This window comes from Thermobacillus sp. (assembly GCF_003390775.1).
Lineage (GTDB): Bacteria > Bacillota > Bacilli > Paenibacillales > Paenibacillaceae > Thermobacillus > Thermobacillus xylanilyticus.
Window position 1 is genome coordinate 1 of record NZ_QEWA01000052.1, and the last position, 51081, is coordinate 51081.

A 51081-nucleotide genomic window follows, 5' to 3' on the forward strand; every position below is an offset into this window, starting at 1 on the left:
CGAACATGGAGTCGTCGACGATGAAGACGGTGTCCCGATTGGACGACGTAAGCACGTTCACCTTCTGCACCGTCGCGACGCTGAGCGACGTCAGAAAACGACGCCAGGCAAAGCCTGCATGGTTGAGGAAACGATAGACGGCATCCTTGCCGGGAAATGCGTCGCCCTTGCTGCTCTCGAGCAGTCGGAACCAATTCTTCTGGTGAAACAGCAGAACGAAGACGAGTTGGAACAGCCGCGCACAGCTAAAGCCGAATCGCTTACGGAACCCGGCTTGCTGAAGATGTTTCAGCACTTTCAGTTCTTGAAAAGCAGGCTTTAATTCGTTTGGCAGTTGATTCAGGTCGGGCTGATGGTCTATCATGATGGAAGACACCTCTTCTGTCTGGTAGTGGAAGTCGTCACTCTCACTTTACCAAACGAAGCGGTGTTTTTCTATTTTGGCAAGCTGGCTATTCAACAGACCCTAAGCCCGCTCCACAATTGGTTTTACATTGATTTTCTAGGTGCGAAAGTTGAGTTGATAAGACAAGTATATTGTAACAGGCCGGGAACGGCAAACGGATGAAGGGCCTGTCCAAACCTTAAAAAATTTTAACTGCAAGGGAAGCTGCGTGCATCGCGGAGAATACGCGCACGAAAAAAGCGGCGCAGTTCCGGTTGTCCGGAATCCGCGCCGCTCGGCGTTTCTGAATGGTGCTGAAGAAGGGACTCGAACCCCCGACCCGCGCATTACGAATGCGCTGCTCTACCAGCTGAGCTACTTCAGCGTGTACCGCCTTTGCTTCAGGCGACTCTTATAGAATATCAGGGTTCGACCCGCGTGTCAACTCTCCGGCGAAAATTTTTTTGCATCCGGGCGGACGGCCGGAAAACCCGAGGCTGCGGCTGCGCAAGCAAGTGCGAGTGTTGACGATTCACCGTATATTGCCGTATATTGTCCGGCCTGCGGGGATAGGATGTCAATAAGGCAAGCGGCGAAGGAGTGGTCTGGCAGTGAAGCGGGATGACCCGGACGGAAATGTGCTGACGGGACTGGCGATCGGCGCGCTGTTGTCCGTGCCGGTCTGGATGGCGGTGTGGCTGCTGGTCAGATATTGGCTCGGTTGAACGGCAAAACCCGGCGTTGGCCGGGTTTTTTTATCGGGGCGACTGTTCTTGAACGTTGCGGAAAACCGGTGAGGCTCCGGGTTCCGGATGCGGATTGCGGGCGTATAATGCATCAAACCATGCGAATACGCCAACTGCAAGGGGGAGGCCGCACCATGCCGATCATTCCGAATTTCCCGCTCCAGCTGCTCGCGGAGCATCGGGCGTGGCATCATGCGCGGATGTCCGTCGATCCGGCGAATCCGCCGCCGGGGTTCGGAGCCGATTTCCTTGAATTTCATCGTCAGTTCATCCGGCGCGCGCTGGACTGGTACCGGCGGCAGGGGCTGGACGAGCGGCTCGTGCAGCCGTGGAGCGTTCCGCCCGAGCCGATTCGCGCATCGGCTTGTTATGACCGTGCGGCGGAGGCGCGCATCCTCCGGATGCCCTGGTCGTTCGCGACGGCCGACGAACTCGGCCTGTTCATCGAGACGCTGCACAATTGCATCCATCAACAGTCGGCGCTGCTCTACGGGGAGCCCGATCTGAACGATCTCGACGTCGCGCCGCGGAGCACGGTGTTCTACCAGATCCACGGCATGATCGACAACTGGTACTGGGCCTGGGAGGCCGCGCACGGGATCAGGAACGATCCGGTGCGGATAAACGCTGCAGGCGGCGGAACACGTCGAGATAGTAAGACGGTTCGCGGGGGACGAAAAGGTCCGGCGTCACGCGTTCGACGGCCGGGCGCAGCTCCCGGCCGCCTGCGCCGGGCACGCGGCCTTCGGCTGTCAGTTCGGGGAGCCTCCCTTCGAACAGCGCGATCAGACTGTCGGCGTCCGCTTCATAGATGCCGGCCGTCTCTTCGATCTGCAGACGAAACGAATCGAGGGGTGCGTCGGACAGCGCGCCGTAGACGCGGCTGATCTCGCGGTCGATGAACGGGACGCCGCGGGCTATGCCTTCGCGCACCGACCGGTGCTCGAACAGGAACGTCAGCTTCTCGAACGGGATGTCAAGGCCGATCTCCTCGCGAATTTCGCGCGCGGCGTCGCGATGCGTTTCTCCGGCGGCCAGATGGCCGGCGACGGTGATGTCGAAGCAATCCGGGAAGGTGTCCTTCCCGGACGCTCGCCGCTGGAAGCGGACCATCAGCCCGCCGTCCGCGGGCCTGGCCAGCCAGCAGTGAAACGAGCGGTGCCAATGGCCCCGCGCATGCACTTCGCTGCGCGCGGCGGTGCCGATCGGACGCATCGCTTCGTCGAAAATGTCAAACCATTCTTCGTCGCTCAAGGTTGCGGCCCCCGATCATGATCGTTTGTGTTTCGCTCAAGTCCACTTGGCCGCCCACAGTTTCATCTGCTTGATGATCGGATGCAAGTCTTCGCCCTTGGGCGTCAGCTTGTACTCGACCGTGACGGGCACCGTCGGATAGACATGGCGCTCAAGGACGCCCTTCGCCTCGAGATGGCGGAGGGTGCTGGTCAGCGCGCGCGGGCTGACGTGGGGGATGGCGCGCTGCAGCTCGCCGAACCGCTTCTTCCCGCCGAACAGTTCGCGCAGGACGAGGAAGGCCCATTTGCCGCCGAGCACTTCCAATGTTTTCTCGATGTTGCATTCGATGTGGACGGGATTTTTCGGTACATAGTTCCGGCTGCTCTGCATGACGTAGGCTCACCTCACCCGGGATATGAATGGACGCTATAACGCGTATAGTAGATATCGTGCGTATAATATAATGAAAAACATTTCACTTCTTACCATGATATATGAACTGTTCTAGAATGGGAAGGGGACGGCGGTGCTGGTGCCGCCGCCCGAGACGGAATACCAGGAGGAGATGCGGCATGAAATACCGGAGACTGGGACGGACGGGCCTCAAGGTAAGCGAAATCAGTCTGGGCAGCTGGCTGACCTACGGCGGATACGTCGAACGGGAAAACGCGGTCCAATCGATACGGAAGGCATATGATCTCGGCATCAACTTCTTCGACACCGCGAACGTGTATGAGCGGGGCGCGGCGGAGGAACTGATGGGCGCCGTGCTGCGCGAGTATCCGCGCGAGTCGTACGTGCTGGCGACGAAGGTGTTCTGGCCGATGGGCGACGGGCCGAACGACCGCGGGCTGTCGCGGAAGCACATCATGGAGCAGGCGCACGCGAGCCTGAAGCGGCTGGGGGCTGATTATGTCGATATTTACTATTGCCATCGCCATGATCCCGAGACGCCGCTCGACGAGACGCTGCGCGCGATGGACGACCTCGTGCGCCAGGGCAAGGTGCTCTATGTCGGCGTCAGCGAGTGGACGGCGGCGCAAATGGCGGAAGCGCTGGCCATCGCCGACAAGTATCTGCTCGACCGGATCGTCGTCAACCAGCCGGTGTACAACATGTTCAACCGTTACATCGAGCCGGAGATCATTCCGCTCGGCGAACGCTGCGGCATCGGACAAGTCGTGTTCTCGCCGCTGGCGCAGGGGCTGCTGACGGGCAAATATACGTCGGTGGACAGCATCCCGGCGGACAGCCGCGCGGCACGGCTGGACTGGGTGAAGAAAGGGATCACCGAGGAGAAGATCGCGAAGGTCCGCAAGCTGTCGGAAGTGGCGGCCGAGCTCGGCATCACGGTCGGCCAGCTCGCGCTGGCGTGGATTCTCCGCCAGCCGAACGTGGCGAGCGCCCTGGTCGGCGCAAGCCGTCCGGAGCAGGTCGAGGAGAACGCGAAGGCATCCGGCATCGAGCTTTCCGCCGACGTGCTGGAGCGGATCGAGGAGATTTTGAAGTAAGAATTGCAGGATAAAGAGAAGGCCGATGCGTACGCGGGGCAGTCCGCGGGGGCGCATCGGCCTTCGTTGTGCAAGGGAGCGGATCAGGTGCAGATTTGCGCTATATGGCGGCTTATCCATCTGATCCGGGGTGATGAGGTGCATTTTTGCACTACGCGCCATATTGGGGGATGCGAGGGCCGGACGAAGCGGTGCATCCGGTCCGAGACGCCTCCTGCCGGCCTTCCTCGATGATCCGCTTCGCCCGCTCGATCTCCCGCTGCGTCGGCTCCTGCACGCCTTCGAGCGTGTACGGGATGCCGAGCTGCTGCCATTTGTACACGCCCATCCGGTGGTAAGGCAGCAGTTCGAGCTTGTCGACGCCGCGCAGCGTGCCGATGAAGCGGCCGAGCGCCAGCAGGTCCTCACGGCGGTCGGTGACGCCGGGAATGAGCACGTGGCGGATCCACATCCGCCGGCCGGTGTCGGACAGGTGGCGGGCGAACCGGAGAATGCGTTCGTTCGGCTGCGTCGTCAGATCTTCGTGCCGCGCGGCATCCATCATTTTCAGGTCGAGCAGCACGAGGTCGGCCGCGTCCAGCAGGCCGCAGGCTTCGGCGTGCGCCGGCTCGCAGAAACCGGAGCTGTCGATGGCGGTGTGCAGGCCGTACCTGTGCTTCGCTGCGCGCAGCAGCGCGGCGACGAACGGCGCCTGCAGCGTCGGCTCGCCGCCCGATATCGTGATGCCGCCGCCCGACTGCCGGTAGTAGTCCAGGTAGGGCTCGATCTCGGCGAGCACGGCTTCGACATCCATTTCACGGCCGGCGGACGTGTCCCAGGTGTCGGGGTTGTGGCAGTACCGGCAGCGCAGCGCGCAGCCTTGAAGGAAGAGGACGAACCGGATGCCCGGTCCGTCCATCGTGCCGAAGGTCTCGATCGAATGAACGCGTCCGGTTGCCGCGGTGTCGAGTCTGTCGTGGTGCCGCATGTTTGTTCCCCTCCATTCGATCGTGCCGGCCTTCGTCCGCCGAAGCCCATACCGTCCCGCTACATCGATTCGTGGAACGTCCGGCTGATCACCTCGAGCTGCTGTTCGCGCGTCAGCTTGATGAAGTTGACGGCGTAGCCCGAGACGCGCACGGTGAGCTGCGGATATTTTTCGGGATGCTCCATCGCGTCGAGCAGCGTCGACCGGTCGAACACGTTCACGTTCAGGTGATGGCCGCCCTGCGTCATGTAGCCGTCCAGCAGCGAGGCGAGGTTGGCGATCCGGCTGTTCAGGTCGCGGCCGAGCGCCTTCCCGACGATCGAGAACGTGTTCGAAATGCCGTCCAGCGATTCGGTGTAGGGCAGCTTCGCCACGCTTGCGAGCGACGCCAGCGCGCCCTTCCGGTCGCGGCCGTGCATCGGGTTCGCGCCCGGCGCGAACGGTTCGCCCGCCCGGCGTCCGTCGGGCGTCGAGCCGGTCTTCTTGCCGTAGACGACGTTCGACGTGATCGTCAGCACCGACTGCGTCGGAATCGCGCCGCGGTAGGCTTTGTGCTTGCGCAGCTTCGCCATGAACGACGTGACGATCTCCACCGCCAGGTCGTCGACCCGCGGGTCGTTGTTGCCGTATTGCGGGTAATCGCCCTCGATGCGGAAGTCAATCGCGATCCCTTGTTCGTTGCGGATCGGGTACACCTTGGCGTGCTTGATCGCGCTCAGGCTGTCGGCGACGACCGACAATCCCGCGATGCCGCAGGCCATCGTGCGGATGATGTCGCGGTCGTGCAGCGCGAACTCGAGCCGCTCGTAGCAATATTTGTCGTGCATGTAGTGGATGACGTTCAGCGTGTTCATGTAGAGCTCGGCAAGCCATTCGAGCACGCGGTCGTAGCGCTCGCGGACTTCGTCATAGTCCAGCGTGTCCGCCGTGATCGGCGCTTCCTTCGGGCCGACCTGGATGCCGAGCTTCTCGTCGACGCCGCCGTTGATCGCGTAGAGCAGCGCCTTCGCCAGGTTCGCCCGGGCGCCGAAGAACTGCATCTGCTTGCCGATCCGCATGGCCGACACGCAGCAGGCGATGCCGTAGTCGTCGCCGTAGATCGGGCGCATCAGATCGTCGTTCTCGTACTGCACCGAGCTCGTCTCGATCGACACCTTCGCGCAGTAGTTCTTGAACGCCTGCGGCAGCCGCGTCGACCAGAGCACGGTCAGGTTCGGTTCGGGCGCGGGGCCGAGGTTGTACAGTGTGTGCAGAATCCGGAAGCTGTTCTTCGTCACGAGCGTGCGGCCGTCTTCGGCCATGCCGCCGATCGACTCGGTCACCCAGGTCGGGTCGCCGCTGAACAGCTCGTTGTACTCCGGCGTGCGCAGGAACTTCACGATCCTAAGCTTCATGACGAAATGGTCCATCAGCTCCTGCGCCTCGGTCTCGGTCAGCGTCCCCTCGGCGAAGTCGCGCTCGAAGTAGATATCGAGGAACGTCGAGACGCGGCCGAGGCTCATGGCGGCGCCGTTCTGCTCCTTGATCGCGCCGAGATAGGCGAAGTACAGCCATTGCACCGCTTCGCGGGCGTTCGCTGCGGGCCGCGAAATGTCGAAGCCGTACGACAGCGCCATCCGCTTCAGTTCTTCGAGCGCACGGATCTGTTCGGCGTGCTCCTCGCGGGCGCGGATGACCTCCTCCGTCATCGGCCCCTTCTCCATGGTTGCGAGGTCGGCTTTCTTCGCCTCGATCAGCCGGTCGACGCCGTACAGCGGCACGCGCCGGTAGTCGCCGATGATGCGGCCGCGGCCGTAGGCGTCCGGCAGGCCGGTGATGATGCCCGCTTTGCGCGCCGCGCGCATCTCCGGCGTGTAGGCGTCGAATACGCCCTGGTTGTGCGTCTTGCGGATTTCCGTGAACAGCCGGACGATCTCCTGCGGCAGTTCATAGCCGTAGGCCTTGCATGCATCCTGCACCATGCGGATGCCGCCGAACGGCATGATCGCCCGCCGGAACGGAGCGTCCGTCTGCACGCCGACGATTTTCTCGAGCTTGCGGTCGAGGTAGCCCGGTCCGTGCGAGGTGATGGCGGACGGGGTGTTCACGTCGACGTCCCAGACGCCGCCGCGTTCCCGCTCTTCCCGGGAGAGCCGGCTGACAATCTCCCACAGCCGGGTCGTCGCTTCGGTCGGCCCCGCGAGGAACCGCTCGTCTCCTTCGTAGGGGGTCACGTTGCGCAGAATGAAGTCGCGCACGTCGATTTCTTCCATCCACCGGCCGGATTGAAAACCGCGCCAGCAGTCCGGTACGCCTTCGGTTCGGGGTTGTTTCACAGCAGTGGTCATGACACCTGCTCCCTCCCTCTAACGCTTCGTGCAGGGGCCGCGGACAGCGGCACGCTGCTTTCATCTGAAATGGTACCAGCCTTTGGACGGGAAGTATGTGAATTTAATCACAAACATCGATGTTTTATATCCTTGTTTTTTACGCTTTTGTCCGGTGCGGTCTTGCCGGCGCATCGGCCTCAGATGCTGCAAATCTCCTTCGGGCAAGCCGGACATTCGGGACAGCCGGCCATCTGCCGCAGCTTGTCGAGCTGCAGCACGCGCAGCCTGCCGCCGGGCGCCATGTCGATGACGCCTTCGTTCTTCAGCGTGTTCAGCATCCGGTTGATGCTCTCGCGTGTCGTCCCGACCAGTTCGGCCAGCTCCGTGTTTGTCAGCTTCAGCCGGATGAGGATGCCGTCCGGCTGCGCGACGCCGAAGCTGTTCGTCAGGCGGATCAGCGTCGAGGCGAGGGCTCCCGGCTTGCCGAGCATGATGAGATCGCACAGCTTCGATTCGCTCCTGCGGCGCAGCATGCTCATCCACATCGCGAACCGGAACGCCAGCTCGCCGTCTTTGCCGAGCAGCAGTTCCAGGTCCGGCAGCGGAATGATGCCGGCTTCGACATCGTCCATCGCCTGGCCGCTGTTGCGGTGATTCGGATCCCAGGCATCGAAATCGACGAGGAAATCGCCCGGCTTCAGAATCGACAGCAAAAGGTCGCGGCCGTCGTCGGTCGTGCGGCGCAGCTTGACGTGGCCTTTGCGGATGTAATAGACGGCTTCGGCGGGTTCTCCTTCCCAGAACAGGTAGGCGCCCGCTTCGTAGCGCCGGATGTGCATGATCGATTCCAGTTCTTTGAATTGGCGTTCCGTAAACGGGCTGTCTCCCTGCTCCCGCCTGCAGACGGCGCTTTGTCCCAATGGAGCGGATGCGGTCATCTGTCTGTTCGTCATGTCGGTTCGCCTCCTCATGCATCCTGCTTATCCCAAGCATACAAGGTTTTCGGGGCGGGCGTAATCGGGGAATCGACGGAATTTCGGCGCAGACAAACCGGATTTGGATGATGATGAAAATCACAGACTCGGGCCGCAAAATCGCGTATGCTGGCTGTATCGGCGCAGTTCGGGGAGAGCGCCCCGAGAGTGGCATCAGGGAATTCCCCGAGTGCGGTTTGGATTTGCGGATTTCATCAGTGAACTGACAGCATAGAGACCACACCCAAGATCGGACCGGCATGCGGCAGGAAGGTGGGAGGAAAATGGAGAACGCCAAGGAAGCGATTTTGCGCGAAGTGAAGAAGCTGCGCCGCGAGACCGAAAGCGATTTCGCCGGACTCGGGCTGCTGGACCCGGCCAGCCGGCGCGTGACATGGCGGGTCGTGGTCGGCAGCGTCAGCAGCCGGACGCCGAACATGACGCAGCGGCCGAGCGTCGGGCTGCTCGGCCTGGCGATCCGCTCCGGCACGCCGGTCTGCTTCGATCCGAGCCGTCCCGGCTCGGAGCGGGCGCGGATCGAAGACCCGATCCTGCTCGCCGAAGGCCTGGCCGCCGCCGTATTTCTGCCCGTCAGGACCGGATGCGACATCTCCGGCGTCATGCTGCTCGGCAGGCGGCTGACGAAGGATTACGACGACGCGGAAATCGGCCGGGCGGTGCGCGGCATCAAGGCGCTCGGCGCGCGGGAGGAATGGTGGCGGGAGCTGTCGCTGGAGGCGGTAAGCTGGCCGAAAAGGTAGCGGTCATTGCGGTTTTTTTGTCCCTTCTGCTACAATTCGGGTAATATCCGCGGAAGACGGAGGAATCGTAAGATGGTGAAGCTGCTCCTGTGCGACGATCATGCGGTGGTCCGCTCGGGACTTCGCATGCTGCTCGACGGCAGGCACGGCATCGAAGTGGTCGGCGAGGCGTCGGAAGGGGGCGAAGCGATCCGGATGGCGCTGGAGCTGAAGCCCGATGTCGTCCTGATGGACGTCAGCATGCCGCACGGCATGGACGGCCTGGCCGCGACCGCGGAGCTCAAGCAGCGGCTGCCGGAGACGAACATTCTCATCCTGACGATGCATGACGACGACGAGTATTTGTTCCGGGCCATCCAGATCGGCGCGTCGGGCTACATTCTGAAGAACGCTCCGCACGAGGAGCTGGTGTCCGCCATCCGGTCGGTAGCGGCCGGGGACGCCTATCTGTACCCGACGGCGACGAAGCGGCTGATGAGCGAATATTTGAACCGGCTGAAGTCGGGCGCCGAGCCGCCGGACGCCTACGACACGCTGTCGGAGCGGGAGAAGGAGGTTCTCGGCTGGATTGCGCGGGGGTATTCGAACAAGGAAATCGCCGACAATCTGATCATCAGCGTCAAGACGGTCGAGACGCACAAGGCGAACCTGATGGAGAAGCTGGGGCTCAAGACGCGGCCCGAGCTGATCAAATTCGCGGTCAAGAAAGGATTGTTGAACTTTGAATAATGCCGTCGGCGCAAAGCTGGGCAAGCAGGAAGCGGAGGCTGCCGTGCGCCTGCTGCACGAGATCGAGACGCTCATCGCGGACGAGGAACTGCGCAGGCAGCTCAAGACGGCGCTCAAGCAGCTCGCGGACGTGAAATTCGCCCTCGATGAATCGTCGATCGTGGCGATTACGGACGCGAAAGGCATCATCCAGTACGTGAACGACAAGTTCGTCGAGATTTCCAAATACAGCCGCGAGGAGCTGATCGGGCAGGATCACCGGATCGTCAATTCCGGCTATCATGACAAGGCGTTCATGCGCGACCTGTGGCGGACGATCTCGCGGGGGGAAGTCTGGCGCGGCGACATCCGCAACCGGGCGAAGGACGGCACCTACTACTGGGTGAACACGACGATCGTGCCGTTCCTGGACGAAAACGGGCGCCCGTATCAGTATCTGTCCATCCGCAACGAAGTGACGAAGCTGAAGCAGGTGGAGCAGGAACTGAAGACGATGATGACCCGCGTCATCGAGGTGCAGGAGGAAGAGCGGAAGCGGATCTCGCGCGAACTGCACGACGGGGTCGGCCAAAGCCTGTTCTCGCTGCTCATCCGCATCGACCGGCTGCTGGACGACCACCCGGAGATGGCCGAGCTGCGCAGCCTGCGCCGGGACGTGGCGGACGTGATGGAAGACATCCGCAGCATGTCCCGGGAGCTTCGGCCGTCGGTGCTGGACGATCTCGGCGTCGGCCCGGCCGTCCGCACCTATGTCGAGAACTATTCGGCGCATTACGGCATCGACGTGCGGCTCGCGATCGAGCTGCGCGGCCGGCCGGCCATCGCGGCGGAAACGACGATCTACCGCGTCGTGCAAGAAGCGCTGACGAACATTGCAAAATACGCCGACGTCGACGAGTGCGAAGTGACGATCAAGGAAACGGACGATAAGGTCGAGACGATCGTGCGGGATGAAGGCGCGGGCTTCGATCCGTCCGTCAGCCGGACCGGCGTCGGCCTGTTCTCGATGGAAGAGCGGGCGCGCGCCGTCGGCGGATCGCTTGTCATCCGGTCCGCGCCGGACAAGGGGACCGAGGTGCGGCTCATCGTACCGAAGGAACCGGCCGCCCCGCGGTGACGCACGGCAAAGAAACGGCCTTCCCGGCTTCACCTGGAGTCGGGAAGGCCGTATTCATCGAGCCGCCGTCAGACCGTGCGGACGCGGGCGTCCGGAGCAGCGGCGGGAGCGCCGGTCTGGCCGGCGAAGGCGCGCAGCATCCAGGCGTGCTTGTCCAGGCTTGTCCGGATGCCGGTGAGCAGATCGGCGGTCGATGCGTCGCCTTCCTGCTCCGCCGCGCGGATCCCATCGGCCAGCTCGGCGGAGATCATCCGGAAGTCCTCCGCGATCGTCAGCACCATCGCGTTCGCATCCTCGGTGCCGGATGCTTCCCGAATGGCGGACAGCTTCAGGTATTCCGCCATGCGGGAGACCGGCCGGCCTCCCAGCGCAAGCAGCCGTTCGGCCAGTTCGTCGACGTATCCGGCCGCTTCATTGTACAGTTCTTCAAACTTTGCGTGCAGCGTGTAGAATGAAGCGCCTTTCACATACCAATGATAATGGTGAAGCTTGACGTAGAGCACGCTGAAATTGGCGATTTGACGGTTAAGGATTTCATGAATGGACGCCATGTCGAATCTCCTCCTTCGCAGTTCTGGAATCGTGCGCGTTCCGCGGCGGGCATCGTGTGCTTCGTTCCCGCGTTAGGTTGCGCCAATTCCGCGGGATTATGCCGTTTGCAGAGACGGACAACAAAGTTTGTATCAATTTTTAATTTAGAATTATTATAAATAAGAAAAAGACGCTTGTCAAACCCTGTCGGCTCCCGGTTTGAAAAAGCCAGAAATCGAAAGATATCGGGAGCATTCGCGGGCAGGGACGTGGGCGTCGCTGATTATTGACCGTGACAGCCGATTTTCGTTACAATAGTGAAACACAAACGCTTGCAGTGCCGGGTTTTGTCCGTATCGTGCGCTTTTCGCTGCGGTTTGCCGCCATCATTTTCATGAAGGAGGAGGAGAACGGGATGTATGTCATGAAGGATTCGGAATACATGTTCGTCTTCACGGGTCCGGACGGATCGGGACGGAAGACTGTCGCCGACGCGGTTGCGCAGACGCTGGGCATCCGCAAGGTGCCCGGGTACGCCACCCGCAAGCCGCGCCCGGGCGAAGTTGACGGCGTCGACTATCACTTTATCTCGCGGACGCTGTACGACCAGCTCGAAGAAGACGGCGAATTCCTCGAAAGCATCGAGCTCAGGGGCAACAAGTACGGGATTCGCGACAAGGATGTCGCCCGGGCGTTCGAGAAGAGCGGATCGGTCTACCTGATTCTGAATCGTGAAGGTGCGGACATTCTGAAAGAGAAGTACGGCGATCACTGCATCCGGCTGTTCATCTATGCTGACCGCCGCACGGTGGAGGAACGGCAGCGCGCGCTCGGATTGCCGGACGACGTCATCCAGGAGCATCTGAGCCGCTACGAATACGACATGGAATATCAATCGCAATGCGAGCATGCCTTCGAGAATTACGATCTCGCACATACGGTGTTCGATATTACCAATACGCTCGAGAAGTATTTGAACCGGGGACTGGTGGACAAAGACTGACCGTTCCCGATTCACAAGCGAAGACCGCCGTCCGCTGTGCCAGCGGTTCGGCGGTCTTGTTTCAGAATCCCTGCTGCTGAGGGAAATAGCTGCCCGCGCCCGCGGCCGTATAGGACAAGCCGGCCGCCGGGACGGCGTTCGTCACGGCATATTCCAGCTGGCGGCAGAGGCTCGAAGCCTGCTGCAGCTGTTCCAGGGCCGTCTGATGGCCTTGCAGCGCGGTCTGGATAATCTGAACCGCCTGACGCTCCCGCTGCGCAAGCTGTTCAAGCATGGCGACGTTCTGCTGCTCCTGCTGAAGCATCTGCTGGTACTTCTGCGTCGATTGCTGCGTCTGCTGAATCAGCTGCGAGAGCAGCTGCTCGCAATGCCGGATCTGCAGGGCAGCGTTCGGGACATCATTGTGATACATCGCGATACCTCCTGGTCAACGGAATCGGAGCCGGGCGCAGGATGTCCGTGCACGCTGCTCCGCGATTAGGATGGCGGACCGGGGGCAATTTATACACCATGGGCATGATGAACAGGGAGGCGCAGAAAGTGGCGGAATGGCGGTTCGTTTTTCGCATTGATTATCTGAACGTGGCCGGGGAAGAACGCAATCTGAAAGGAACGCTGTACACGGACGGCAAGCCGCCGACGCCGGAAGATATCCTGGGGTTCCTCCGGCAGAGCGGATTCGACGTGAAGGTCCGCGACCGCGAGCATCTCGTGTTCTACCGGGAAGGGGAAAACCCGCTTGAGATCCGGATCGTGAAGATCGGCAATGAAGAGCGGGAGCACGACGACGCCGCGCTGAAGGCCATTCTCGAGCAGTTCCGCAAGCGAGATCCCGCCATCGGCGGGTGACGCGCGGCCGCGGCGCCGCATGCCGGCCCGGCTTCAGCCCGCGATGATCTTGATCATGTACGTGCGGGTCCGGGGGCCGTCGAATTCGCAGAAATAGATGCCCTGCCACCGGCCGAGCAGCAGCCTCCCGCCGGAAATGATCACGGTCTGCGAAGCGCCGGCGGTGATCGTCTTCAGATGGGAGGCGGTGTTGCCCTCCATGTGCCGGTAGCCCGGATGCTGCCAGGGATACACTTCGTCCAGGCGGAGCAGCACGTCGTGCCGGACGTCGGGATCGGCGTTCTCCTGAATGGTGATGCCGGCCGTCGTATGGGGCGAGTAGATGACGGCGATGCCGTCCGTGACGCCGGAACGCTTGACCGCGGCCTGGACCTGACGGGTGATGTCGATCATTTCGTCGCGTCTCGACGTGTGGAGCGTTTCGGTCGTGAGCATCGGGCTTCGTCTCCTTCTGCAATGTCGGGTCAGCCTCATTGTGCACGGGCGGGCGGCCGGTTGTCAATGCGGGACAAGCCGCGGGAGCTTGTCATCCATATACATAAGGAAAGGGGAGGTCGCCGTTGACCAGAACCCGCATCCGCAAGGCGGTCCTTCCGGCGGGAGGACTCGGCACGCGATTCCTGCCGGCGACGAAGGCGCAGCCGAAGGAAATGCTGCCGCTGATCGACAAGCCGGCGATCCAGTATATTGTCGAAGAAGCGGTGAAGTCCGGCATCGAGAGCATCATGATCGTCACGGGCCGGAACAAGCGGGCGATCGAGGACCATTTCGACAAATCGGTCGAGCTGGAGATGGCGCTGGAGGCGAAGGGCGACGGGGAAATGCTGGACATCGTCCGCGGCATTTCGAATCTGGCGGAGATCTATTACATCCGGCAGAAGGAGCCGCTCGGGCTCGGGCACGCCGTCCTCAGTGCGCGGCATTTCGTCGAGAACGAGCCGTTCGCGGTGCTGCTCGGCGACGATATTCTCGTCTCGGATCCGCCGTGCCTCCGGTCGATGATCGACGTGTACGAGCAGACCGGCTCGTCCGTCGTCGCCGTCATGCAGGTGCCGTGGGAGGAGACGGAGAAATACGGCATCGCCGATTTCGATGCCGAATCCGGCGACCATCGCATCCGCAGTCTGGTCGAGAAGCCGCCGCGTGGCGAGGCGCCTTCCAACTGGGCGGTCGTCGGGCGGTATATTTTCACGCAGGACATCTTCCGCTATCTGGAGAAGGCCGCGCCCGGCCGCGGGGGCGAGATTCAGCTGACGGACAGCATGCAGCAGTTGAACGCGGAGTCGCCGATGATCGCCTATCCGTTCCGCGGCCGGCGGTACGACATCGGCGACAAATTCGGCTTCGTGCAGGCGACCGTCGATCTGGCGCTCGATCGGCCGGATCTGGCGCAGCGGGTCAGGGCGTATTTGCGGCAGCGGCTCGGCGCGGACGAATCTATGTAAGCGGCCGGCGGGGCGATTGCCCGGCATGCGGCCGATTGAGCCGCCGGCAACCGCCCGCCGCGAGGCGTCAGAAGAACCGGCTCAATTCCAGCGAGATGAAGCTGCCCGGCTGAACCGGTGTGTTCAGGAGACCGGGCGGGATAACACGGCCGTTCAGCCGGACGGTCGTCCGGATGTTGCTGCCGGGTCCGGTAAAGACGCCGCCGACCGACACGATCTGGCCGCCAAGGCCGAACTGCACCACTCCCGTCGAGGTGAGCGCCTGGCGCACCGTCAGCCCGAAGCGGTGCGGGATGTTGTAGGACCGCGTCAGCCACGGGAATTGCCGGCCGCCGTTGATGAATACGGTGACGAACCGAGCCGGGCCGGGGAACGGCGGGAACGGGCCTGGTCCGGGGGATGGCGGAAACGGACCCGGGCCGGGGAACGGCGGAAACGGACCCGGGCCGGGGAACGGCGGAAACGGACCGGGACCGAAGCCGGGACCGAAGCCGGGACCAAATCCGGGGCCGATTTGCTGTCCGGGCGCCTGCCCGGGCCCTTGCTGCCCCGGAGCCGGAGGAGCCGGGAAAGCGCGCAGCGAACCGCAGCCGCATCCGGCGCTTACGTGTGGGTTGGCATGCTGAACTCCCATTTGTCGATTGCTCCTTCGTGTAAGATTGGGCTTTCGGGATATCGTATGCGGCACATGCCCATCCGGTGTATGTCGACACACGCGTCCGCGGGCAGGCGCATATGCCGGCTCATGCGCGGCTCTTGCGCGTCCGGGCGGTTGGCGTACAATGGAAGAAGCGAAGTTTGACAGGCGGCAGACGGAATGCCGCCCTTGTCGTTACAGGGGGAACGAATGTGAGCGGCACATTGGAACTGCTCCTGAAGGAGCGAATCGTGGCGATCGTCCGCGGACTGGAAGGCGAGGCGGCCGATCGGGCGGCCGAAGCGCTGGTGGGCGGCGGCATCCGGCTGGTGGAAGTGACAATGAACACGCCGGGCGCGCTGAAGACGATCGCCGGATGGCGGGAGAAGTTTGACGGGCGGGCGGCGATCGGAGCGGGCACCGTGCTCGACCTGCAGATGGCGAAGGAAGCGGCGGCGGCCGGTGCCATGTATCTGATCTCGCCGAATCTGGACGAAGAGGTGATCGCCTTCGGCGCGGAGCGGGGGCTGTCCGTCTGGCCGGGGGTCATGACGCCGACCGAGATCGTGCGTGCGTGGAAGGCGGGCGCCGAGGCGGTGAAGGTGTTCCCGATGGCGTCGCTGGGCGTGGGTTACCTTGCGGAAATCCGCGCGCCGCTTGACCATATCCCGATGATCGCGACGGGCGGCGTCGACCTGACGACAATCCGGTCGTATTTCGAGGCCGGAGCGGCCGCGGTCGGGATCGGGAGCAGGCTGCTGAACCGGGAGTGGATCAAGGCGGGCGATTTCGAACGGCTCACGGACAATGCCCGCCGTTATGTCGAAATTGTCCGGTCGCTGACGTAAAACGGACGTACGCGAAGGGGGAGACGGTCATGGTCGGCTGGGTCATCGGGGCGGCAGCTGCCATCGCGGCGGCGGGAGGCGGCGCATGGATGCTCGGCGCGAAGACGCAGCAGCCGAAGCGGCGGCCGATCGGGGAGCTGCCGCGGGCGCCGTATGAGACGGTCCGGTTCGAGAGCGAAGGCGTGCCGATGGTCGGCTGGCTGATCCGGCCGGATGCGGCCGGCACGGATTCCGGCGGGCCGCTGCCGCTCGTCGTCATCGCGCACGGCTGGGGCTCGAACCGGTCGCGCGTGCTGCGCTACGCGCATCCGCTCGTCGAAGCCGGATACGCCGTCTTCGTGTACGACGCGCGCAGCCACGGCGAGAGCGGCGCGGTCAAGGCGCCGACCGGGCTCATGTTCATGGCCGACATCGAGGCGGCGGTCGCGACGGCGGCGCGGCTGCCCGGCGTCGACGCCTCGCGCATCGCGGTGCTCGGCCATTCGATGGGCGGGCTCGGCGCCCTGCTCGCCTATGCCGGCGGGCTGCCGGTGCGCGCCGTCATCACGGACAACGCGCCGCTCACGATCGAGACGATTCTCCGGTCCGAGCTCAGGCGCAGAAATCTTCCGGTGTTTCCGCTGGCCCGGATCATCCTGCGCGTCTGGCTGCTCCGGGCGGGCGTCCCGTACAGGGAAGTGCGGCGCATCGACATGCCGGCCTGGGTTGCGGCCAACGCCGAAGCGGTCCGCGGCGGAGGCGGAAAGCCGGTGCTCATGATCCATTCCACCGGCGACCCGGTCATTCCGGCGGAAGAGCTGCGCAGCGTCACCGCCAGGGCGCCGGTCGAGCACCGGTTCGTCGACGCGCAGGGACACAGTTGCTCGGAGCAGGACCCCGCGTTCTGGCAGGCCGTGCTGCCTTTCCTGCAGCGGCATCTGGCCGGAGGCGGTCCGCGGCGCTGAAACGGATCGACGGCTGACGGACAAAAAAAGGTCCCGCGGACGATCCGGTTCCATCGCCGCGGGATTCAAGGAAAGGGTATATGAAAATGGGGGGTTATGTTCACATCATACCCGCCCAACATGAACGGAATCTGAAAGAAATATTACAATTTCATTACAAGTTTGGCTTGGCAGGGATGGCGGAAGTTTCTTCGCACGGGTCTTCACGGCAAGGAACGGCGACTTCTACCATGCTTCCGTCAAGGGGGAAACGTTCGCGCCGCCGGAATACTGCCTGCCACCTGCCCTGTCAACCCGAGAACGGGCTGCACGCTGTTTGCAAGCCCTTGAATATCGATCGCCATCGGATGCGCTGATCCTGAAGGACGGCGCATCCTTTTGGTTTGCGCGGACTGCCCGGGACGAATTGGCGGATCGCATAGCGGCTGGTGTTTTGTTTTCGTGCGGATGTTGTTGTTTGTTGATGAATGCGCGCGTTTGTCGATATACTGGAAAATAAGAAGTCGCGGCGGAAGGTTCATTTTTTCAAGGCAGGTGGGAGTTCGCATGTTCGCGGCACAGCGGAGAGAATGGCTGCTGAAGCGGCTGGCGCAGAACCGGCAGATCATTGTGAAGGAAGCGGCGAAGGAGCTGAACGTCTCGGAGGGAACGATCCGCACCGATCTCAGGCTGCTGGAGGAAGAAGGGCTGCTTGAGCGCACGCACGGCGGCGCGGTGCCGGTCAGGGCGGGCCATCAGCCGCCGGCGCACGCCATGCCGTCGCGCGGCGAGCTGAACCGGCAGGAGAAGCGGGCGATCGGCCGGCGGGCGGCGGAAATGGTGCGGAGCGGCCAGTGCATCCTGCTGGACGCCAGCTCGACGGTGTTCGAGCTCGCGCGGTGCCTGTCGGAATACGACTACCTGACGGTCGTGACGAACGGGCTGGCTGCGGCCGAGGAGGTCGGGCGCAATCCGCGCAACAACGTCATTCTGATCGGCGGCATTCTGCGGCCCGGTTCGCGCACGGTGGAGGGCACGCTCGGGCGCGGGCTGCTGCAGGAAGTCCACGCCGACCTGTTCTTCACGTCGTCCGAAGGGTTCACGGTCGAGACCGGCATGACCGATTTCAGCCCGAACGAAGCGGAGCTGAAGAAGCTGATGGCGGCCAACGCGTCGCAGGTCGTCGCGCTTCTCGACCATACGAAGCTGGGCCGGCGGTCGATCGTTACGTCCATCCAGGCGAAGGACATCCGGACGCTGATCACCGACGCGGGGGCGGATCCGGCGTGGCTGAAGACGCTCGGGAAGATCCGGGTGATCGTCGCGGATGTGCCGGCCGGCGAAAAATGACAGCTCGGCGCAGCGAAATGCGGGCCAAACGCAAACAAACAACGGAAAACGACAATGCGAACGTAAACGCAGCCGCCCGCATTCAATCGTTGACTTTCGGACCGGGCGGGACGGACAATGGGGATGGAGATTCAACGTGGAATTGCGGGGCGGTGACGCATGGCGAAGGGTTGGTCGCCGGACGGGTTCATTCTCGATCTGGACGGCACGGTTTATACGGGGAGCCGCCCGATCCCGGGGGCGGCGGAGGCGGTCGCATATTTGCGGGCGAAGGGAAAACGCATCGTCTTCCTGAGCAACCGGGGCAACATTTCGCGGCGCATGTGCCGCGAACGGCTGGAAGCGATCGGCATTCCGTGCGAAGCGGAGGACATTATCCTGACCTCGTCGGTGGTCTCCCGGTATCTGGCGGAGCATGAGCCGGACGCGCGCGTCTGGGTGCTCGGCGAGCAGGGGCTGCGGGACGAGCTGGCAGCGCACGGCGTCCGGTTCGCCGCGCGGCCGCAGGAAGCGGACCGGCTCGTCGTGACGCTGCACGAGACGCTCACTTACGCGGAGCTGAACGACGCGTTCCGCGCGGTCCGGGCCGGCGCCCGCATCATCGCGACGAACGCCGACAGGACGTTCCCCGGCGAGGACGGGGAAGCGATCGATGTCGGCGGGCTGCTGGCGGCGCTCACGCACACGACCGGGACGGAAGTGGACACGGTCGTGGGCAAGCCTTCGCCGCTTATGGCCGAAGCCGCGCTGGACCGGCTCGGGCTGCCGCCGGAGCGATGCATGGTCATTGGCGACAGCCTGGCATCGGACATCGCGATGGGCCGGCGCATGGGGCTCCGGACGGCGCTCGTGCTGACCGGCTCGGGGACGAGGGAGGCGGCGATGGCGCTCGATGAGACCGAACGGCCGGACTGGATTCTCGATTCGCTGGCGGACATCCGCCGGCTGCTGGAGGAGATGGAACGATGAACGGTGCATCGGAAGTGCTTGGGGGAGGCAAGGCCGCAGGCCTGCCGGACCCGATCCGGCTCGCGCGGGGCGCAGCGGACGAGGCGGTGCCGTACCTGCTGGATGCCGGCCTGAAGCGCGCGCTCTTCGTCGCGGATGAGACGACGGCGCGGGTGATCGGCAGCCGGCTGGCCGAGCGGTACGGTGCGGCGGGCGGTGCGGCCCGCCTGGAGATCATCCGGCCGAACGCGGCCGGCGACGTCGTCGCCGACGAGGCGTCGGTGCTGCAGGCGATCATCGCGGCGCAGCACCACGGCGCGGACGCGATCGCCGCGGCGGGGAGCGGCACGATCCACGACATCGTCCGCTACGCCGCCTGCACGCTCGGCCTGCCGTTCGTGTCCGTGCCGACGGCGCCGTCGGTCGACGGGTTCACGTCGAAGGGCGCGCCGCTCATTCTGCGGGGCGAGAAGATCACGCTGCCGGCGGCCGCGCCGGTCGCCGTGTTCGCCGACCTGGACGTGCTGTGCGCGGCGCCGCAGCCGCTGATCGCGGCCGGATTCGGCGACATGCTCGGCAAGTACACGTCGCTGTTCGACTGGGTGTACGGCCGCGAGACGGCGGGCGAGCCGTATGATGAAGATATCGCGGGCCTGACGCGGGGCGCGCTCGAGCGCTGCGTGTCCCATGCCGAATCGATCGGCAAGGGAACGGAGGAAGGCGTGCGCGCCCTGATGCAGTCGCTCATCGAATCGGGCATCGCCCTGCTGCGGTTCGGGCAGTCGCATCCCGCATCCGGTGCGGAGCATCACATCTCCCATTACTGGGAGATGCACTTCCTCCGCACCGGCCGCCGGCAGGTGCTGCACGGCGCGAAGGTGGGCGTCGCCTGCGCGGAGGTCGCCGACCTGTACAAGCGGTATGCGGCGGAAGGCCGGCCGCTGCCCGACGTCTGCCGGCGCATGCTGGAGGAGCTGCCGGACGGCGCCGAGCTGCGTCGGCTGCTGCGCGTCGCCGGCGGGCCTGCCGTTCCGGCCGAGCTCGGGATCGAGCCCGAGCTGCGCGACGAAGCGCTGCGCCGGGCGCATGTGGTGCGCCTGAACCGGCACACGCTGCTGCGCGCGATCAACGGCGAATAATTCCCCGGGGCTCAGCCGGTTTTCAAATTGAACACGTAATAGAGAGCCGCAATTTCATAGATGTCCGGTTCGGAACCTGCCAAATGAAACGCCACACGGCTGGACTTGGGCGGCATCAACCCCTCCGGAACCGCCTCTGCCACAGTCCGGTCATTTTGCATAAAACGTACGGTGCGGTCGGCAAACTCCTTTTTGATCCAGATCCCGGTGTCATGCTTCCGGTATAAGAATCGAGGGTGGGTTCTGATCTTCGACTTGTTTTCGAGTTGAAATAGCCGGCCGCCGACATGGACAACCCTTTTTTCGCGCAGAAGAGTCCCCGGATTGTTGATTTCCGCGATGTTGACCACGGGCTTCTTCTCCCGGTCGCAGGCGCATACGTTGTTGACCATGTTGTCCAGCAGGAGATTGACGAACTTCTGCGTTCGCGAGGCGTGATAGCGCTGAATATAGCCGACGACCGCCCCTTCTTGCCCGGGATCGTGGAGAGCGATCCGGGCGTGCCGACGGTTTGGCTCTCCGCGGAGGCCGGCGACATTGCGGTGTCGGCGGGCCGATAAAATCCAATCATTTGCCCTTTTTCCAATGAAATTGCCCCGTAGCCCCGTTTCGTGGGGGACGGGGCTTTTCGTACAATGAGAGGAAGGAAGAACGGGGTTGTTCCACCTGAGGAGGCGTCAAGGATGATGGCAGAACCGATCGGCGTGCTGGTGGCGGACGACGAACCGCGGCAGCGGCGCGGGCTGGCCGCGCTCATTCGCTCGCTCCGGCCCGGCTACCGCGTCTACGAAGCGAAGAACGGCAAGGAAGCGCTCAAGCTGGTGCGGGAATCCGCGCCGGAGATTGTATTTACCGACATTCAGATGCCGCTCGCCAGCGGACTCGAGTTCCTTGAGGCGGTCGGCCGTCTTCAGCAGGCGCAGCCGAAGGTTGTTCTTGTAAGCGTATACAGCGAGTTCAGCTATGCCCAACAGGCACTCCGGCTCGGCGCCAAGGATTATTTGTTGAAGCCGGTGCGCCCGGAGCAGCTGTCGGACGTGTTGGAGAAGTTGGAGAAGCAGCTGCGCCGGGAGCAGGCACGAAGCGCCGGGGGGCGGCGGACGCATCCCGCGGGATGGCCGGAGCCCGCCGGAGGGGCTGCCGGCTTGAGCGGTCCGGAACCGGATGCAGGCGCGCGGGATGCAGCCGCTTCCGTGCAGCAGCGGGAGGCGGAGCCGGAGTCGCTTGCCTCGAGGCTGTACGGCGAGCATCTGCTCTATAAATGGATGACCGCCGGGGATTTGACCGGCTGCGAACGGGCGGAATGGGAGCGCCGCTTCCGGATGGCCGGGAGGGGCTGCGTGCTGGTCTTGGAAACAGCCGAGCCGGCTTGCGCGGCAAGCGACTCTGCCGGCGGCAAGCCCGCCCACCCGGCGGAATGGCGCGGCATGCTCCGGCAGACGGCGCTCCGGGCATTGGCGGCGCATGCGGACGCGGCCGCCGCGGCACCGGAACACGAGCCGCGCCGGTTGTACATAGCGGCCGCATGGAAGGACGGCTGCCGCTCCGACGATGCGATCGGCAAGCTCCGGGAGGCGGTGCAACGGCTCGCCCGATTGTACGGCCGCACGGTCGGCGCCGGCATCGGCCGCGAGACGCCGCAGCTCGAGCGGGAGGCGCACGCATCGTGCCGCAGCGCGCTTGAAGCGCTCGACCGGCTGTTCTACGCGCCGCCGGGGACGTGGCTCGCCGCCGATGCGGCGGGCGATGCGGAGCGCCGGGAGGAGCGCGCGCCGCTTGACGCCGTCCGGGATGCCGACGCGCTGGAACAGGCGGCGGCCGCCTGCGATGAGCCGCGGGCGACGGAAGTTCTCATGGCGTCGCTGGAACGGATCGCGGCGCCCGGTACGCCGCCGATGCGGTCGAAGCTGGCCGCCGTGCAGCTCTTGCTCGGCTGCCTGAAGCGGACGGAATCGGCGCTGGATGAAGCCGACAGCCGCGAACTGTCCGAGCGGATCGAACGGCAGATCATGGCCTGTCCGTCGTGGGCCGAAGTGAAGGCCGCCGCGGAGCTGCTGCTGCGCGATCTGATCGGCCGGCTCAAAGTGTCGCGCCAATCCCGCAGCGAGTTGATCATGCGGAAATGCCGCGAGTATATCGACGCGCATTTGCACGAGAGCCTCGGCCTGGAGTCGGTGGCGCAGCGGTTTTACTATAATCCTTCCTATTTCAGCATTCTGTTCAAGCAGCATGCCGGCATGCCGTTCTCCGAATATCTCGTGCAGACGCGCATGCGGAAGGCGCGGGAGCTGCTGCTGCAGACCAACTTCCGGGTGGCGGACATTGCGCGCCGGGTCGGGTACCGGGATACGAAATATTTCAATAAAGTGTTCCGCAAAATGTTTCTCTGCTCGCCTGACGAATTCCGGCGGATGTTCGCGCTGCGCAAGGAAGCGGGGGACGGTTGATGCGCGCTGTCATCCGGGCCGCCCGCCGTCTCGCCGCCGCAATCGGGAACGCCGCCGAGGGCGCCAGCTTCCGGACGAAGCTGTTCATTTCCTACTTCGCGCTCGTCAGCTTCATCATTCTGCTGCTCGGGTTCGCCTATTACCAGGTCAGTGCGCGCAATATGCTCGCGAACGTCAGCGAGAGCCTCGGCGGCGTCGTCCTGAACCACAACCTGCAGCTGGACGAGACGCTGCGCGACATCCGCGACAAGAGCGAAGTGCTGCCCATCGACGAGGAACTGTACCAGACGTTTGCCGCCCTCGATCCGGAGGACAACGAATCGCTGCTGAAGGCGGATCGGCGCATTACCCAGATTCTGTTCCGCTATTTCGGCGGCGACGACAACATCTATTCGGTCTTCATCCTGACGCCGGATTACGCCTTCGGCAGCGCGGCGCGGATGTTCGTGCCGCCGGAAGGCTTCTTCTCTTCCGGACTGCGCGAGGCCGCGGCGGCGGCGGACGGCGATCTCGTCTGGGTGCCGACGTACCGGTTCGCGGACGTCATGGACGAGCCGCGCCTTACGGATCTCGAATTCGAGTACGATCGGCTCGCGTCGGCGGTAAAACAGCTGAACTTGACGTACATCGACGAGCGGGGCATTTTTCACACGCTGCCGGATCATCGGGACAAGCCGGTGCTGATGGTCAACCTGACCGTCGATTTTTTCAGCCGGCTGTTCGAAGAATATGCGGGAAGCAGCGGCTTCCGCAGGCTCTCCTACGGCATTGCGGCGCCGGACGGCACCGTCGTCGCCTCGTCGGAGCCGGAAGCGGCGGGCAGGCCGGAGACGCCGCCGTGGCTTGCGGAGGCGCTGGCGCAGAAACGCGGCATGCTGCGGTTCGACCGTGGCGGCAGCGAAATGCTCGTCCGCTACGACACGATGGCGAGCACCGGATGGCTCTCCTGGATCGAGATTCCCGTGCAGGATGCGCTGCTCGGCCTCGGCGCGCTGAAAGGCTACACGTTCCTGTTCCTCGCCGTCATGCTGTCGGTGTCCGCGGTGCTCGCCTACCTGATGTCGTTCCTCGTCACGAAGCCGCTCGTCCGGATCAAACAGGCGATCCGCACGGTCGAGCGGGGGAGGTTTGACGCGCGCATACCGGAAGGCGGACGGGATGAGTTCGGCCGGGTGATCCGGCTGTTCAATCAGATGAACGAGCGGATCGCGGCGCTGATCGAGGAGAACTATGCCGCCCGGCTGCGGGAGAAGGAGGCGGAGCTGATGGCGCTCAATCTGCAGCTCAATCCGCATTTTCTGTACAACACGTTGACGACGCTGTACTGGATCGCGCTCGAGAACGGCCAGCAGGAGATGGCCCGCGTCATGCTCAACCTGTCGGACATGCTCCAGACAACGACGCGCAACAAGCGGGAGATGTGGACGCTCCGCACCGATCTGGACTGGCTCGAAAAATATGCGTACATCATGTCCGTCCGTTTCGAGGATTTGTTCACGATGGACGTCGACGTGGCGGAGGAACTGCTCGATATGGACGTGCCGAAACTGTTCCTGCAGCCGTTCGTCGAGAATGCGATCATCCACGGATTCGCGGAAATGGACGGCGGCGGCGTCATCCGCATCCGCGGCCGGCGCGAAGGGGAAGCGGCGGTGTTCACGGTCGAGGACAACGGGCGCGGCTTCACGCCGGAACGGCTGGCGCGCATGGCCAGCGGCGAAGGCCAGTCGACCGGCATGGCGAACGTCGGGAAGCGGATCCGGCTGCTGTACGGGCCGCCGTACGGGGTCGCCATCGCAAGCGATGAAGGGCGCGGCACGCGGATTGTGATCCGGCTGGCGTTAAGCCGCGCGCAGCGGGCGAAGCCGTTGATGGCGGAAACGCCGGTTGCGTCGACGGGGGCGGAAGCGATGGAAGCGGCGGGCGAACGGAGGGGACAGCTTTTATGAGAAACCGAACTGTGACGCGGGCCGTTCTGCTTCTGCTGACGGTTATGCTCGCCGCTGGCGGATGCGGCCGCCCGGTGCCGGACCGGCCGGACGGCGCGGGGAAGGAGCGCGTCACGATCACCTACGCGACCTGGGGGTCGCCGAACGAACGGGCGGCGCACGAGCGGATCGTGCGCAAGTTCATGGAGCGATACCCGCAGATTGAAGTGATCTACCGGCACATTCCGGAAGATTACGTGAAGGTGCTGACCACGCTCTATGCGGGCAACCAGGCGCCGGATGTTTACATGCTGTACAAGCATACCGCCGTCCAATGGGCGGAGCAGGGCAAGCTGTATGATCTGCGTCCGCTGCTCGAGGCCGACCCGGATCTCGGCGAATCTTCGTTCATTCCGAACGCCGTCATGCGCGGAGACAATGGCAGCGTGATCGGCATCAAGGCGACGGAGGAGTCGTTCGCGCTCTACTACAATGCCGAACTGTTCCGCAAGGCCGGCCTCGAGCCGCCCCCGACGAGGGCGGAAGAAGCGTGGGACTGGGACGAGTTCGTGGATGTCGCGAAACGGCTTACGCTCGACAGCGCCGGCCGCGACGCGCACCACCCGGACTTCGATCCGGATGCGATCGTCCAATACGGCGTCCGGATCAACACGTGGATGTGGCATCTGATGGTGCCGTCCAACAACACGTCGATCATTGCGCCGGACGGAACAGGCATGAACCTGGAAGATCCGGATGTGATCGACGCCGTGCAGCGGCTCGCCGACCTGATGTACGTCCACCATGTCGCGCCGAATCCGCTGCAGGAGAAGCATCTGCCGCAGCCGGCGCTGGCGCTGGAAAGCGGCATGGTCGCGATGAATCTGGACGGCCAGTGGGTACAGCTCGACCTCGGCGCAGCGGGGGCCGATTACGGCGTCGGCGTGCTGCCCAGGCTCAAGACGAGCCATACGATCCAGTTCGGCGAACCGCTCGTCATGGCGGCGACGACCCGTCACCCGCAGGAAGCCTGGCTGTTCTTCAAATGGCTGCTCGATCCCGAGAATGCGATCGAATTGCATGCCGACGGGCTGTGGATGCCCATTCTGCTCGATTACTACACGCAGCCCGAACTGATCGCCCGGTGGGCGTCCGTGAAGCCCGGCCACCCGGACGGTTACGAGGACGCCGTCATGCGGCAGACGATCGAGAACGGCGTCAACTCCTTCGACTATTACCTCCGCAACAACGAGAAAATCGCCGCCATCCTGAATCCGGCGCTCGATCAGGTGTGGCTCGGCCGCAAGTCCGTCCGCGATGCCTTTCGTTCCGTGGCGGCGGACGTGCAGGCCGAGTTCCGGGGGCTCTACCGCTGATCGGGCGCCGGCCCCTTTTTTATTCCCGATGTTCCAGCCTGTGGATTGCTGACGGTATGAAGATGAGCAAGGAGCCGGGGAGCAAAACCAATCCGACCGACATCATCCACAGCACCGAAAACAAGGTCAAAGCGGCGCCGCAATACAGGACGCCCTTCCCGTTCGCCTTTTTCAAGTAATAAGCGGACAAGAGGAAAGCCAGCAGCGACAGGATGCCGTAAGCAACCATCAGCACGGAATCATCACCGCTCCCCGATGAAGCAAGGCCGGCATACAGCAAGCATGCGGAACCCAGGCAGCCCGCGAGCACGCCGGCAAAACCCGTTTTTCTGCTCATGCCCTTCACCTCGTCAAAAGGAAATATCCGGCAATACGATTATGCCTCGCCATCATCCAATCGTTATCCCCCGTTTCCAATCATTGTGCGCGTTGTTCCGCCCGTGAACCGCTTGGTAGGCTGGGACTGCCGGCGCCCCGGATCGGCTGCCGGCGAATGTAAACGATATCACGGGCAGAAGCGGAGGAATCGAAGGGATGAAAAGGGCGTGGTCTCTTGTTCTGGCAATCCTGCTCGCGGCATCCGCGCTTGCGGCCTGCAGCGGCGGCAAGAACGACGGCGGCGGCGGGGGCGGATCATCGGACGGCGGTTCGGACGGCGGCTCGGGCAAACGCGTGAAACTGACCGCCATCATGACGAAGCATCCGCTCACGAAACCGTTCGCGGAGATGGAATGGCTGCAGGCGGCGGAAGAACGCGCGGGCGTTGAGATCGAATGGGAGGAAGTGACCGCGGACTGGGGCCAGAAGAAAGGGGCGCTGCTCTCCAGCGGCGACATTCCGGATCTGATCATCGGGCCGAACGCGATCACCGACGCGGACATCGCGATGTTCCCGGGGCTGTTCCAGGATCTCCGGGATCTGATCGAAAGCTACGGACCGAACGTGAAGGCGATGTTCGAAGCGAAGCCGGAGACGCGGGTGCTCGCGGCGCAGATGGACGGCTCCATCTACGGCCTGCCGAAATACCAGCGGTTCTGGCCGGCGACCGTCACGCGGCAATACATCAATCAGCAGTGGCTGGACAATCTCGGCCTGAAGATGCCGACGACCTGGGATGAACTGTTTGACGTGCTGGTCGCGTTCAAGGAGCAGGACGCGAACGGCAACGGCGATCCGAACGACGAGATTCCGATGGACTTCGCCCCGGTCGGCACGGGCGGATTCGGCTTCTTCCACCCGACGGTGCTGCTCGGCAGCACGGGCATCACGCTGACGAACGCGAGCGGCCAGGGCTATTTCATGGAAGACGGCGCGGTAAAAAATTTCTTCGTCGACGAGCGGTACAAACGGTTCGTGCAATTCCTCGCAAAATGCTACGCCGCCGGATTGATCAATTCGGAAGTGTTCACCCAGGACTACACGAAGTTCCAGTCGGTCGCCCGCGGCGAAGGCAACACGGCGAAGGTCGGCTTCACCTGGGGTTGGGAAGTGACGGACCGGTTCGGCAACACGCTGGCGCCGCAATATACGTCGATGGCGCCGCTGCGCGAGACGACCGATTCGGACGTGCAGGTGTCGTGGGACTACACGTACGACGCGCTCAACTACGGCGTGAACATGGTCGTCATGTCGGCCAGGTCGAAGAACAAGGAAGCGGCGATGCGGTTCATCAACGAGCTGTACGATCCGGTCGTCAGCATGCAGGTGCTGTTCGGTTCGATCGGTCCGAACATCAAGGACAACGGCGACGGCTCGTATGAAGTGCTCCCGCCGGCCGATCCGGCGATGGACCCGGGCACCTGGAAATGGACGTCCACCTGGGCGGACAACGGTCCGATGTACATCGCCGACGATCTGGTGCTGACGCTCGGCACCGACATGCAGTCGGTCGGCGCGCAGACGGAGCCGCTCATGCCGGCGCTCAATGCGATCGACAAGGAGAACGACGTGCTGCCGACGATGTTCATCAAGTACACGCCGGAGGACAACAGCACGCTCGCGCTGAACAACACGAACCTGATGAACCTCGCCATGGCGAAGTTCTCGCAATGGGTGACGGCGGGCGGCATCGAGCAGGAATGGGACAGCTACGTGAAAGAAGCCGAACGGACCGGGCTGCCGCAAAATCTCGAAATCATCCAGCGGTACGTGGACGAATACAAGCGGAACAAATGACGATTCTGGCACGGGCGACCGCGCGCGGCAAGGCCGGGCGCGGCCCCGTCATTCACGGGAGTTGATGATCGATGGCGCAAGCCACTCAGACCGCAGCCGGCGCCGTCCGGACGGCCGCCGGACCGGGCAGGCGGAGGTCGGCATGGCAGACGTTCAAGCGGGACCGCCAGCTCTGGATCATGATTTTGCCGGCGATCGTCGTCATTCTGCTGTTCAACTATGTGCCGATGTACGGCATTCAGCTCGCCTTCCGCGATTATGATTTCACGAAAGGGCTGACGGGCGGCGAATGGCGGGGGCTGCATTATTTCAAGCAATTCATCGACAGTTACATGTTCGCGGACATCATGCGCAACACGGTGACGATCAGCCTGGCGACGATTCTGCTCGGCTTCCCGGCCCCGATCATTCTGGCGCTCATCCTGAACCAGGTGCGGTGGAAGCGGGGCAAGAAAGTGCTGCAGACGGTCGTTTACATGCCGCATTTCATCTCGATCGTCGTGCTGGTCGGCCTCCTGAACGTGCTGCTGTCGCCGAATACGGGCATCGTCGGCTATCTGCTGCGTTCCATGGGCTACGACATCAACCTGCTGGCGTCGACGAGCGCGTTTGTCCCTGTCTATGTGCTGTCGGACATCTGGCAGCATTGCGGCTGGAACAGCATCATCTATCTGGCGGCGCTGTCCACCGTGGATCCGCAGCTGTACGACTCGGCCAAAATCGACGGAGCGGGAAAATGGCAGACGATGCGCCACATCGACCTTCCCGCCATCGCGCCGACGATCATGATCCTGTTCATCCTGAGCATGGGCGGCGTGCTGACGACCGGGTTCGAGAAAATCTTCCTCATGCAGAACACACTCAACTTGCCCGTATCGGAAGTGATCTCGACCTATGTTTACAAGATCGGCATCCTGTCGAACCAGTTCAGCTACTCGGCGGCGATCGGGCTGTTCAACACGGTGATCAATTTCTTCTTCCTGTTCGTCACGAACCAGATTGCACGGCGCGTGTCGAACATCAGTCTGTGGTAGGCGGGGGAGGGAACGTGTCATGGGATGGATTTTGCGGAAGCGGACGCCGGGCGACGTGCTGTTCGATGCGTTCATCGCGGCAGCCTGCATCCTCGTCTTCCTGATCGTCGCCTACCCGCTGTACTTCGTCGTCATCGCGTCGGTCAGCGATTCGACGATGGTGGCGACGGGCAAAGTGTGGCTCTGGCCCAGGGGCTTCAGCCTGTTCGGGTACAACGAGATTTTCGACGACACGCGCATCTGGCGGGGGTACCGGAACACGATGCTCTACACGACGCTGGGCACGTTCGTCAATCTGCTGTTCACGCTGCCGGCGGCGTATGCGCTGTCCCGGCAGGAGTTCCGGGCGCGGCGCTTCCTCATGTTCGTGTTCGTGGTGACGATGTTTTTCAGCGGCGGCCTGATCCCGACCTATCTGCTCATCAAAGGGCTCGGGATGACGAACACGATGTGGGTGTTCATTTTTCCGTTCTGCGTGAACGTCTACAACCTGATCATCGTGCGCACGTTCTTCGAGACGTCGCTGCCGCGCGAACTGTACGAGGCGGCGGCAATGGACGGATGCGGGCACTTCCGCTTCTTCTGGAGCGTGGCGCTGCCGCTCTCGAAGGCGGTCATCTCCGTCATCGGCCTGTACTATGCGGTGGCGCATTGGAACGATTTCTTCACCGCGCTGGTCTATGTGCGCAACAATGACCTGCAGCCGCTGCAGATCGTGCTGCGCGACATCCTGCTCTCGAACCAGGTGTTCCAGAGCGGCGCGGGCACCGGCGGCCAGGCCGGCGGCTACGCCCAGCGGTATGCGGACCAGATCAAGTACGGCGTCATCATCGTCTCGACGCTGCCGATTCTGCTTGTCTACCCGTTCATTCAGAAGTATTTCGAGAAGGGCGTCATGATCGGCTCGGTGAAGGGGTGATGCGAGCGGAGATTGCGGGGCCGTAACGTGCTATGCACGTTACAGCCTGCCGCCGGGTGGAGATTGCGGGGCCGTAACGTGGTATGCACGTTACAGCCCTGAGCCGCTCGCAGGAAATTGCCCGGGGCTGAGCGAAAACTTCTAACACGATCTGCAACCATGAGAGGAGGAACGGCGCATGTCAACCCATACGGCGCAAAGGCACCCGCAGCCGCTCCGGCCGCTGCCGGCGGGCCGGGTGAAGTTCACGGACGCCTTCTGGTCAAGATACCGCGACCTCGTCCGCGAGGTCGTCATTCCGTACCAGTACGAGGCGCTGCACGACCGGGTGCCGGACGCGGAGCCGAGCCATGCGATCGCCAATTTCGAGATCGCGGCGGGCCGGAAGCAAGGAGAGTTCCACGGGTTCGTCTTCCAGGACACCGATGTGGCGAAATGGCTCGAGGCGGTCGGCTATTCGCTCATGACGCATCCGGACCCGGAGCTGGAGCGGCTCGCCGACGACGTTATCGATCTCATCGCGGAGGCGCAGGGCGAGGACGGCTATCTGAACACGTACTTCACAATCAAGGAACCGGACAAGCGGTGGACGAACCTGGCGGATTGCCACGAGCTGTACACCGCCGGCCACCTGATCGAGGCGGCGTGCGCGTATTACGAGGCGACCGGCAAACGGAAGGTGCTGGACGTCGCGTGCCGGCTCGCGGATTGCATCGACCGGGTGTTCGGACCGAACGAAGGGCAGCTCCGCGGCTACGATGGCCACGAGGAGATCGAGCTGGCGCTCGTGAAGTTGTACCGGGTGACGGGAGAAGAGCGGTATTTGCGGCTGGCGGCGTTTTTCGTCGACGAGCGGGGCCGGGAGCCGAACTTCCTGCGCGAAGAATGGGAGAAGCGGGGGCGGATCAACTTCTTCCTCAAGCGGCCGGCACCGATTAATCTGGAATACCACCAGGCGCACCGCCCGGTGCGGGAGCAGACCGACGCGGTCGGCCACGCCGTCCGCGCCATGTATCTGTACGCGGCGATGGCGGATCTCGCGGCGGAGAACGGCGACGAGTCGCTGCTGGAAGCGTGCCGGCGGCTGTGGCGGAGCACGACGCGCAAGCGGATGTATGTGACGGGCGGCGTCGGCTCGACGCATCACCTGGAAGCGTTCACCACGGACTACGATCTCCCGAACGATACGGCCTACGCGGAGTCGTGCGCGTCGATCGGCCTCATCATGTTCGCGAAGCGAATGCTGCAGATCGAGGCTAAAGGCGAATACGGCGACGTGATGGAGCGGGCGTTGTACAATACGGTGCTTGCGGGCATGTCACAGGACGGGAAACGCTATTTCTATGTGAATCCGCTGGAGGTATGGCCGGAGGCTTGCCGTAGCAACCCCGGCAAGCATCACGTGAAGCCGGTGCGGCAGCGCTGGTTCGGCTGCGCCTGCTGCCCGCCGAACATCGCGCGGCTGATCGCGTCGCTCGGCGGCTATGTTTACGACGTCGACGCCGAATCCGGCATCGTGTACACGCATCTGTACATCGGCGGAGAGGCGCGGCTGAACGTCGGCAAGGAAGGCGGCGGACATGACGGCGGCACGGTCTTCGTTCGGCAGGAAACAAACTATCCGTGGGACGGCGCCGTGATGCTGACGGTGACGCCCGAAGCGGGCGGCTTATCGGCGTTCACCCTCGCGCTCAGGCTGCCGGGCTGGAGCCGAACGTCGGAGATTGCGGTGAACGGCGAGCGGATCGCGCCGGAGGTGCGGGACGGCTACGCGTACATCCGCCGCGATTGGCAGCCGGGCGATACGGTCGAGCTTAAGCTCGACATGACGATCCGGCTGCTCGCCGCCCGCCCGGAGGTGCGGGCCGACGCCGGCCGCGTCGCGATCCAGCGCGGGCCGCTCGTCTACTGCCTCGAGTCCGCCGACAATACGGGCGGACCGCTGAGCGCGCTCGCGATCGACACGCAGACGCCGTTGACCGCAACGTATGACGCGCAGCTGCTCGGCGGCTGCGTCGTGATCGAGGGGCGCGCGTTCCGCGAAGGGGCGCGCGACTGGGCGGACGCGTTGTACTTGCCGCTGGAAGAGGAGGACGGCGCCCGCTGCGAAGAGCCGGCCGCGTTCCGGGCGATCCCCTATTATCTCTGGGGCAACCGGGGCGAAGGCGAGATGGCGGTGTGGGTGCGGTACCGGTAATCGGGAGAGTCCCGGCGTTTTTCACAACGCCGGGGCTTTTTCTTATGAAAATCCGACACCCGAATCTTAGAAATGATGGCTGGCGGACGGGCACGCGCGACCCATAGAATGGAGGGAAACAGGGCTTGAACAGGAGGGGCGCCGCATGAAACTGTGGTATGTGAAACCGGCATCGGATTGGTTGGAAGCGTTGCCAATCGGCAACGGCAGATTGGGCGCGATGGTGCACGGCGGCATGGAGCGGGAAAGGCTTCAGATCAACGAGGAGACGTTCTGGTCGGGCGGACCGCACGATTACCGCCGGCCGGGCGCGTCCCGATATTTGCGGCAGGTCCGGGAGTTGATCTTTCAGGACAAGGTCGAGGAAGCGCAGCAGCTGTTCGATGAACGGATGAAAGGCGATCCCGAACTGCTGCACGCTTTTCTCCCGTGCTGCGATATGATGCTCCATTTTCCGGGCCATGCGGATGGCCGGGATTATTACCGGGAACTCGATCTGGACCGGGCCGTTGCAACCACCCGATATCGGGTGAACGGGGTGACGTACACGCGCGAAGTGTTCTGCTCGTACCCCGATCAGGCGATCATCATGCGGATTTCATCCGACTGTCCGGGCAAGATCGACATGGCCGGGGAGCTTGCCGCGGCCAACGGGGAGCAGCGGGTCCGTTTCGCGGGCGACGACACGCTGGTCCTGACCGGACAGGCGGGCAAGCGGGAAGCAAGGCCGAGACGGCTCAACGCCGGCTGGGACGGGCCGGGGGTGCGGTTCGAAGCGCGGCTGCGCGCTTTCTCCGAGGGCGGCCGTGTCCTCCGAGGGGAGCAGGCGCTCGAGGTCAGGGGAGCAGACGCGGTCACGCTGATTTTCTCGGCCGCAACCAGCTTCGTGAATTACCGCAGCATCGACGGGGACCCGGGCGCCAAGGCGGCCGGCGTGATCGAACGCCTGCAAGGCAAGACGTACGGGGAACTGCTCGGACGCCATCTGGAGGATTACACCGCGCTGTACCGCAGGGTCGAGCTGGAACTCGGGGACGGCGCAGGCGACGGCACGCCGACGGATGAGCGGGTGCGGATGTACGCCGAGACGGAAGACCCCGGGCTGGCCGCGCTGTTTTACCAATACGGCCGCTATCTGCTCATCGCGTCTTCGCGGCCCGGCGGACAGCCCGCCAATCTCCAGGGCATCTGGAACGACGATCCCTGGCCGCTCTGGGGAAGCAAATGGACGACGAACATCAACGTGCAGATGAACTATTGGCCGGCGGAATCGGGCAACCTGCGGGAGTGCCATCTTCCCCTGTTCGACCTGATCGACGACCTCCGCATCACCGGGGCGGAAACCGCCGAAACGCACTACGGCTGCAGAGGGTTCGTGGTTCATCACAACACGGATCTGTGGCGGGCCGCGACCCCGGTCGATTACGACGCGGCCGTCTGGCCGATGGGCGGCGTCTGGCTGGTGCAGCATCTGTGGGACCACTACGAATATTGTCCGGACCAGGCGTTTCTGCGGAACAGGGTGTATCCGGCGCTGCGCGAAGCGGCCCTGTTCGTGCTCGACTATCTGACGGAAGCGCCGGAGGGCACCCGGCTCGCCGGCAAGCTGGTGACCAATCCGTCCTATTCCCCCGAGAATCATTACATTGACGACAAGGGGCGGAGACGCTATCTGACCTGTGCGGCGACGATGGACATTCAACTGATCCGCGATCTCTTCCAACGGTGCATGAAAGCGGCGGAGATGCTGGGCGTGGATGAAGATTTCCGCGGGGAACTCGAGGAGGCGATGGCGCGGCTGCCCGGCATGCAGATCGGAAAATACGACCAATTGCAGGAATGGGCGGAGGATTGGGACCGGCCCGACGATCACAACAGCCACGTCTCCCATCTGTACGGGCTGTACCCCGGGAACCAGATTTCCGTCAAGGACACGCCGGAACTGGCCGAAGCGGTCGGGCGGAGCCTGGAACTTCGCGGCACCCACGATTTCCGCGCGTGGCCGGCCGCCTGGCGGATTGCCCTGCATGCGCATCTGCGCAATGCCCGGATGGCGCACCGCCGTCTCGTCAATCTGATCGCGCTGTCGGCCAACCCGAATCTGCTCAACGAGAAACCGCCGCTTCCGATGCAGATTGACGGCAATTTCGGCGGAACGGCCGCTATTGCGGAAATGCTTCTCCAGAGCAGGAGCCGCTATGACGGCACAACCGCCGTGTATGAGATCGAGCTCTTGCCGGCGCTGCCGGCGCAATGGTCGCGGGGCAGGGTGAAAGGGCTGCGGGCACGCGGCGGTTTCGAGCTGGCTTTCGCCTGGGAGAACGGACGGCTCACGGAAGCCTCGCTGCATGCCCTGTGCGGCGGTATCTGCCGGATTTATTACGGGGACCGGTCCGTGCAATTGGAGACGAGCAAGGGCGATACGATACCCATTCAATTCTGACGGAGGATTACCCCTCGGGAATTCGGCGGGTTCGCGCGGCTGCGCGGACCCGCCGTTGATGTCTGCGTCATGCTCGGAGGGCGGCACGGATGAAATCCAGGCGCAGACAAAGAAATTGGTGATTGTATTTTTGGGCTTGACGGAATAAAATGGAACAAACGCATGCTAAAACGAAATTGCAACCAATTATCCGCAAAAAATCAAGTATGGGAGGAGCGATGGATGAGACGAAGAGCGAAGCGGTTCACGGCGGCATGGGCCGCGGCAGCCCTCTTGTGCGCGGCAGGGCTCAACGCGCAGTCCGGCGTGCATGCAGCTTCACCAGAAGTGTCCGGGGAAGCGCTTGCACATGCGGCGGAGTCGGGAACGCGGATAATCGTAAGCGCTGTCAATGTTCGGGACAGCCTTGTCGCCCAATACGGATCGCCCGTCATTGACGGCGAAATCGATCCGGTGTGGGACAAGGCCCGGATCGTCGAGGCTCGGCATGCGTCGGGGGATACCCGGGCGTCCGCAGCGTTCAGAGCGCTGTGGGACGACCATGCGCTCTACATTCTCGCGGAAGTCAAGGACGGCAGCCTTTCCATGGAATCTCCGCTTCCCTACGAGCAGGATTCGGTGGAAATCTTCCTCGACGAGAACCGTGACAAGACGAAGGAATTCGGCGTGGATGACCTGCAGTTCCGCGTGAATTTTGCGAACGTCCAAACCATTGACAAAGGTGATGGCTCCCGTTTCTACACGGCGACGCGGCTTACGGATGACGGCTATATTGTCGAAGCCCGGATCAGCCTCAAGAATAAACCGGACAACGGCACAGTATCGGGCATCGAGCTGCAAGTCAATGACGCTGAAGGTGCGGGACGGATCGGCACGCTCAATGTTTTTGATCCGACGGGAGGCGCATGGGACGATACGGGGTTGTTCGGCGAGATCTTCTTCACCGGGAAGAAGCGCGGCGACAAGAGCGGCCTCAATCCGTATGATCTGCTCAACCTGATGAAGCGTGCGCTGTCGATCGATTACTCGCTCTACAAGAATCCCGGCGTCGTCAAAGATGCCATTCTCCAGGTTGCCGCGGCCAACCTGTTGGGCAGCGCGGACGTGACGCAGGAGCAGATCGATGAGCAGTATGCCATGCTCGCGGAAGCGATCGACGCGCTGGAGATGACGGAAGAAGCCGCGAACGAGAAATATTTCACGCCGCTTCCGGTCGAGTATTTGGCCCTGAGCGGCAAGCCGGGGAGCATCGAACGCCTGTCCTACCGGACGGCCAATCCGGACGGCGGCATGGACACGAAGTACGTGAATGTCTATCTTCCGCACGGATACGACGCCTCCGACAAGAACACCCGGTACAATGTGCTCTACTTGATGCATGGAATGGGCGAGAACGAAAATCTGCTCTTCGGCGGACCGGGCGAAAACCGTTCGCTCAAGAAGATCCTCGACAACATGATGGCGAACGGGGACATTGAACCGCTCATCGTCGTCACGCCCACGTTCTACGGCGGAAAAGGCGATATCGCCGTTTTCCACGAAGAACTGCTGCAAGACATCATTCCGCTGGTGGAAACGAAGTACAATACTTATGCGAAATCGGCAAGCTTGCAAGATCTGAAGGCATCCCGGGCCCATCGCGCATTCGGCGGGTTCTCCATGGGTTCGGCCACGACCTGGCATATTTTCGCCCACTGCCTGGATTACATCAAATATTACATGCCGCTCAGCGGAGCGGGTTTCGGATTGGGCGGAAGCGGCGATGCGGCGCAAACGGCGGAATTCCTTGCGGATGTGGTGCGGAAATCCGGCTACGAGCCGCATGAATACTACATTTTCAGCGCCGCGGGCACGCAGGACTTCGCTTATCCGGGACTGCACGACCAGATCGAGGCGATGAGGCAGTTGTCCGATGTGTTCCCCTATTCATCGGACCCGGCGAAAGGCAATCTCTACTTCATCGCGGGCGAAGGCGGCACGCACACCTGGTATTGGCAGAATCAGTTCATTTACAACATTTTGCCGGATCTGTTCAAAGGCGAGTCTTGAAAAACCCGGCAAGCTAAAACGAAGTTGCAAAACCGGATGCGGAAGGGGAGGATCGATCCGTTATGAGACGGAAAACCAAAAGGTTCGGCGCGGCATTGGCCGCGGCATCACTATTCAGCGCGCTGCTGATCAACATCCAGACCGGAGATTACGCCAGAGCGGCTGCTGCGCAGGTTGAAATCAAGGAGGCATCCATGAACGGAAGAATTATCGCCCAGTTCGGATCGCCGGTCATCGACGGCCGGATCGATGAAGTATGGGAGAAGGCGCGGCCGTACCAACCGCGGCATTCATCCGGCAACACCAACGCGAGCGCAACGTTCAGGGCGCTGTGGGATGACCGTGCACTCTACATCCTGGCGGAAGTGAAGGACGGCCAGCTGTCCACCCGGTCCGGAACGCCGTACATGCAGGATTCGCTCGAAATCTTCCTGGACGAAAACAACGACAAGACCCGGGAATTCGGCGCGGATGATCTGCATTTCCGCGTCAACATCGACAACGTTCAATCCGTAGACAAAGGCGACGCCTCACGATTCTATACCGCTGCGACCAAGACGGACGACGGCTATGTCATCGAAGCCCGGGTCGCCCTCAAGAAGAAGCCGGCCAACGGCACCGTCCTGGGCATCGAGCTGCAGATCAACGATGCGGTGGGCGAAGAGCGCGTCGGCACACTCAATCTGTTCGATTCGACGGGCATGGCCTGGGACGATACGAGCCTGTTCGGCGAGATTGTGCTGGTCGGGAAGAATGCACGCGAGACGAGCGGTCTCAATCCCTATGATTTGCTCAACCTGATCAAGAAAGCGCTGTCCATCGATTACTCGCTGTACAAAAATCCGGAAGTCGTGAGAGATGCCGTCCTTCAAATTGCCGCGGACAGCCTGCTGGGCAGCACGGAAGTGACGCAGCAGCAGATCGATGAACAGTATGCCTCGCTTGCGGAAGCGATCGGCGCGCTGGAGATGACGGAAGAAGCCGCGAACGAGAAATATTTCACGCCGCTTCCGGTCGAATACCTGGCTGAGAGCGACCAGCCCGGAACGATCGAGACGCTGTCGTACGAGACGGCGAACCTGGACGGAGGCAAGGACAAGAAGCGGCTGCACGTCTATCTCCCGCACGGCTATAACGCATCCGACAAAGGCACGAAGTACAACGTGCTGTATCTGATGCACGGCGGCGGCGAGAATGAGGATCTGCTCTTCGGCGGACCGGGCGAAAACCGGGCGCTCAAAAAGATTATCGACAACATGATCGCCCGCGGCGACATCGAGCCGCTCATCGTCGTGACGCCGACCTTCTACGGCGGGAAGAACGATGTCGCCCTGTTCCACGAAGAATTGATCCACGATATTGTTCCGCTGGTGGAGTCGAAGTACAACACATACGCGAACTCGGCAAGCCTTAAAGATTTGAAGGCGTCCCGGGCTCACCGCGCGTTCGGCGGGTTCTCGATGGGATCGGTGACGACATGGCATCTGTTCGCCAAGGGCGGTCTGGACTACTTCAAATACTACATCCCGCTCAGCGGCGACAGCTGGGCGCTCGGTGAAAGGAGCGGCGGCACCCGGCCTGAGGAAACGGCGAAGTTCCTTGCGCAGGTTGTCCGCAAGTCGGGCTACAAGCCGCACGATTTCTACATCTTCAGCGCCACGGGCACGCAGGATATCGCTTATCCGAATCTGAAGCCGCAGATCGAAGCGATGAAGCAGCTGGACGATGTCTTCCGCTACTCGTCGAACCTCGACAAAGGCAACTTCTATTTCATCGAAGCCGAGGGCGGGTCGCACACCTGGTATTGGCAGAACCAATACATTTACAACATTTTGCCGGATCTGTTCCAAGGCGAGGCTTGATCCGCGTCCCCCGCGTTTCCGTGCAAACGGAACCGGGGGCTTTCTTTCTTAACCAAAAATGAAAACGCTTACAAACAATATAAAAAATGCACACACGCATCTTCAAAATCATGTCTGCCTTTCAAACAGCCGCTTCCCTACAATGAAAAGTGAAAGGAGTGTTTGCGCCATGACCGCCGACACGAATACAACCGATGCCAAACCGATTCGGTCATCGCTTGTTTGGAAGCGTTTCAAACGGCAGCGAACCCTGCATCTCTTCGTCTGGATCGGCATCCTGTATTTGCTGGTCTTCGCCTATACGCCGATGTTCGGCATTCTGATGGCCTTCAAAAATTACACCATCGTGCAGGGCATCAAGGGGATTTTCACCAGCAGCTGGGCCGGATTCAAATATTTCATCGAGTTCTACAACGACTACAAATTTTACGACATCGTGCGAAACACGCTGGTGCTCAGCTTTCTGAAGGTCATCTTCACGTTCCCGATCCCCATCCTGTTCGCCATCATGCTGAACGAAGCGAAGAACATGGCGTTCAAAAGGGTGGTGCAGACCGCCAGCTACCTGCCTCACTTCATCTCCTGGGTGGTCGTGCTCGGGCTGTCGTTCACTTTCTTCTCCAGCAACGTCGGGTTGATCAATCAATTGCTCCTGGACTGGGGATGGATCGACAAACCGCTGCCGATCCTGACGAGCCCGAACTATTTCTGGGGACTGGCCGTCGGCAGCGCGATGTGGAAGGAAGCCGGATGGTGGGCCATCATTTTCCTGGCGGCCATCGCCGGCATCAATCCGACGCTCTACGAGGCGGCCCAGATCGACGGAGCCGGAAGGCTGGCCCGGATCTGGCATATTACGCTGCCGGGCATCCGGGGAACGGTGGTCGTGGTGCTCATTCTGACGATCGGAAGCATTCTCGGAGGCGGGCTCGTCGGTTCCAACTTCGACCAGGCCTTCCTGATGGGCAATGCCGGCAACAACGACACCTCGGAGATTGTGCAGACCTACGCCTTCAAAGTCGGGCTGGCCCAGGGCCGATATTCGTATGCCGCGGCCATCGATCTGGTTCAATCGGTCATCTCCGTCATCCTGATCTTCACCAGCAACGCGATCGCGAGGAAGGTGTCCGGAACCAGCTTGTTCTAATACCGTCAGGAGGGTCATCATGAAAGGGCGCTTGGAAGACCGGATATTTGACGGCGTCAACTATTTGCTGCTGTCACTCATTTTCTTCGTCACCGCCTATCCGTTCTATTATCTGCTTGTCACATCTTTCAACTCGGGCACGGACGCGCTCCTGGGAGGAGCATACTTCTGGCCTTCGGATTTCACGCTGGAGAACTACAAGACGTTCTTCAACGATTCGAAATGGCTGTCCGCGCTGTTCATGAGCATTGCGCGGACGGTCGTCGGCGCCGTCACGGGCGTGCTGTTCACCTGTCTGGTGGCGTACGGCCTGTCGCACAAAGGGCTGGTGTTCAGCAAGGTTTACTTTTCCCTGGTCATCTTCGCCATGTATTTCTCGGGCGGCCTGATTCCGTACTACGTTGTGCTGCGCTCCCTTGGGCTGCTCAATTCGTTCGCCACTTACATCATCCCGGGGATGCTGAACACGTTCTTCCTGCTGATCGCGATCTCGTTCTTCCGGGAGATTCCGAATGATCTGAAGGAATCGGCGTGGATGGACGGCGCGAGCGAGCTGAAGATTTTCTATCGGATCATTCTGCCGATCTCCAAGCCGCTCATCGCCACGATGGCTTTGTTCGTCGGGGTCGGGCATTGGAATTCATGGCTCGATTCCGCCTACTTCGTCCGGGCAGAGTATCTGCGGACGCTGTCCTACCGGCTGATCGAGATCATCAACCAGAGCCGGGTGCCGCAGGAGGCGATCGAGGCCGCCGCCGGCGCGTCATCGGTCACCAGCTACTCGCTGCAGGTGACCGCGATGATCGTGTCGATCGCTCCGATCATCTGCGTGTATCCGTTCCTGCAGAAGTACTTCGTGGCGGGCATCATGCTCGGCTCGGTCAAGGAATAACTTCCCATTTGTTATTAAAGCGCAAGCTTTAATAAGATAAACTCACAGACAATGGAGGGCTCGCGAATGAAAAAGACATGGGGTTCGTTGTTCATTCTGACGCTCATCCTGGCCTTGCTGGCCGGATGCGGCGGAGGAGGCAACGCGAAATCCGGCTCCAATTCCGGGGGTCAGACGGGCCAGAACGGATCGGCCTCCGACTCCGGATCGCAGGATGAAATCGTGGAGCTGGACTTGTTCATCAACCACTCCTGGTACCCGGTTCGGTCCTGGACGGGATCGATCGCGGAAGAAATCACGAAGCGGACGGGCGTCAAGCTGAACGTCACGGTCGCCGCCGATTCGGAACAGCTGCCGCTCATGATCGCATCCGGCGATCTGCCCGACCTGATCTTCACGTTAAGGGAGCCGCGGTTGGAAAATCCGGACATGTCGTACCCCTGGAATGAACTGATCGAGAAGTACGCGCCGGACTTCGAGATCGATCCGGTCCGGCTGGCGGTGAACACGGCGCAAGACGGCAACGTGTACACGGTGCTCAATTCCTTCGCCACCCCGGAAGAATGGGCGAGCAACCCTTACGCGCTGGGCAACGACGGCAACCCCGGCATCGCGGTGAGACAGGACATTCTGGACGAGCTCGGCGCGAAGATCGAAACGCTGGATGATTTCGTCTCCGTCCTGGAGCAGGTGAAGCAGAAATACCCGGACATGGTCCCGATGACGATGGACATCGAATGGATTCCGCAGTATTTCAAAATGCAGTTCGGCATCCCGCCGCACAGCTCCTGGCATGAGCAGGACGGCCAATTGAAACATATCATCTCGCATCCGAAGGCGCTCGAGTTCTACAAATTCATGAACAGTCTGTACCGGAACGGCTATATTCTGGCCGAGAACTTCACGTACAGCAACGACCAGATTGACGACGAATACGCGGTCACCGGCAGAGCGTTCGCCCACAGCCATACCGTCAGCGTCGCGGAGGCGGACAACGCCAAGGTGAAGAACCAGGGCAACAATTATCAGTTCACGATGATTCCGTCGGCGCTCACGGATGAAGCGTACAACCTGAGCACCGGCACCGGCTTCTCCGGGGTCTATATCACGAAGAACAACAAGAACCCGCAGAAATCGATCGAGTTCATCAAGTTCCTGGCAAGCAAGGAAGGCCTGGAGCTGGTCATGTTCGGCATCGAGGGCAAGCATTGGGAGTGGCATCCGGACGGCTACCCGGTCTTCCATTACGATGTGAACGACGCCGAATACGTCAATTCGGAAGGCCTGAAATGGTGGTACCTGTATTCGGACGCGATCGTGGAAGGGCTGCGCGGATACGTGCCGGGCACGCAGACGACGAAGGCGCTGCAGGAGATCAAGGAAATTACGGACCACAATCCCGCAATCGGCATGGTGAAGCTGCAGGACGGCACCGACGAGAAAATCATTTTCGACAAGATCAAGGAAATGGTGAAAACGGAGGAAGTCCGCATCTATCTGGCCGAATCGGAGGAAGCTGCGGAACAGGCGTATCAGAAGATGCTCCAGCTCGCGGAAGACATCGGGCTCAGCAAACTGGAAAGCTGGGCGACGGCGGAATACAAGAAGATGCAGGAGCTGTTCAATCAATAATCCGGAGCAGGCGTACAAAGGGGTCCTTCCCAGACCCCTTTTTTCCACTTGTTGCGCAACTGCGAAGGGATTAAAGTAGTCGTATAGACATAGACCGTTGCTGCCCGAGGGACGTGAAGGTGATGAAACGTTTGTTCTCCAGAATGAGCATTGTCAGGAAAATGGTGCTGGGCTATTTCGTCATCATCTTTGTCCCGGTCATCACCTTCGGTTTCTACCATAATCATCTGATGTACCAGAGCATGATCGAAGAATATGCGGGCGGCAAGCAGCAAATCATTGAACAGTCGTACGCCAACCTGAGGATCGATCTGCTGCAGATCTCGTCCAATTACGGGTTGTTCCAGCACAACTCCAACGTCATCGACTATCTGAACGGCGTGTACCGGTACAACTGGGAATACGTCTACTCGTACCAGAAGTACATCAAGCCCCTGCTGTCGGGCATGCTGTACGGCAATGACCATATCCGGGATATCCGGATCTACAAGGCAAGCGAGCGGGTATTCACCGCTCCGGAACACATCATCGATATGGAAGCCCTTCCATCGAACGTCCGGGAAGAGCTGCGCCGGCTCCCTCCGGGCAAAGGCCTCTGGTTCTGCGAATTGTCCGAATCGGGCGAATGGAAGCTGGCCTATTACCAGAACATGTACGCCGAGCGGTTCTCCAAACATGTCGGCGTCTTCTCCGTCGAGGTCGATCCGAAACTGCTGTACAGCTTCGCCAATACGCTGAGCAATGAAGGGCGCTCGGACGTTTACCTGCTGACCGGGGATTTGAAGTCCAGCCCGCCCGGCGCGAGGGAAGACATGATCGGAAAGATGCTCGAGCGGCCGTTCGCGTATTTCTTCCTCGACCGCAAGTCGCTGCTCGTCAACCACCTGACGATCGAGGAGCTGGGGCTCAGAGCGGCCGTCGTCAGCAAAACAGAGGATGTGTTCGCCAGCACGGCCAGGCAGAGAGTCTGGCTGTTCCTGATGATCGCCGGGCTGCTGCTGCTCCTGTCGGGGATTTACTACATGCTGGCGGTGTCGGTGACGAAAAGACTGTCGCGATTGGCCAGACATATGCGCCAGGTCGGCGAGAACAACTTCAAGACGCTCGACCATCGGGACGACCAGGACGAGATCGGCTATCTGACCTACACGTATAACTCGATGCTGCAGCGGATCGATGAGCTGGTCAACAAAGTGCAGCGCTCGGAGCTGCTTCGAAAGGAAAGCGCCTACAAGGCGCTGCAGGCGCAGGTCAAACCGCATTTCCTGTACAACACGCTGGAAACGATCCGCATGCTGGCCGAGGCGAACGACGACCGCGAAGTGGCGGAACTCGCTTATTCCTTCGGACAGTTCATGCGCTACAGCCTGTCGAGCGACCACGAGCAGTTCAGGCTGAGCGATGAGGTCCGGAATATCGAGAACTACATGAAAATCCAGAAAACCCGCCTTGGCAGCCGGCTCACGTACAGCATCTCGGTCGAGGCCGACATCCGCCAGATCCCGTGCCCGCAGTTTATTTTGCAGCCGCTGGTTGAAAATTGCATCGTGCACGGACTGTCGACGATCCGGCGGAAGGGGGCCATCGCGATCCGCATCACGGATGACGACAACCGCGTGCGGGTCGAGATCTCGGACAACGGCGCGGGCATGCCGGAGCAGCGGCTGGAGGAAATCCGGAGGCTGCTGAACAATCGGCTGGATATCAAGGAATTTTCGACCCGGGACAGCGGCCTCGGCATTTACAACGTCAGCGAGCGCATCAAGACGTACTACGGAGAAGATTCCCGTCTGGAAGTGGACAGCAAGCCCGGCGAAGGGACGGATTTCAGGCTTTATTTGAACAAAAAAGGGATGAATGGACATGTTGAACCTGCTGATCGTGGATGACGAGATGGTGATTCTGCACGGCATCGTCAAGATCATAAGGGAAGGGAAGACGCCGTTCACCCGGATCGAAAGCGCCCTGGATGCCTGTGAAGCCTTGTCTGTCATGGAGGATTTCGCGCCCGATCTGATCATGACCGACATTCACATGCCGGAGATGAACGGTCTGGAATTGATTCAGGAAGTGAAGGAGCGCGGAGCGTGCGGCCGCTTCATCATCCTGACGGGCCATGACGAATTCGAATACGCCAGGCAGGCCCTCCGCCACCAGGTCATCGATTATCTGCTGAAACCGATCAACAAGATGGAATTGCTGGACCTGCTGCGCACTGTAGCTAAAACGATATTGGAAGAGGAGCAGGACGGCGCGAAGCATGCGCGGTCCGATTCGCAGTACAGCTTCCATGTGGAGAAAATTTTGCGGCATATCGATCAGCATTATCACCGGGACCTGTCCCTGGACCAGTGTTCCGAGCTGACGGGACTGCATCCCAACTACATCAGCCAGTTGTTCAAGAAGGAGACGGGCGTGTCGTTCGTGCAGTATTTGCACCATTACCGGATCGAGAAAGCGAAGGAGCTGCTGAAGAAAGACGGCGGCCTGCCCGTTCAGGTGATCGGCAATCAGGTGGGATTCGAGAATCCGCAGCATTTCATGAAAGTGTTCAAGAAGCTCGTCGGCTGCACGCCGGGGGCTTATCGGGAATCGGATGCGAAAGGTGATGGAGCATGAGCCGTTTGGTGATGAAGTACGACCGGCCGGCCGCCGAGTGGAATGAAGCGCTGCCGATCGGCAACGGCCGCATGGGCGCGATGGTCTTCGGCCATCCGGTGAGCGAGCGGCTGCAGCTCAACGAAGATTCGCTCTGGTACGGCGGTCCGCGGGACCGCAACAATCCGGATGCGGCGAAGGTGCTGCCCGAAATTCGCCGGTTGATTTTCGAAGGAAAGCCGCGGGAGGCGGAGCGGCTGGCGGTGACGGGCCTGTCGGGCATTCCCGAGACGCAGCGGCATTACGAACCGCTCGGGCAGTTGCTGCTCCATTTCGAAGGGATCGATCCGGATGCGGTCGAGCAATATCAGCGAAGCCTGGATCTGGAGCGGGCCGTCGCGTCGGTTGAATTTCTGCACCGCGGCGTGCGGCATCGGCGGGAGTATTATGCAAGCTGTCCGGATCAGGCGATCATCGTCCGCGCGACCGCCGACCGGCCGGGGCAGATCTCGCTCACGGCGCGGCTGGAGAGGGCGAGATGGCGTTACGTCGATGCGACGGGCCGCAGCGGGACGGACGCGATCTACATGACGGGCGCGAGCGGCGGAGCGGAGGGCGTTTCCTTCGCGGCGGCGGTGACGTCGAGGACCGAGGGCGGCAGTCTGGACGCAATCGGCGAACATCTCGTGGTTGAGCATGCGGACAGCGTGACGCTGGTCATCTCGGCGGCGACCAGCTTCCGCGAGAAGGAGCCGCTCGCGCATTGTCTGGCGCATGCCCGGACCGTATGCGCGGCGCCGGATGACGAGCGGTATGCGCGGCATGTGCGGGACTATCGGGAACTGTTCGGCCGGGTGTCACTCGCTTTGGGCGGAGATGAGGAGCGGAGCGTACTTCCCGTTCCGGAGCGGCTGGAACGTCTGCGCAAGGGAGAAGAGGATCCGGCGCTTGCGGCGTTGTATTTTCAATATGGACGGTATCTGCTCATCGCCTCCAGCCGTCCGGGATCGCTGCCCGCCAATCTGCAGGGCATCTGGAACGACCACTTCCTGCCGCCGTGGGACAGCAAGTACACGATCAACATCAATGCGCAGATGAACTACTGGCCCGCGGAAAGCTGCGCCTTGCCCGAATGCCATGAACCGCTGTTCGACCTGATCGAGCGGCTCAGGGAACCCGGCCGCAGGACGGCGCGGGTCATGTACGGCTGCCGGGGGTTCGCCGCGCACCACAACACCGATATCTGGGCGGACACGGCGCCGCAGGACACCTATATTCCCGCATCGTACTGGCCGCTCGGCGCGGCCTGGCTCTGCCTGCATCTGTGGGAGCATTACCGGTTCACGCAGGATCTGCCGTTCCTTGAGCGGTCGTTGGAGACGATGAAGGAAGCGGCACGGTTCGTGATGGATTACCTGGTGGAAGGGCCGAGCGGCGAGCTTGTCACCTGTCCATCGGTATCGCCGGAGAACAGCTACGTGCTGCCGAACGGGGAGACGGGCGTGCTGTGCGCCGGCCCGACGATGGATACGCAGATCATCCGCGCGCTGCTGGGCGCTTGTGTAGAGGCGGAGCGGGTGCTGTCGGACCGGACGGGCAAGGCCTCCGACGAGGCGTTCATCCGCGAAGCGGAGCTCGTGCTCAAGCGGCTTCCGAAGGAGAAAATCGGCAAGCTCGGCACGATCCAGGAATGGTACGAAGACTACGATGAAGCGGAGCCGGGGCATCGCCACATCTCGCACCTGTTCGCCCTGCACCCGGGCGATCAGATTACGCCGCGGCGGACGCCGGAGCTTGCGCAGGCCGCGCGCCGCACGCTGGAGCGCAGGCTGTCGCACGGCGGCGGGCACACCGGCTGGAGCCGGGCGTGGATCATCAATTTCTGGGCGCGGCTGGAGGACGGCGAGCTGGCGCATGAGAATCTCGTCGCCCTGCTGTGCAAATCGACCTTGCCGAATCTGCTGGACAACCATCCGCCGTTCCAGATCGACGGCAACTTCGGCGGCACGGCCGGCATCGCCGAGATGCTGCTGCAGAGCCACGACGGCGTCATCCACCTGCTTCCGGCGCTGCCGAAAGCTTGGCCCGCGGGGGAAGTTGCGGGGCTGCGCACGCGCGGGGGATACGAGGTTGACATCAGGTGGGCGGAAGGCGTTCTGGTCGAAGCATGGATCACGCCCCGGTGCGACGGCACCTGCACGTTCCGGGTTTCCCGCGATGTGGAGGTCCGGCTGGGCGATCGCGAGGTTGCGGTCCGGCGGGACGCGCGATATGCGGATGTGATGTCGTTCGAAGCGCAGGCAGGGCTCAGATATTGCCTGAAGGCCAAATAAATAAAAGGGGATGATGGCATGAAGAAACAAGCGTTCAACCCGTATCTGCCGTCCTGGGAGTACATACCCGACGGCGAACCGTATGTGTTCGATGGCCGTGTGTACGTCTACGGCTCGCATGACCGGTTCAACGGCCATGTTTTCTGCCTGAACGATTACGTCTGCTGGTCGGCGCCCGTGGACAATCTGGGGGATTGGCGGTATGAAGGGGTCATTTACAAGAAGACGGACGACCCGCTCAATCCGGACGGCAGCATGTGCCTGTACGCGCCGGATGTGACCCGGGGGCCGGACGGACGGTACTACCTGTTCTATGTGCTGGACAAGGTGTCGGTCGTGTCGGTTGCGGTGTGCGACACGCCGGCCGGCAAGTACGAGTTCTACGGTTATGTCCGGTACCCGGACGGCACGCGCCTCGGGGAGCGGGAGGGAGACCAGCACCAGTTCGACCCGGGTGTCCTGACGGAAGGGGACAAGACTTATCTGTATACCGGGTTCTGCCCGAGAGGGGACAGGTCGCGGAACGGCTGCATGGCGACGGTGCTCGGCGCGGACATGCTGACGATCGTCGAGGAGCCGGTGTTCGTGCTGCCGAGCGAGCCGTACAGCGCGGGAACCGGGTTCGAGGGGCACGAATATTTCGAGGCGCCGTCGATCCGCAAGCGCGGGGACACGTATTACCTGATTTATTCGTCCATCCTCATGCACGAGCTGTGCTACGCGACGAGCAAGGACCCGAGGAAGGGATTCACGTACGGCGGCGTCATCGTCAGCAACGCGGACCTGCACATCGATTCGTACAAGCCGGCGGACAAGCCGATGTACTACGGCGGGAACAACCACGGCAGCATCGTGGAGATCGGGGACCAGTGGTACATTTTCTATCACCGGCAGACGAACGGCCACCATTACTCCCGGCAAGGCTGCGCGGAGCCGATCCGATTCCGGGAGGACGGCAGCATCGTGCAGGCGGAGATGACGTCCTGCGGCCTGAACGGCGGACCGCTCGCCGGGCGCGGCGAATATCCGGCCTATATCGCCTGCAATCTGTTCTGCAAGGATGAGGAGCTGTACATCGGCACCTACGGCGCCTGGATGGACGGCCGGTTCCCGAAGATTACCCAGGACGGCAAGGACGGGGACGAGGAGCCCGGCTACATCGCGAACATGCGGGATACGGCGACGGCCGGCTTCAAATATTTCGACTGCCGCGGCGTGAAGAGGGTCAAAATCAAGGTGCGCGGCTACGCGAAAGGCGCCTTCGAGGTGAAGACAACGTGGGACGGCCCGGCGCTCGGCTCGATTCCCGTAAACTTCACGAACGTATGGAAGGAATACGCGGCGGACATCGCGATTCCGGACGGCGTCCACGCGCTGTACTTCACGTACAGGGGCGAGGGCAACGCGCAGTTGGCATCCTTTACGCTGGAATAACGGGAAGAGGGAGGCTTGCGGCCTCCCTTTTGTCATGCCGGATGTTCAAACGCCGGTTGTGAGATTCGGTCCTTTATAGACGGTGATGTAATCTTTCGGCACCTTGACTCTGGACATCAGGATGTCGGTCAGCGGCTTGCGATCGGTGTTGATCCAGTAATTTGTGCCGCACGGGACACGGGAGCCGTTCTTCAGATAAACATAGCATTCCAACTCGGGCGTGTCCTTCGTCAACTCGATCGTGATCAGGGTTCGCTTCTCGACAAGCTCGATTTCGCGAATGTCCGCAAGAATAATTTTGCGGACTCGAATATTCAAAAAATACTGTTTCACGCTGGTGTCGTCCAGCCGGTACCAGATGGCCGGAGGCACGCCGGAAACCAGGCATATCGCGATGCACAGCACTTTGAGAAACAGGTTCGCATCAAACACGAATGCAGCCGCCGAACCGATGATGCCAAGCGAGAAGACGGCGAGGGGGAGTTTGAACGAGCGAAACCTGAAGATCAATTGGGCTTTCGAAAAGGCACTTTTTTCTTCCGTCATGCGTCCACCACTTGCGTCCCCGAGAGGAAATCCCCGATCCTCCGCCCCCTGGAAATCAGGAACACCAACAAGTCAACTGGCAAGATCAGAAGGGTCACGTTCCGCAAGATCAGCCGGCGTTGTTCGGGCATTGTTCCGCGATCCGCGTCAACTACTCGCAGTTTCAGCAGCCGTTTGCCCGGACTGCGGCCGTTCAAGCAATCCCGAAGCAGCAATAAGGCAATCGCCGGGATCATGGCCAAATACATGACGGACTGCGCTGTTTCGAAGTTGACGTCCGGATTCAGGATCAACCACAACGCGAGCACGGGTCCAAACATCAGGCAGACTAGTGTGTGATCGATAAAGTAAGCAACAAGTCGTTTGAGCATGACGCAAACCTCGACTATCCTCTCGTAAGATCAGAATTAAATATAATTATAGCAATTAATAAGAAATAATTCAATACTTTACAAAAATAGACTAAATATAGTAATATTCGTGTCGAATCAAGAATATTGAAATATCAGTAAATGGAGGTATTTGCTATGCCGTCCGTATCCTCTACCAAATCTACCAGCACGACCGCAAAAACACAAGCCAAATCTGTCAACGAGAACAAGAAGGGCAACGTTACCTACTCCCAGAAAAGTACGAGCATTGCCACTGTCACGGTCAATACCGGAACCGGTTTAGGGGCCAAAGTATCCGTAGCAGGCGTCAAAGCCGAGATATCTGCAAAGTCGTACAACTCCGTTTCAACGAGCGGTAAACCTACACAAAATTTGTATGCGGGCGCCAATGTCAGCGTTACAAACAAACTCCAAATTGCCGTTGAGGCTGAAAGAACAAAGGAAGCGAACGGAAAAACGAGCAGTTCAGGATTTGCGGGAGTTGCCGCAGGCGACCGCACGTACGGAGTTGGATCGACCAACAATAAAGGCGATATCAAAATTGAATTCGGCGTAGGCGCCTATTTGGTGGCAGGCGGAGAAGTCAATGTGGAAGTAAATCTTTCCGAAATCGGAAGAAGGATTGACAAAAACGTGGTGCAGCCCGTCAAGCAAACCGTAGCCAATACCCTGAACAAGCTGCAAGACCCGAAAACCTGGTTCTCTGTAATCTATTGAGATGGATGATATTCAATTTACAGAGGCCTCTCTCGATCTCATCGGATTGTGCAAAGCAGTCGACGATTCATTGAATCCCGTTGACCGTACGCTGTATTTTGATTCGACGGATGAATTCATCGTGATTTATTTCGACAAGAGAATGGTCAAGTTCGGAGATACCGTCTCCATGTACTTCTTTATTTATCACGAATGTGTATACATCATGAATTTGAACATCGATCGCGAGGTGGAAGGGAAGTACATCTATTCCCAGATGTCCATTCCGTACTTGCTGTCTCTTGCGAGTGAACCGAGGAGCCAATACTACTGCACCATTGGCATAGTAAAAAACGAGGATACGATTGTAGGGAAGATACAATTCAAAATTGCATCCAAGAACTTCATTTATTCAAATGACGGATTGTCAAGCTAAATGCGACAGTTCATCCATGAATGCTTCGTAAGCAGATTTCCAGTTCAGGCATTTTCGAGGGCGGTTGTTGATGAGGCGAACAGCCCTCGCAAGCTCCTCGTCTGTAACAATGGCGAAATCGTGTCCTTTAGGAAAGA

44 protein-coding genes, 1 tRNA gene and 2 pseudogenes are annotated in these 51081 nt (G+C 61.5%); 30 read left to right on the forward strand and 17 right to left on the reverse strand.

The genetic code is table 11. The features are described from left to right. From C6W55_RS15010 to C6W55_RS15030, 5 genes and pseudogenes are all read right to left on the reverse strand, one after another. A pseudogene (locus tag C6W55_RS15010) lies at nucleotides 1-364 on the reverse strand (IS4 family transposase); the annotation flags it as partial. A gap of 330 nt (nucleotides 365-694) precedes the next feature. Further along, nucleotides 695-770, reverse strand: a tRNA-Thr gene (locus C6W55_RS15015). A 192-nt stretch (nucleotides 771-962) separates the two neighbouring features. After that, nucleotides 963-1685, reverse strand: a complete 723-nt coding sequence (locus C6W55_RS15020; RefSeq protein ID WP_286893563.1) for a hypothetical protein — start codon at nucleotides 1683-1685, stop codon at nucleotides 963-965. Nucleotides 1686-1731: 46 nt separating this feature from the next. Continuing rightward, nucleotides 1732-2385, reverse strand: coding sequence for an NUDIX hydrolase (locus C6W55_RS15025; protein WP_286893564.1), 654 nt, complete (start codon nucleotides 2383-2385; stop codon nucleotides 1732-1734). A 36-nt stretch (nucleotides 2386-2421) separates the two neighbouring features. Then, nucleotides 2422-2757 carry a winged helix-turn-helix transcriptional regulator gene (locus C6W55_RS15030; protein WP_015256045.1) on the reverse strand — a complete coding sequence of 112 codons (336 nt, stop codon included), beginning with the start codon at nucleotides 2755-2757 and terminating at the stop codon, nucleotides 2422-2424. A 182-nt stretch (nucleotides 2758-2939) separates the two neighbouring features. Here C6W55_RS15030 and C6W55_RS15035 point away from each other — a divergent pair, with 182 nt between their 5' ends. Further along, on the forward strand, nucleotides 2940-3878 hold the full coding sequence (locus C6W55_RS15035; protein ID WP_286893566.1) for an aldo/keto reductase family protein: 939 nt from the start codon (nucleotides 2940-2942) through the stop codon (nucleotides 3876-3878). Between the two features lie 151 nt (nucleotides 3879-4029). On the opposite strand, the gene pflA is transcribed toward C6W55_RS15035, so the two are convergent. From pflA to C6W55_RS15050, 3 genes are all read right to left on the reverse strand, one after another. After that, entirely contained in the window at nucleotides 4030-4845 is an 816-nt protein-coding gene (pflA, locus tag C6W55_RS15040; RefSeq protein WP_286893568.1) for a pyruvate formate-lyase-activating protein, read from the reverse strand. A 59-nt stretch (nucleotides 4846-4904) separates the two neighbouring features. Then, the gene (pflB, locus tag C6W55_RS15045) at nucleotides 4905-7172 is read right to left on the reverse strand and encodes a formate C-acetyltransferase (RefSeq protein ID WP_286893570.1); all 2268 of its coding nucleotides are present in this window, start codon (nucleotides 7170-7172) and stop codon (nucleotides 4905-4907) included. A gap of 179 nt (nucleotides 7173-7351) precedes the next feature. After that, nucleotides 7352-8107 (reverse strand): Crp/Fnr family transcriptional regulator, encoded by a 756-nt coding sequence (locus C6W55_RS15050; RefSeq protein ID WP_213484469.1) that lies wholly within the window; start codon nucleotides 8105-8107, stop codon nucleotides 7352-7354. Between the two features lie 305 nt (nucleotides 8108-8412). On the opposite strand from C6W55_RS15050, the gene C6W55_RS15055 reads away from it, so the two are divergent. From C6W55_RS15055 to C6W55_RS15065, 3 genes are all read left to right on the forward strand, one after another. Further along, nucleotides 8413-8889 carry a GAF domain-containing protein gene (locus C6W55_RS15055; RefSeq protein ID WP_286893572.1) on the forward strand — a complete coding sequence of 159 codons (477 nt, stop codon included), beginning with the start codon at nucleotides 8413-8415 and terminating at the stop codon, nucleotides 8887-8889. Nucleotides 8890-8961: 72 nt separating this feature from the next. Next, the gene (locus C6W55_RS15060) at nucleotides 8962-9618 is read left to right on the forward strand and encodes a response regulator transcription factor (RefSeq protein ID WP_015256039.1); all 657 of its coding nucleotides are present in this window, start codon (nucleotides 8962-8964) and stop codon (nucleotides 9616-9618) included. Beyond that, on the forward strand, nucleotides 9611-10735 hold the full coding sequence (locus C6W55_RS15065) for a PAS domain-containing sensor histidine kinase (RefSeq protein ID WP_286893574.1): 1125 nt from the start codon (nucleotides 9611-9613) through the stop codon (nucleotides 10733-10735). Before C6W55_RS15060 ends, C6W55_RS15065 begins: the two co-directional genes overlap by 8 nt. 68 nt (nucleotides 10736-10803) lie before the next feature. Here C6W55_RS15065 and C6W55_RS15070 read toward each other — a convergent pair whose 3' ends face one another. Beyond that, the gene (locus C6W55_RS15070; RefSeq protein ID WP_286893576.1) at nucleotides 10804-11286 is read right to left on the reverse strand and encodes a Dps family protein; all 483 of its coding nucleotides are present in this window, start codon (nucleotides 11284-11286) and stop codon (nucleotides 10804-10806) included. A gap of 395 nt (nucleotides 11287-11681) precedes the next feature. On the opposite strand from C6W55_RS15070, the gene C6W55_RS15075 reads away from it, so the two are divergent. Next, complete coding sequence (locus tag C6W55_RS15075; RefSeq protein WP_213484465.1) at nucleotides 11682-12269, forward strand: guanylate kinase; 588 nt, start codon at nucleotides 11682-11684, stop codon at nucleotides 12267-12269. Between the two features lie 61 nt (nucleotides 12270-12330). Here the strand turns inward: C6W55_RS15075 and C6W55_RS15080 are convergent, their stop codons facing one another. Next, entirely contained in the window at nucleotides 12331-12681 is a 351-nt protein-coding gene (locus tag C6W55_RS15080; protein ID WP_015256035.1) for a hypothetical protein, read from the reverse strand. A 128-nt stretch (nucleotides 12682-12809) separates the two neighbouring features. Between C6W55_RS15080 and C6W55_RS15085 the strand changes: the two genes are divergently transcribed. After that, the gene (locus C6W55_RS15085; protein WP_286893580.1) at nucleotides 12810-13118 is read left to right on the forward strand and encodes a hypothetical protein; all 309 of its coding nucleotides are present in this window, start codon (nucleotides 12810-12812) and stop codon (nucleotides 13116-13118) included. 33 nt (nucleotides 13119-13151) lie between these two features. On the opposite strand, the gene C6W55_RS15090 is transcribed toward C6W55_RS15085, so the two are convergent. After that, a complete protein-coding gene (locus C6W55_RS15090; protein WP_213484462.1) occupies nucleotides 13152-13553 on the reverse strand; it encodes a secondary thiamine-phosphate synthase enzyme YjbQ in 402 nt (133 codons plus the stop codon). Between the two features lie 125 nt (nucleotides 13554-13678). Here C6W55_RS15090 and galU point away from each other — a divergent pair, with 125 nt between their 5' ends. Beyond that, nucleotides 13679-14563 carry a UTP--glucose-1-phosphate uridylyltransferase GalU gene (gene galU, locus C6W55_RS15095; RefSeq protein ID WP_286893583.1) on the forward strand — a complete coding sequence of 295 codons (885 nt, stop codon included), beginning with the start codon at nucleotides 13679-13681 and terminating at the stop codon, nucleotides 14561-14563. Between the two features lie 67 nt (nucleotides 14564-14630). Here the strand turns inward: galU and C6W55_RS15100 are convergent, their stop codons facing one another. Beyond that, nucleotides 14631-15197 carry a hypothetical protein gene (locus C6W55_RS15100; RefSeq protein WP_286893585.1) on the reverse strand — a complete coding sequence of 189 codons (567 nt, stop codon included), beginning with the start codon at nucleotides 15195-15197 and terminating at the stop codon, nucleotides 14631-14633. A gap of 215 nt (nucleotides 15198-15412) precedes the next feature. Here C6W55_RS15100 and C6W55_RS15105 point away from each other — a divergent pair, with 215 nt between their 5' ends. The 5 genes from C6W55_RS15105 to C6W55_RS15125 all read left to right on the forward strand — a co-directional run bounded on the left by C6W55_RS15105 (nucleotide 15413) and on the right by C6W55_RS15125 (nucleotide 20408). Beyond that, entirely contained in the window at nucleotides 15413-16048 is a 636-nt protein-coding gene (locus C6W55_RS15105; RefSeq protein ID WP_286893587.1) for a bifunctional 4-hydroxy-2-oxoglutarate aldolase/2-dehydro-3-deoxy-phosphogluconate aldolase, read from the forward strand. A 29-nt stretch (nucleotides 16049-16077) separates the two neighbouring features. Continuing rightward, a complete protein-coding gene (locus C6W55_RS15110; protein WP_286893589.1) occupies nucleotides 16078-16992 on the forward strand; it encodes an alpha/beta hydrolase in 915 nt (304 codons plus the stop codon). A 546-nt stretch (nucleotides 16993-17538) separates the two neighbouring features. Beyond that, nucleotides 17539-18321, forward strand: a complete 783-nt coding sequence (locus tag C6W55_RS15115; RefSeq protein ID WP_286893591.1) for a DeoR/GlpR family DNA-binding transcription regulator — start codon at nucleotides 17539-17541, stop codon at nucleotides 18319-18321. A 159-nt stretch (nucleotides 18322-18480) separates the two neighbouring features. Continuing rightward, complete coding sequence (locus C6W55_RS15120; RefSeq protein ID WP_286893593.1) at nucleotides 18481-19290, forward strand: HAD-IIA family hydrolase; 810 nt, start codon at nucleotides 18481-18483, stop codon at nucleotides 19288-19290. Beyond that, complete coding sequence (locus C6W55_RS15125) at nucleotides 19287-20408, forward strand: sn-glycerol-1-phosphate dehydrogenase (RefSeq protein ID WP_286893594.1); 1122 nt, start codon at nucleotides 19287-19289, stop codon at nucleotides 20406-20408. Before C6W55_RS15120 ends, C6W55_RS15125 begins: the two co-directional genes overlap by 4 nt. Before the next feature lie 11 nt (nucleotides 20409-20419). On the opposite strand, the gene C6W55_RS18290 is transcribed toward C6W55_RS15125, so the two are convergent. Continuing rightward, the gene (locus tag C6W55_RS18290) at nucleotides 20420-20995 is read right to left on the reverse strand and encodes a tubby C-terminal domain-like protein (RefSeq protein WP_483316369.1); all 576 of its coding nucleotides are present in this window, start codon (nucleotides 20993-20995) and stop codon (nucleotides 20420-20422) included. A gap of 96 nt (nucleotides 20996-21091) precedes the next feature. Between C6W55_RS18290 and C6W55_RS15135 the strand changes: the two genes are divergently transcribed. Genes C6W55_RS15135 through C6W55_RS15145 form a run of 3 tightly spaced genes read left to right on the forward strand, consistent with a single transcriptional unit; the run spans nucleotide 21092 to nucleotide 26159 of the window. Then, on the forward strand, nucleotides 21092-22855 hold the full coding sequence (locus C6W55_RS15135; protein WP_286893597.1) for a response regulator transcription factor: 1764 nt from the start codon (nucleotides 21092-21094) through the stop codon (nucleotides 22853-22855). Beyond that, nucleotides 22855-24804 (forward strand): sensor histidine kinase, encoded by a 1950-nt coding sequence (locus tag C6W55_RS15140; RefSeq protein WP_286893598.1) that lies wholly within the window; start codon nucleotides 22855-22857, stop codon nucleotides 24802-24804. The genes C6W55_RS15135 and C6W55_RS15140 overlap by 1 nt, the downstream gene beginning before the upstream one ends. Continuing rightward, nucleotides 24801-26159 (forward strand): ABC transporter substrate-binding protein, encoded by a 1359-nt coding sequence (locus C6W55_RS15145; protein WP_286893599.1) that lies wholly within the window; start codon nucleotides 24801-24803, stop codon nucleotides 26157-26159. Before C6W55_RS15140 ends, C6W55_RS15145 begins: the two co-directional genes overlap by 4 nt. A 19-nt stretch (nucleotides 26160-26178) precedes the next feature. On the opposite strand, the gene C6W55_RS15150 is transcribed toward C6W55_RS15145, so the two are convergent. Further along, nucleotides 26179-26496 carry a hypothetical protein gene (locus C6W55_RS15150; RefSeq protein WP_286893600.1) on the reverse strand — a complete coding sequence of 106 codons (318 nt, stop codon included), beginning with the start codon at nucleotides 26494-26496 and terminating at the stop codon, nucleotides 26179-26181. A gap of 197 nt (nucleotides 26497-26693) precedes the next feature. Here C6W55_RS15150 and C6W55_RS15155 point away from each other — a divergent pair, with 197 nt between their 5' ends. The 14 genes from C6W55_RS15155 (at nucleotide 26694) to C6W55_RS15220 (ending at nucleotide 48874) form a co-directional block, all read left to right on the forward strand. Further along, on the forward strand, nucleotides 26694-28334 hold the full coding sequence (locus C6W55_RS15155; protein ID WP_286893602.1) for an extracellular solute-binding protein: 1641 nt from the start codon (nucleotides 26694-26696) through the stop codon (nucleotides 28332-28334). A gap of 179 nt (nucleotides 28335-28513) precedes the next feature. Next, complete coding sequence (locus C6W55_RS15160) at nucleotides 28514-29368, forward strand: ABC transporter permease (protein ID WP_286893616.1); 855 nt, start codon at nucleotides 28514-28516, stop codon at nucleotides 29366-29368. Between the two features lie 19 nt (nucleotides 29369-29387). Next, nucleotides 29388-30287 carry a carbohydrate ABC transporter permease gene (locus C6W55_RS15165; RefSeq protein ID WP_286893603.1) on the forward strand — a complete coding sequence of 300 codons (900 nt, stop codon included), beginning with the start codon at nucleotides 29388-29390 and terminating at the stop codon, nucleotides 30285-30287. 178 nt (nucleotides 30288-30465) lie between these two features. Continuing rightward, nucleotides 30466-32484 carry a glycoside hydrolase family 127 protein gene (locus C6W55_RS15170; RefSeq protein WP_286893605.1) on the forward strand — a complete coding sequence of 673 codons (2019 nt, stop codon included), beginning with the start codon at nucleotides 30466-30468 and terminating at the stop codon, nucleotides 32482-32484. Nucleotides 32485-32629: 145 nt separating this feature from the next. Then, entirely contained in the window at nucleotides 32630-34927 is a 2298-nt protein-coding gene (locus tag C6W55_RS15175; protein ID WP_286893607.1) for a glycoside hydrolase family 95 protein, read from the forward strand. A gap of 222 nt (nucleotides 34928-35149) precedes the next feature. Next, complete coding sequence (locus C6W55_RS15180) at nucleotides 35150-36976, forward strand: sugar-binding protein (protein WP_286893608.1); 1827 nt, start codon at nucleotides 35150-35152, stop codon at nucleotides 36974-36976. A 62-nt stretch (nucleotides 36977-37038) separates the two neighbouring features. Then, entirely contained in the window at nucleotides 37039-38838 is a 1800-nt protein-coding gene (locus tag C6W55_RS15185) for a sugar-binding protein (RefSeq protein ID WP_286893609.1), read from the forward strand. Between the two features lie 169 nt (nucleotides 38839-39007). Next, entirely contained in the window at nucleotides 39008-39985 is a 978-nt protein-coding gene (locus C6W55_RS15190) for an ABC transporter permease (RefSeq protein ID WP_015256015.1), read from the forward strand. A gap of 19 nt (nucleotides 39986-40004) precedes the next feature. Then, a complete protein-coding gene (locus tag C6W55_RS15195) occupies nucleotides 40005-40877 on the forward strand; it encodes a carbohydrate ABC transporter permease (protein WP_213484439.1) in 873 nt (290 codons plus the stop codon). A gap of 66 nt (nucleotides 40878-40943) precedes the next feature. Beyond that, on the forward strand, nucleotides 40944-42509 hold the full coding sequence (locus tag C6W55_RS15200) for an extracellular solute-binding protein (RefSeq protein ID WP_286893610.1): 1566 nt from the start codon (nucleotides 40944-40946) through the stop codon (nucleotides 42507-42509). Nucleotides 42510-42631: 122 nt separating this feature from the next. Then, nucleotides 42632-44398 (forward strand): sensor histidine kinase, encoded by a 1767-nt coding sequence (locus C6W55_RS15205; RefSeq protein ID WP_286893611.1) that lies wholly within the window; start codon nucleotides 42632-42634, stop codon nucleotides 44396-44398. Next, nucleotides 44373-45128, forward strand: coding sequence for a response regulator transcription factor (locus C6W55_RS15210; RefSeq protein WP_015256011.1), 756 nt, complete (start codon nucleotides 44373-44375; stop codon nucleotides 45126-45128). The genes C6W55_RS15205 and C6W55_RS15210 overlap by 26 nt, the downstream gene beginning before the upstream one ends. Next, nucleotides 45125-47440 carry a glycoside hydrolase family 95 protein gene (locus C6W55_RS15215; RefSeq protein ID WP_286893612.1) on the forward strand — a complete coding sequence of 772 codons (2316 nt, stop codon included), beginning with the start codon at nucleotides 45125-45127 and terminating at the stop codon, nucleotides 47438-47440. The genes C6W55_RS15210 and C6W55_RS15215 overlap by 4 nt, the downstream gene beginning before the upstream one ends. Before the next feature lie 18 nt (nucleotides 47441-47458). After that, nucleotides 47459-48874 carry a family 43 glycosylhydrolase gene (locus C6W55_RS15220; RefSeq protein ID WP_286893614.1) on the forward strand — a complete coding sequence of 472 codons (1416 nt, stop codon included), beginning with the start codon at nucleotides 47459-47461 and terminating at the stop codon, nucleotides 48872-48874. Nucleotides 48875-48919: 45 nt separating this feature from the next. Here the strand turns inward: C6W55_RS15220 and C6W55_RS15225 are convergent, their stop codons facing one another. Together C6W55_RS15225 and C6W55_RS15230 are read right to left on the reverse strand one after the other, a co-directional pair. Next, nucleotides 48920-49420 (reverse strand): hypothetical protein, encoded by a 501-nt coding sequence (locus C6W55_RS15225; RefSeq protein WP_015256008.1) that lies wholly within the window; start codon nucleotides 49418-49420, stop codon nucleotides 48920-48922. Then, nucleotides 49417-49791 (reverse strand): RDD family protein, encoded by a 375-nt coding sequence (locus tag C6W55_RS15230; RefSeq protein ID WP_015256007.1) that lies wholly within the window; start codon nucleotides 49789-49791, stop codon nucleotides 49417-49419. Before C6W55_RS15230 ends, C6W55_RS15225 begins: the two co-directional genes overlap by 4 nt. Before the next feature lie 156 nt (nucleotides 49792-49947). Between C6W55_RS15230 and C6W55_RS15235 the strand changes: the two genes are divergently transcribed. Next, complete coding sequence (locus C6W55_RS15235) at nucleotides 49948-50529, forward strand: hypothetical protein (RefSeq protein ID WP_286893615.1); 582 nt, start codon at nucleotides 49948-49950, stop codon at nucleotides 50527-50529. 406 nt (nucleotides 50530-50935) lie between these two features. On the opposite strand, the pseudogene C6W55_RS15240 reads toward C6W55_RS15235, so the two are convergent. Next, nucleotides 50936-51081: pseudogene (locus C6W55_RS15240) on the reverse strand (IS30 family transposase); the annotation flags it as partial.

Coding starts and splice junctions, on each gene's coding strand:
- C6W55_RS15200 (WP_286893610.1), top strand. CDS start 40,944: ATGAAAAAGACATGGGGTTCGTTGTTCATTCTGACGCTCATCCTGGCC.
- C6W55_RS15185 (WP_286893609.1), top strand. CDS start 37,039: ATGAGACGGAAAACCAAAAGGTTCGGCGCGGCATTGGCCGCGGCATCA.
- C6W55_RS15215 (WP_286893612.1), top strand. CDS start 45,125: ATGAGCCGTTTGGTGATGAAGTACGACCGGCCGGCCGCCGAGTGGAAT.
- C6W55_RS15180 (WP_286893608.1), top strand. CDS start 35,150: ATGAGACGAAGAGCGAAGCGGTTCACGGCGGCATGGGCCGCGGCAGCC.
- C6W55_RS15190 (WP_015256015.1), top strand. CDS start 39,008: ATGACCGCCGACACGAATACAACCGATGCCAAACCGATTCGGTCATCG.
- C6W55_RS15050 (WP_213484469.1), bottom strand. CDS start 8,107: ATGACGAACAGACAGATGACCGCATCCGCTCCATTGGGACAAAGCGCC.
- C6W55_RS15220 (WP_286893614.1), top strand. CDS start 47,459: ATGAAGAAACAAGCGTTCAACCCGTATCTGCCGTCCTGGGAGTACATA.
- C6W55_RS15170 (WP_286893605.1), top strand. CDS start 30,466: ATGTCAACCCATACGGCGCAAAGGCACCCGCAGCCGCTCCGGCCGCTG.
- C6W55_RS15100 (WP_286893585.1), bottom strand. CDS start 15,197: ATGGGAGTTCAGCATGCCAACCCACACGTAAGCGCCGGATGCGGCTGC.
- C6W55_RS15110 (WP_286893589.1), top strand. CDS start 16,078: ATGGTCGGCTGGGTCATCGGGGCGGCAGCTGCCATCGCGGCGGCGGGA.
- pflB (WP_286893570.1), bottom strand. CDS start 7,172: ATGACCACTGCTGTGAAACAACCCCGAACCGAAGGCGTACCGGACTGC.
- C6W55_RS15210 (WP_015256011.1), top strand. CDS start 44,373: ATGTTGAACCTGCTGATCGTGGATGACGAGATGGTGATTCTGCACGGC.
- C6W55_RS15225 (WP_015256008.1), bottom strand. CDS start 49,420: ATGACGGAAGAAAAAAGTGCCTTTTCGAAAGCCCAATTGATCTTCAGG.
- C6W55_RS15115 (WP_286893591.1), top strand. CDS start 17,539: ATGTTCGCGGCACAGCGGAGAGAATGGCTGCTGAAGCGGCTGGCGCAG.
- C6W55_RS15175 (WP_286893607.1), top strand. CDS start 32,630: ATGAAACTGTGGTATGTGAAACCGGCATCGGATTGGTTGGAAGCGTTG.
- C6W55_RS15135 (WP_286893597.1), top strand. CDS start 21,092: ATGATGGCAGAACCGATCGGCGTGCTGGTGGCGGACGACGAACCGCGG.
- C6W55_RS15155 (WP_286893602.1), top strand. CDS start 26,694: ATGAAAAGGGCGTGGTCTCTTGTTCTGGCAATCCTGCTCGCGGCATCC.
- C6W55_RS15230 (WP_015256007.1), bottom strand. CDS start 49,791: ATGCTCAAACGACTTGTTGCTTACTTTATCGATCACACACTAGTCTGC.
- C6W55_RS15080 (WP_015256035.1), bottom strand. CDS start 12,681: ATGTATCACAATGATGTCCCGAACGCTGCCCTGCAGATCCGGCATTGC.
- C6W55_RS15150 (WP_286893600.1), bottom strand. CDS start 26,496: ATGAGCAGAAAAACGGGTTTTGCCGGCGTGCTCGCGGGCTGCCTGGGT.
- C6W55_RS15030 (WP_015256045.1), bottom strand. CDS start 2,757: ATGCAGAGCAGCCGGAACTATGTACCGAAAAATCCCGTCCACATCGAA.
- C6W55_RS15060 (WP_015256039.1), top strand. CDS start 8,962: ATGGTGAAGCTGCTCCTGTGCGACGATCATGCGGTGGTCCGCTCGGGA.
- C6W55_RS15075 (WP_213484465.1), top strand. CDS start 11,682: ATGTATGTCATGAAGGATTCGGAATACATGTTCGTCTTCACGGGTCCG.
- pflA (WP_286893568.1), bottom strand. CDS start 4,845: ATGCGGCACCACGACAGACTCGACACCGCGGCAACCGGACGCGTTCAT.
- C6W55_RS15205 (WP_286893611.1), top strand. CDS start 42,632: ATGAAACGTTTGTTCTCCAGAATGAGCATTGTCAGGAAAATGGTGCTG.
- C6W55_RS15195 (WP_213484439.1), top strand. CDS start 40,005: ATGAAAGGGCGCTTGGAAGACCGGATATTTGACGGCGTCAACTATTTG.
- C6W55_RS15160 (WP_286893616.1), top strand. CDS start 28,514: ATGATTTTGCCGGCGATCGTCGTCATTCTGCTGTTCAACTATGTGCCG.
- C6W55_RS15090 (WP_213484462.1), bottom strand. CDS start 13,553: ATGCTCACGACCGAAACGCTCCACACGTCGAGACGCGACGAAATGATC.
- C6W55_RS15140 (WP_286893598.1), top strand. CDS start 22,855: ATGCGCGCTGTCATCCGGGCCGCCCGCCGTCTCGCCGCCGCAATCGGG.
- C6W55_RS15120 (WP_286893593.1), top strand. CDS start 18,481: ATGGCGAAGGGTTGGTCGCCGGACGGGTTCATTCTCGATCTGGACGGC.
- C6W55_RS15125 (WP_286893594.1), top strand. CDS start 19,287: ATGAACGGTGCATCGGAAGTGCTTGGGGGAGGCAAGGCCGCAGGCCTG.
- C6W55_RS15145 (WP_286893599.1), top strand. CDS start 24,801: ATGAGAAACCGAACTGTGACGCGGGCCGTTCTGCTTCTGCTGACGGTT.
- C6W55_RS15055 (WP_286893572.1), top strand. CDS start 8,413: ATGGAGAACGCCAAGGAAGCGATTTTGCGCGAAGTGAAGAAGCTGCGC.
- C6W55_RS15235 (WP_286893615.1), top strand. CDS start 49,948: ATGCCGTCCGTATCCTCTACCAAATCTACCAGCACGACCGCAAAAACA.
- C6W55_RS15070 (WP_286893576.1), bottom strand. CDS start 11,286: ATGGCGTCCATTCATGAAATCCTTAACCGTCAAATCGCCAATTTCAGC.
- C6W55_RS15035 (WP_286893566.1), top strand. CDS start 2,940: ATGAAATACCGGAGACTGGGACGGACGGGCCTCAAGGTAAGCGAAATC.
- C6W55_RS15165 (WP_286893603.1), top strand. CDS start 29,388: ATGGGATGGATTTTGCGGAAGCGGACGCCGGGCGACGTGCTGTTCGAT.